Raw genomic sequence first — 45,610 nt, 5'->3', positions numbered from 1 at the left:
GCTCACTTTGCACCGAAATTAGATGGTCACTTTAAACCGAAACGAAGTGGTCACTTTAAATTGGAAAACAGTGGTCAATATCACTGAGTTTTACAATAGGGGAAAGAAAAGTGTCTATTATTGTCCATTAAAGTCAAACAATGTTCAATAAAAAACCCGCTAAAAGCGGGTTTCTGTTTGTTTTGAGAATTATTCATTCTTCAATTTCGTGACCTCGACTGGGTCGTAACTTTAGTTGCTAATCCTTTATTTACAAAGAATTTTAAATGCTAATTTTGTAAAGGGGGAATTATAGGGGGAATGTTTACAGAATTAATTAAAGTTTAATAAAAATGATTTTTCATAACACCACTGCCTTTTTCATGATATTCTGCCATCGCTAATTCAGCAAAGTTTTTTATCCTATTAGAGTCGCTTTCATCCATCTCGATTAAATCGTCTTCACATAATAAAATATTCACTCTATCATATACAAAGTTTGGATTATCTTGTTCTGTTTTATCAATACCTTTATGTAATAAACTAATATAGTTTTCGACAAGTTGGGATTGGCTTTGCATAAATAGCTCAATTAATCTCTTTCGGTCATTTTTGAACATCCAATAAATCAATCCCCATTTATTTCTCTTTGAGTCGCCTTCAGTGAATTTCTTATATCCAGTACCCAAAGATAATATTTCTAAATCTTTAATATCTTTACCAAATGCCTTAATAGCTTCTAAGAGCCCAACAATAGTTGGATTATTCGCCATCATACCTCCATCAGCTTTATTTCTAAAAGGTCTTTCCATTCCTTCTAAATCTATATAATCAGCTGAATAAGGGTCAAAATAGGTTGGAGCCGCAGATGTAGCCATTGCCACCTGATAGGCGGGAATGTGCAAGTCACGCTTAAAATTAGGATGATATGGTGACTTTATTACACTCGGATTCCCCTTAATTAAATCATAAATAGGAATTGCAACATCAGTTAAACAATCTTTTATTCTGGGGTCTTCTTCTTTAAAATACTCTTTAAATTTATCTCGCACTAATTTTTCCAAAAAATCTCTTTTATGAGAAGAATATCTTAATCTTCCCCAACAACTTCTTTTATTACCAAAGATATTTTCAGCATTATTAAGATAGAGTTCATAAATTTCTTTTGCTGGGATTCCAAGGGATAAGGCTAATGCGATTATTCCACCCGTTGAAGTTCCCGTAATCAAATGGAAGTGGTCTTTTATTTTAGTTTTACCATCGTCTCTTTTTGCTAATTCTTGTTCTACTAATGCTAAATAAAATGCAGGAAAAACACCCTTTATTCCACCGCCATCTATAGATAAAATTTTAAATTTATTATTGCTCATCTTTTAATACGTTTTCGTTAGCATATTCATTATGACCACCACCGTGCCATATTCCGTCTATTAACCACATTTCATAATAATAAAGCCATTCAGAAGCCCAAGGAACAATAGTAGAAACGATTGATTTTTCAGCAGTCCAATTTCCTCCATCTTTTGAATACAAACATATTTTTTGTAAATCGTTATCATATACATGAGGCAGTTTTTTTCTGTTTTCTACTACTTTCAGTTTTTGATTCACCACAAAAACAGAAACAACTTTACCAATTTCATAAACAATTTTTACATCGTATGTTTTGCTAAAAACGTCGGGTCTAAGCTTGAGTAAAACAATAAATTTAGTTTTGCTCAATTCTTCAATTAATAAATCTGGGAAGCTAGCTTTTAATCTTTCTAACTGAGATTTAATCGAAATTATTTCAATTTTAGTCTTTAAATTTTTCGATTCCTTTTTTCTTTTAAAATATTTACTCCCCATTATTTATATCTCCAAAGAAATCATGGTCTTTAACTTTAATTCCTTCATTTCCCAGTAAACCAGTTCCTGTCGCCATACTAAGATTTCCAGTTTCACGTAAATGCCTTTTTCTTTCTCCAATATTTGAAAACACCTTTTTTGAAATACGGTCTCCAAACATATTGGAAAAATTTTCGTTTAAAGATTGTAAACCCTTTCCTGCGCCATCATTTAGTTTAAATAAATCTTCTTCAAGTTTATTAAGCCATAAGTAAAAATAATCTTCTTTTTGTTTTACCTCGCTCCATTTATCCGCAAAATTTTCATCAGGATTGACAGGATTAGGTACCCATTTTTCGTTCTTCCCAGTTTTATCATTTGTTCTATCTTCAATAAAACTTCTCATTTTTTTTACAATATTTGTGTAGGCATCAATAAGATTTTCGCTTTGATTATATGCTCTAGTTGCTAGTGTTGTAATTATTACTGAAATGGGTTTGTTTTCACTATTATAATCTTCAGAAGAAAACATAATGTCTCTATGTCTCTTCAATAATTGTACAACTCTTTGAAGAGGAAGCTTTTCATTTTCATAGACTCTAACTGGATCAATAGATTCATTTAATGATAAAAGTTTGGTACGACTTATTTGCGCTTTAAATAAAAACCATTGTGCATAGCCAAAAGGATTACTTTTATGCCAGTTTTCAATATTAGTGTCTGTATTGTAATTATCTTTTTCTGTATCAGAAATTCTAATAGCTAATCGGTTTAGTTCATTTCTATCTAATTCAATTCCTGAGCTAAATTTTCTTTCTAGTAAAAGAGTTAGATTAGTATCAGCGAAAGAGGGCAGTATGTCCATATGATATCCTGCGACATCTGAATATTTTAAAGTCCAGCATCTTCGTCCACCATCTTTATAATATTCACCATCTTTATAGCCATATAACATTCTATCATAATCACCATTTTCTTTTAATCTCTGACCGACACTTTGCTTTAAGTCTTTTTGTGTCCAAGAATTAGGTTTTTTTACAAGTTTACAGACCAAATCAATGTCTATGTCATCTTCGTCACAAATTGGTTTTACAATAGTTCCTAGCATAAATGAACCTTGAGGTAATATTTTTGGTTCGTAATTTATTAACGAAGATGTATCTTTGGAAAGCCAATCGCCAACAGCTTCATAACTTTTTACAATAGCCTCATACTCTGATTTAGTTATATCAAGCTCTTTACTTAATTCATCTAAAAATTCGTTAAGTTCTCTTTTTTGTAATTGGTCCATCATAGCTCTATCCTTTACTTTTTTTTGGGTCATGGAATTTAGGATAAGTTCTTTCTTCTTGAAAACCCCCTCCGTTTTTATGGATTTTCAAAGAACCTCCACCTTGACTCTGGATAAAATCCTTAGATTGTTTAATGGCATCGATTTTATTGGTATCAATGACTTTAGATGCTCTTTCAGCATTCTCTTTTTTCAGCTTGTACTTTCCGTCCTCTTGGACTAAATGAAAATTCTTCATTGTTATTTTGTTTTAATTAGTAGCATTCGGCGCTACGTTTACCGAGAAAGGGAAGTAATAGTTTGCAAAAGAGAAATAAAATAGTATTTTCGCCTCGCAAAACCAGAATGGTATCCTATTCTAATGACCATTCTAAATAGATAATTGTAATTCAAAGTCCTATCGGTCAGAGGTTAGGACTTTTTTTATTAAGTAAAATTTTTACAAAATCCGTGCCATTTTAACAATTGTTTAAAATATGACAATATGGCTTCTTTTAAGAATATTATTAAATAAAATGCAAACAATGGCAGGTTATTGTGTTTTTATTGTCAGTTAGTATGGTTTCGCTTGTTTTAAAGCAAATTTATATTGGCTGTTATTTTTCGGTCTGCGACTATAATTTAACGCTTTAAATCGCTTAATTTAATATTTTGTTTTTAAATGTTAATTTTAAGATCATCGAGTTATTACAATATGCTTAATTTCTTTTAAAATAATAACAAACAAAGCGGATATAGATAACTTTACTTGTAGTTTCTAAATCCGCTTGTTTATTTATGTAACTGCTCTTATGTAAAATTAACAGTTATACTTGTTCTCCTCTTTAAGCTATTTGGCTATAAATAGGTTATAAATATATCTAATATGTATCTTATTAGAGAAGCCTGTCGGTTTTCTTTTTCAAAGCAAAGATTAGCTCGCTTTTATAATCCCTGTCAGTCGAAATAAATGATCTGTAGATATTAAGTAATTCACTAAGATGTTTACTTTTATTATTTTTCTGTTCAATTTTTTTAAAAGCTTCAATGATATTAAGAATGCCTATAGATTTCATTCCAGAGAATTTGATTTGTCGATTAATTTCCGATATTGTCTTTGATTCATTTAGATTTTCATCAGAAATTAAATCAATAAATTCCATCTTGTTAAGGTATTCATTTAAAATAATTGACAATTGAGACCAATTGTTTTTTATTAATTCGAGAGTATCAAATTTCTTAGCAAAAGTTGTATTGGATACTTTTGTAGCGCTTATTTCGAAACGTAAAAAGTGAAATTTATTGAAAACATTGGTTTCTTTTTTTGTCCAAATTTTATTTCCTTTCATTTCACAGAATTTATCGTAAAGTAATATGTCGTAATTTTTAAATTGAAAATATATAGTTGTTTTGAATTCATCAGATCTGCTAGCGTTTCGATATTTTACAAAACAATCCATAATATTTCGGAAACAGGATTTTAATAATAAAGTTACTCCAACTTCTAAAGCTGTTACTTTGAATATTTTCCAAACTTCCCCTTGCTTTAAGCCGATTTTTTTACCCAATAATTCTATACAGTCTTCAAATTGTACAAAATTCAAATCTCTTCGATCATTTTCATTCAAATACCATTTTCGAATACTTCCATCAATTGTAAGAGTATATGTCTTAGTATTTAAGTTTTTGGACAATAACATTCTCAAGCCATATCTACTAGATTTATTATTTAAATTAGCTTGTTTACCTTCTTTAAAAGGAGCATCATCGATTTTTTTATATTCCCATTGGAAATTATTTAATAAAAAATTTGCATCGATATCTTTCGCCATCAGTTTAATTCTATCTATCATATAAATTTTGTTTTATAAAGTTTTCTAAATCGCCTCTTGTTACATATACAAACCCTTTCGAAGAGTTTTTTGCAAATTTTAACCCTTTTGCTCTGTATCTGTAAATTGTTCTTGAACTAAAACCATAGTCATTTTTTATGGTTTTTAAGTTTAATATATCTGTTGAAAGTTTAGGTGTGAGTGCATTTACAATAACATCTCTGTCTTTGTTTTTTTCTGCTTCCAACAATCTTTTTGTTTTAGCTAATTCAAGTAATTTTCGTTTGATCAGCTTTTGGTTGATTTTTACAATAGATTCCATAAATTAAAATTTTACTTTTTTCATTACATTCGATAAGGTCTCTTCGTCCGAGTTCATATATATTTGTGTGCTCTTTATATCTCTGTGTCCCATGTATTTAGCAATTAAGTGAATTGGAATGCCTTGTAAAGCAAGTAAAGAACCGAAAGTATGTCGACCAGCATGGAAATGTAATCTCTTTTTAATTTTAGAGATTTTGGCAATTAATTTTAGATTTCGATTAATAGCGGCATTACAAGTATATTTTAGGACTAAATCGTCATCCTTTTTTTTATCAAAGTCATTTTTCTTTAAAATTTCAAACCAATATTCATTAAAAGGAATTTCTACAATATCTTTAGTTTTTACCTGCCTTTTTACAATCTTTTTATTTTCAACAATGTGCTTTTTCTTAAGCGTTTTTATATCAGAATCTCTCAGTCCTGTATAACAGCTAAACAAAAAAAGATTTCGGGTATGTTCTAAGCCTTTTGTTAGGTTTCCTAACTTTAAATCGGCATCTATTAATCTTTTTAATTCATCAGGATTTAGAAATATAATACTAGATTCTTCAGGGAATTTTTTATAATGAATGCAGGGGTTTTCAGTAATTTTTTTCTCAATTACAAATTTTTTCAAAACAGTGTTTAAACACTTAATTACATTGTTAGTTCCAGAGTTACCAGAATCTAAATCTACTTTTAAGTAATAAACAAAATCATCTATAAATCTTGGATTGATTTCATTCAATGTAAGTTTGGGTCTGAAAGATTTTAGTCTTTTTATTAGATGGTCATAATGGTCTTTAGTTCCTTTTGCTAAATCTTCGATAGCAAATTTATTCTTTAGTATCTCGTCTAAATGAAAGTAAAAATCAGGATTAATTTTTTCCTCAACATTACCTTTAATTCTGTTTTTTACATTTTCTAAAGAAAATAGTTCGTCGTTATTTTCCATTCCTAGAAGAATATTGTAAATTCTATTTTCTTCTCTGATTAAAATGTTTTTAAGCAAAGAATCTTTAACGCATTTCTTTTTTTCATCCCATTGATTTATGTTCACATATTTGCCAGAGGGTAATTTTGTTTTGCCAGTTTTAAAAATTATCTGGTAATAGAGTGGGTGTCTATTAATGTCATCGGACTTCCACTTATCTTTTCTTAGGATAGTTTTTACCGAAAAAGAGTTTCTCATAGTTGGGATTTTTGGTTAATATTTTTTTTATTGTAATTGTGCTTTATTAGGTAATATCAGGATGGCTTACTTTTTTTTGTGAAAAATCTTTATTTTGATTTATTTAACGATTTGTTGGTGTTAAATTTACAATTTGGTAACATTTGGATTTTGGGTATGAAAAAAGCGACCATTTGAAGTCGCTTTTTTTACAGGATTGTTTTTTTCTAAATTTTTAATGTAAATGCTTTTGTTTTCTTAAGTCTTTCAAAACGTATTCTATCGCCAGTTTCGTTTAGCAAGTTTGTATCATTAGGATCAGCTAGGTAATAGTAAATTGTGTTATTCTCTCGCACAACTAATTTTTGTAATTCCAAATCAGAAAGTTCAGCGCACCAAAAAATAGAGAAGCTAGGGAATAATTTATAACTTTTCTTAGTTTTTATAGTATAAGTAGTTACAGTGCCGATACAACCATTTTCGGGAGCTTGTATGATTGAAAACTCGTCAGTTCCATCTTTATCTAAATCTCCTTCATTTATAAGTTTGAACCAACAACAATTCGCTTTTATAGATTTTATTGTTTTATCACTAAATTGTATTTCGTAATTGTCAGAAATACCATCTTCAACAGAATTTCCGTGTCCCTTTGTAACTTGTGCCCGAAAAGCATATTCGAGTTTTCCATCGCCATTAAAATCTCCTTGTATTTGGTCTCCAACTTTAGTGTTTAAAGTTTGGGAAATAACAGGAATAGTATTGACTGCAATTAAGAAGGCTAATAGTAGTTTTGTTTTCATCGCTTATTGTAATAATCATTTAAATTTTTTCCTGGATTTTCTTGAAACCATTTTTCAAGATTGTTTTGAGAATTTGCAGGAGCAGGGTCTCTGTATTGATTTCTTAGTTTTTCTTCTTCAATAATTCGTTCTCTTCTTTTTTCATCAGTTTCACCTAGAAGAGCGATTATGATTATAGCTAAGAATGGAGAAAAAAATAAACAGAAGATAAACCAACCAAAGCCACTTCTGCCTCTTTTTTTTGCCATTTTTACAGGAATGACAATGGATAGAATTATTAGAGTTACAATTGCTATTGCTACCAGACACATAAGTAATGGTTTCCATTCTATGTAAATTTCAGGTTCATTCATTTTTACAATATTACAGTTAGAGAATAATTTTTCAGCTAAAATAGTAATTTGTATATTATATGCGGTAAAATATATGCGGTTTTAGTGAGAATTTTCCGTTTATGGAAAATTCAGAGAAAAATATCGAATTAAAAATCAATCAGATTTCCAAAAAGCTAAAAGAAATCAGATTGTCAAAGGGTTACACGAGCTACGAAACTTTCGCTTTTGACCATAATTTGAATAGGGTACAATACTGGCGTATTGAATCGGGGAGTAATATCACTTTAAAAACGTTACTTAAGGTTTTGGAAATTCATGAAATATCTTTGGAGGATTTTTTTAAAGGTCTATGACGCATTTTTTTAAAATTATTTCAACGTTTTAATTGTATTTTTGATGAAAGTTTTTTTTCAGATTACATCACCCTCAATAAAGAATACTAAAGAATAATATGAAAATAACAATATTTGAAGATGCTTATAAGAAGTTTTTGAGTGACCTTTTACCCAAATTATATTATGATATAATAATCAAATTTATTGGTGGTGGAGCATTTTTCTTTTTCATATATAAACTTTTTAAGTTAAGGATTGATATTGAAAAATTTCTTGATCAACAAGTTTCATTGGGAATTTACCAAGTAATTCTTGCTGGAATAGTTTTAATCATAATTACTTATATTTTTTTGAATAGGGTGTTCAAAAGAAAGGTAGAGAAATTGAAGAAGATAACTTATACCGACGAAAAAACAGGATTAAAAAGTCATCGGCTTCTTGATGAATATTTGGAAGGAAAAATTAATGAATCGAAAAAATCAGGAAAGTCTCTTTCAGTTATTTTAATTGATATTGATGATTTTAAAAAATTCAATGAGTCCCATACACCTACAATTGGAGACAGAATACTCTCAGAGGTTGGAAAGTTATTGCTTGATGATACTCGTATTACCGACCAAACATTTCGTCGTTATGAAACAGGAGATGAATTTGTAGTAGTTAATACAGATACAAATATTACGCAAGTGAAAATTCCAGCAGATAGAAAGCGAGAATTTATTGCTAATCATAATTTTTTAATTGACAATGAAGTTTTTAAAATTACTGTTTGTTGTGGTTTAGCACAGTTAAAAGAAACTGATACAGTTAAAACGTTGCTAGATAGAGCTGATTATGCTATGAGAAATATAGCTAAGAAAAATCTAAATAAAAATTCTACAGAACATGCGTCTTAGGTAGATTTTATTCGTTGTAATACTAAAAAAAGAGGATAGAGAACATTCTTAATAATTAATTAAAATACAATGATAAGATACCATCGAATTACTCTAAAGAAACTTTTGAACCAAGTAAAGTTTGCAAGTAAAGAACCGTATTTAAATGCAGAAATATGGAAAGATGTACAATTAACTGTTATAAAAAAAATTATTTCCTTAGAAAATAAAGTTCGAGTAAAAAAAACGGAAATAAAAGACTTGAATATTTTTAGAAAAAATCCTTCGCAAAAGTTGACTAAAGAAGAGTCTATAAAAATTAAAACAAAAATCAAATTTTTAGAAGAAAAGCTCGAGAAAATAAGATTTGTTATTGATGTCTATCGTAGCATTGGTGATGCAGTCGCTTTTACTTTTATTAGTAAACTTGATATTAAACCTCAGAATTTTAAAAAATCTGCAGGTTTTATTTCTGAAAAGGAGGGCTTAAAAAAAGAAATAGACTCTTTTAAAAAAATATATCACGAAGGAATGATTGCTGTTTTCAATGATATTACTAGTGTCTTGAAATATTGTGATTTAACGGTTGTTTATCCAGGAGGTTTTAGCCTTATTGAAATTAAGTCAAGTGAATTTGAAAATTCAAGAATTCGTAGGCAAAAAGAAAATGCAGATAAAATTGTTAAGTATTTAAAAACAGATAAAACGGATAATTTATATGAGACCCAAGGTGAAACAATACGTGTTGATTTAAATAGTACAGAAATAAATTATATTGAAGCACTAAATATGTTGATTCGAACCTCGCGAAGTACTAGAAATGCAATTTCTGAAGTTGAAAAAGGTATTTCTTATTTTATATCAAGGGAATTTGATGAAAATTTCATGGAACAAAATTTAAAACAATTTAAGAATCCGATAATGGTCTCGCTAAATGATTACAAATTTACAGGCCAAGGTTATTTTCCTTTCTCTTTAAGTATTTTAGATTCTGATGATTATTTAGATTTCATTGATGGTAGTTTCGTTATTTTTATAATCATTGATTTAGAGGAAATAAAAAACTACTGTTCTTTAAAAAAGTACAATTTTTTCTTTACAGGTGATGAGCGATTTATCGTAGCGTTAGCGCCACAATGGAGTGATGATCCATCCGTAATGGTTAAATTATCCGATCACTATTTTTTTCGATCATGTGCAGAATTTGTTTCTTTACAATGGTTGATTGATGATTCAATTGCTAATTTCGAAAAGATGAAAAATTACAACTAAATAAATTCGTAAATTTCCTTATACTTTTTTTAAATTTAAAAGATTTAAAAAGTTAATATGGTAAATTCTTTGGTTTCCTCAATCCTCTTTATTTTTTTGTAAAGATTGGTTTCCATGAAATATCTTGACTCATATGCTAGTGAAAATTCTTTTTCTAACTGATCAGCTGGAATGGCTTTAGAATTAAGATTTGAAATATGTTGTCGTAAGGAAATTGAAATTATATTCATAATATCATGTCCATTACATAATTGATTTAGGTCAACATTTTTTTTAAACTTATTTAATCTTTCTAATATTTGTTCTTTTTTAATTTCGACTTTAACTTTTCCATTGCAAAAATTTAAAATTGCATCAACTAATTTATCATCTCCCTTGTATTTAAGGTCATTAGCAGAAATAAACACATTGTAATCAATAGTTTTTCCGTCAGGATTTGCAGGTTTAAATGTCAATCCAAGATGATCTATTTTATTTAACCATTTAAGATATCCAATGTTTTTTGATATATCAAAGTAATAACTTTTTAATTCGGAGAAATCATTGTTAAATAATTCTTGTAATTTATTTTCTTGGTAATAATTAGATATTATGGTTTCGAAAGTAGGGGAGTTTAAAAATGAAATTTCTAAGTCATGGTAGTCAGTCATTAAAATATCTTCTATTTCAATTTCTTCATCTAGAATTCTGAAATCAGAATCTATTATACCAATTACATTATTAAAGTTTCTTCTTTTTAGTTCGTTTACTACATCAATAACATTTAAATTTCCAAAGGCAATTTCAATGCTTGAATTTCTTCTGTCTATAAACTTATTAAAAAGTCTATAGTCCGTTTTTCCTTCAACTATTAGATAGTTGCAATCTAAATTCTTCTGTAATATAGAATTCGCAATTCTATCAGGAGTAATATACTGTGTCATTAATTAATACCTTTTAATTGTACAGTTAAATCCCAGTTACTATTAATAATATCAGGAGAATGTGTTGCTATAATTGCGGAGAAATTCGTTAGTTTTATAACATCTCTTAAATCGTTTATGAAATGATTTTGCCAAGAGATATGGAGTGAAATTTCGGGTTCATCAATTAATAATAACGAATTTGGCTCTGTATTAAATAATAGTTGATAAAATAGTACTAATTCATGTTGTTCTCCCGAAGATAAACCAGAAAGTGGTATATTTTTATTAGTGATTGAGGATGTAAAAACAAAGCCTGCTTTTTTATCAATAGATATTGTTTTGTATAAGAAACGTTTATTTATTAAATCGATAAATAATTCTAATTTAGACGCTAAGTCCGAATATATTTCTAATTTTTGATTACTATCTTCAAGATAAATTTGAAGGACATCTTTTAGTAGTTCTTTATTTTCAGCTTGTTGCCTGTTGATAGCATTATTAATTGGTTGTAAATTTTCTTCTTCTGTATCAAGTAGTCCTACCTTATTTAATACCTCTCTCCTTTTATTAAGATTAGATAATCCTACTTCAATTTCTTGATCACTTATTTTTTTTATTTTAGTTATTTCATGGATTACTCGATTAGGATAACTTCTATCTAACTTTGAAGCTAAATCTGTTGCAGCTACCGTTCTATTTTTTATAGCCTCTACTAATTCTTTTGAATAACGAGAAACAGATGAATGATATTCAGATTCTCCAGCTTTTATCTTAGTTAAAAGCCTCTGAGTTTCTATAAATTTTGTATTTACAGAATCTGTTTTATCAGTTAACCATTTTGGTAAGCCCGAATTAATATTAAAATCTTTAATAAGATGTTTAGGTAAGTATTCTTGATAATAGTCTAAAACGTCATCCGTTGACATTAAAACACCCCTACTTTCGTCCAGCCATTTATTTTTACCAACTTTTTCTACAAAAGGAGGTAAGTAAATGCCTAAGCTGAATTCAGTACTATTAAAATCGTTGTAATAGACTAAATTGCCACTTTTATCATAACCGTTTCCACCGCCATAAAAATGTTTTGTATTTATATTGATCCTTCCAGATGTAGTTTTATAACTGTTTAAGTTTAAAACATATTTTTCCAGATTTTTACTTTTTCTTTTATAGGCAATATTAAAATTCTCAGAAAGATTGTTTTTTACTCCCTTACTTACTGTAATAATTGATTCATCATCAAAGTTTAATATAAATTTTGTAAAATGATAGGAGTTTAATTCAAAGAAATCTTTATCAAAAAAAGCTTTTATCATTTTTAAAATTAATGTTTTACCTAGCCCGTTTTCACCAAGAATTAATGTAATAGATTCATCCTTTAAAGAAATACTGTGATTAAAGACTTCATATAGTCCTTGTACCTCAATTTTAGTTATCATTTATTAAAATTTTTTGATTTAAGATTTCCCTAGTTTAAAAGTAGGAATTATCCAAATGTAGCTATTATTAATTAAAAATAGACTAGGTAGATTTACATAATTTCTCAAGAAATCGAAAGGGGGAACTATAGGGGAAGGAAATGTGTCTATTATTGTCCATTAAAGTCTAATAATGTCCAATAAAAAACCCGCTATTAGCGGGTTTTAGTTTGCTTTTAGAACTATTCGTTCTATATTATCGTGACCTCGACTGGATTCAAACCAGTAACCTTCTGAGCCGTAATCAGATGCGCTATTCAGTTGCGCCACGAGGCCTTTTTGCTTGGTTCACCTAATTTTCGTAGCTTTGTTGAACGCTGTTTGCGGGTGCAAATATAGAGATAAATGTGAGATAAACAAGCAAAAAAACACAGAAAATTTAAAAAAAATGAAGATTGAAAATTATATACGTGATATTCAGGACTTTCCTAAAGAAGGAATTTTATTTAAAGATATCACTCCGCTGTTAAATGACGTTGAAGCGAGGCAAGAATGCTTATCTATTTTGGTAAATTCTCTAAAAGGACAGAAAATTGATAAGGTAGTAGGGGCAGAAAGTCGTGGTTTTTTCTTCGGAATGTTATTGGCACAAGAACTAAATGCAGGATTTATTCCGGTAAGGAAACCTAAAAAGCTGCCTTATGAAACTATTTCGGCTTCTTACGCATTAGAATATGGAACTGATAGTCTTGAAATGCATACCGATGCCATTCAAAAAGGAGATCGCATTTTAATTCACGATGATGTTTTGGCAACTGGCGGAACTGCAAAAGCAGTCTGCGAACTAGTTGAAAAACTAGGCGGTGAAATTGTACAATGTAATTTTTTAATGGAACTGACTTTCCTTAACGGAAGAGAAAAAATCAAAGAGTTTCCAATCTTTGCAGCATTGTCTTACTAAACAAATACAATTTTATTTTTAACAGCGTACAAAACTAAACCTATTCTCGTTTTTATCTCTAATTTATCAAATAAAGATTCCCTGTAACCGTCAATGGTTTTAGGGCTTAAACACATTTCTGAGGCGATTTCTTTATACGTCATCTCAGTACAGGCATGTTTTATAAAAACCAGTTCTTTTTCCTTTAAACTGATTTTTTTATTATCGCTGTTGACTTTGTTAACGAGCATTCCCGAAACCAATTCGGTAAAATAATAACCTTTTTCGATAACAGATTCAATAGCTTCCTTAAAAATTTCCGGAGATGTATCTTTTAGTAAATAGCCTTTTGCACCGTTTGTAATCATTTTTATAATGATTTCTTCATCGTCGTTTACAGAAAGTGCAATTACTTTTAAATTAGGTCTGTTTTCCTTAACCCATTTCATCGTGCTTAAACCGTCTAAAACAGGCATATTAACATCTAATAATACCAAATCGATATTAGTATCCGGATTTTCCTCAAGATAGGAAATAAACAACTTTCCGTTTTCAAATCGCTCGATAACATCGTAGTCTCCAAAACTTTTAATTAAAAGTTCTAATGATTGGGAAAAAAGCTGATGATCGTCGACAATAATAATTTTACTTTTAGTATTCGGTTTCATTGGTTGTGGTTAAAGGGTATTCTAAAGTTACGGTTGTTCCTGATGAATCTGATTCCATGATCAATTGCGCTCCAATAAGTTTGGCCCGCAGTTTCATGTTGGTTAATCCTTGTCCGGAATTTGCTTTAAGAGGATCATAGCCAATTCCGAAATCCTTTAATTTTAATTGAAAAAGATCTTCAGTTGTTACAATATTTACTTCGTATAAATCGCTGCGAGAATGTTTTAAACTATTATGTAAAGCTTCCTGAAAGATTCTGTAAATAAACAAATCGTGTTCTTCGCTTATCTTCGGAATTTCTCCTGTCAAATTATAACGATACTGAATTTTTCTAAGTTTTTTTATACGTATTAAATCCTGTTTTATAGCTTCAATAAAATTGCTTTGCAGTAAATTATCTTTATTAATAATGCGTGATAAAATCCTGAGTTCGTCGAGTGCTTTTGCAAGCACATTTTTAAGATCTTTTAATTCCTCTACCTGAATACTTTTACTGCTTATAGACATATTGAGCTGCATAATTCCAACCGATATAATCTGGCCAATATTATCATGAAGTTCTTTACTGATTTCAGAAAGCGTCTGATCTTTAATTTCGATGCGGGTTTTTACCAACTCAGATTGAAAATACATCTCAGATTCCATTTTTTCGACCAGATAGCTGTTTTTCTTCTTTAAAAAATAAAAGAAAAGTACAAGTACAACGGCCAGTAAAGTAAAAAAAACAATACCTAATGAAATTACTAATAGTTGTATTTCTTTTCGCTCCATAAAAAACCTATAATATAACAACTATGTGCTAAAAAATTTAAGATGAACAATACTAAACTAAATACCGATTCGTCTTGTTTAATAAGAAACCAATTGATGGCTAACATAAAAGGCGTAAAAGGAACATGGAAAACCAGTATTCCTAAAATGTACCAGAAAAAAACAGATCGTTTGAAATTTAAAATTTTGTCTGAATTAAAAATCTCCACCAAATATAAGCAGGATAATATTAATACTAACATTACTCCTATGGCAAAACTGTATGTAAAGGAACGATTTGTATCTTCTTTAAAATAAATTATGTTTAAAAAGAAAGAAACAATAAACAGAATTAAAAAGAAAACTGCCGTCATCCTGTAATTTATCTTCGACAAAAGACTTCGGAGCAGTAGTATATAGGCAGAAAAGCTGACAAACATATAGAAATTATAGACATAATAATTTAATAAGCCGGTCAAATAGGTAAAATAATATCCCACTAATTCTATTAGTGCAGAAAAAAAGATTAAAATTACTAAAAATTTAGCTTTATTACCAGGTAATTTATGCATTGAAATTAATCCGATGCCTCCTGATAATAAAGCTAAATAAATGATATACGATCTTAAAAATTCAAACATAGTTTTTATTAATAGATTAAGCTTGGCGGTCTGCCGATATTACCGTAATTCATAGGATCAAGACTTTGAATATCAGCAGGAGCTGATTCCTGAATTTTTGCGAAACTTTGAACTTGTGCAGTACTATCTTCAACTTTTTTTCCTGTTGGAACCAAGAATAGGGTTGTTAATCCGGCTTTTTCACCGTGTTGTTCATCATCTGGGTATACACCAAAATAAAAACGTATTCCATCTACGTTATATCCGTCTTGTGCGCCATGGGTTTTAATATAGTGTATATAACTTTCTAAAGCTTCTAATGAGTACCAAACGGCATTTGCATCTTCTTTTTTAGCACGTTTTCCTGTTAAGGATGCTGCTTTTTTATTGTTGTAGTTAACATTTAATTGCTTTGCAAATTCTTTAGTTATTAACTGATTCGGTTTTGCGGGAGGATTTTTCATTGTTATTTTTAATTTAATTGGTTACTGGTTTAGTTTACAGTTTTTTTAATTCTAGACGACAAAATTATTTGATGCCTAAAAACAACACAAGGGGAAAAATACCCTTTTTTCTTCAGGTAAAATTATCTAAAAAAACGGGTTAAAATACCGCTTAATTCTATTTTGTAATTAAATAATTTTACGATGTCAATTTTTAGGAATAAAAATCGATGCTAAAAACGCGTAAACAGCAGTAAAAATTTTTTTAGCAGAAAAAAGACAGAATGAAAAATTATAACTAATAATCAATAATTAACAATTATGATTTGGGGATCAAATTTGGAATAGATATTTAATTAGTTAGTGTTTTGTTTTTTGGTGTTTAAGGTTTCAGGCTCGGCAGCTTGTTAATGAACCGCAAAGTCCGCAAAGAATTGCGTAAAGAAAGAGATGTTTTGAAGATGTGGGTCAACAAAAATATTCATACACTTTGTGAAATTCTTTGCGAGTTTTATGGCAAATAATACTCAGGCAACCACCTGAAACCTGAAACTTGAAGCAAAAAAACTTGAAACAAAAAACAAACCCGACATGTATAATACCTGTCGGGTTTGTTTTTTTATAACTTTTAGAATTTATCTTAAGCTTGCGCCAAGTTCAGTTTCAAAAGTCTGTTGTAATTTAGACATGATTTTATCAATCTGAGCGTCAGTAAGCGTTTTTGTATTATCTTGGATTGTAAAGCTTAAAGCATACGATTTTTTACCAGCTGGAAGTTTATCGCCTTGATATACATCAAATAAATTAATGTCTTTTAAAAGCGCTTTTTCCGTTTGTCTCGCCAGGTTAAAAATACTTTCGTAAGTTGTTTTCTCGTCGATTAATAAAGCTAAATCTCTGCGAACTTCCGGATACTTAGGAATTTCAGTATACTTAATTTTTCCTGTAATGATTTTTAAAATCAAATCCCAGTTGAAATCAGCATAATAAACATCTTGTTTGATTCCGAAATGCTTTAAAATCGATTTCTTCACAACTCCCATTTCAACCAATGTATCGTTGTTGTAGCAAATTGAAGTTCCTTCTGAGAAAACATCAGACTGAACCGGAGCATTCGAAATTTTCTCAATTCCCAAACGAGCCAAAATACCTTTTACATATCCTTTCAATAAGAAGAAATCAGTTCCTTTTTGTGGCGTTGTCCAGCTTTCTTTGTTTCTGTTTCCAGAAATAGACAAAGTTAAATGTTTGTGCTCTTCGTAACCGTTTAGGTATTTGTGATAGGATTTTCCGAATTCAAATAATTTTAAATCAGAATTTCTTCTATTAATATTGTATGAAATCGCTTCAAGGGCAGAAAACAACAACGATTGACGCATTGTCGATAAATCACTGCTTAAAGGATTTAACATCGTAACGTTATGTTCTTCTTTTAAAACAGCCGATAATTTTGCATACGCAGCTGTTGTTAAAGAGTTTGCCATCATTTCATGAAAACCTTGAGAGTTTAATTGAGATGCGATAACATTTTGTACTTTATAATCTTCTGTTCTTGGAGAATTGGCTACCGTTGCATTGAATTTTTTAGAAAACTCAATATTGTTGTAACCATAAACTCTTAGAATTTCTTCGATAACATCAATTTCTCTTTGTACGTCAACACGATATGCAGGAATAGTTAAACCTAAGCCAGTATCAGAAACGCTGTTTACTTTAATATCTAAAGAAACCAGGATTTTTTTAATGGTATCTTTTGGAATTTCCTGTCCAATGATTTTAGAAACGTGGCTGAAATTTAATAAAACAGAAAAATCTTCTACTTTTTTAGGATAAACTTCTACAACATCTGATGTGATTTTTCCACCTGCAACTTCCTGAATTAAGATAGCTGCACGTTTTAAAGCATATTCTGTAATAGTTGGGTCAATTCCTCTTTCAAATCTAAAAGAAGCATCGGTATTCAATTGATGTCTTTTTGCAGTTTTACGAACGCTTACAGCATCAAAATAAGCACTTTCTAAGAAAATAGAAGTTGTTCCGTCTGTAACTCCGGATTTTTTTCCTCCAAAAACCCCTGCAATACAAAGTGGACCTTTTTCGTCGCAAATCATTAAATCCTCTGCATGCAATGTTCTTTCAACATCATCAAGCGTAGTGAATTTTGTTCCTTCAGGCAATGTTTTTACAATTACTTTTCCGGTAATTTTTGCAGCATCAAAAGCATGAAGCGGCTGTCCTAATTCATGTAAAACATAATTAGTAACATCAACAATATTATTTTTTGGAGTTAAACCAATTGCTTTCAAACGGTCTTGTAGCCATTTTGGAGATTCGTGAACCGTAATTCCTGAAATTGTTACACCGCAATATCTTGGTGCTAAAGCTGGTTCTTCAACATTAACATCAATTTTAAGTGTACGCATATCAACTCTAAAATTGCTTACAGATGGTGTAATCAATTCTACATTTACACCTCTTTGAAGCATTCCGGCTCTTAAATCACGTGCTGTACCAAAGTGGCTCATTGCATCGGCACGGTTTGGCGTTAAACCAATTTCGAAAACTTCATCATCTGCAATTTGAAAAACTTCAGAAGCTTTAGTTCCCGGAACCAGATTTTCATCCAGAACCATAATTCCGTCGTGACCATTCCCAAGACCTAATTCATCTTCGGCACAAATCATTCCGTGGCTTTCCTGTCCGCGAATTTTACCTTTTTTAATAGTAAATTCAACGCCTTCTTTGTCATATAAAACGGTTCCAATAGTTGCAACAGGAACTTTTTGTCCCGCAGCCACATTTGCAGCGCCGCATACAATTTGCACAGGAGCTTCTAAGCCAATATTTACTGTAGTAATGTTTAATCGGTCTGCATCAGGATGTTTTTCGCAGGTAAGTACATGACCTACAACAACTCCTTCTAATCCGCCTTTAATAGACTGGTATTTCTCAACAACTTCAACTTCAAGACCCAGATCTGTCAATAATTCAGAAGTTTGCTCAGAAGTCCAATCCGTTTTAATGAATTGTTTTAACCAGTTATAAGATATTTTCATGTTAGTTTTATTCTTTTATCAGGATACAAATATAAGGATTGAGAATTGTAGTAAGAAAGAATTTATTTGGTTTTTCTGTCTTAAAACGTATGTAAAACTCAAAATTGTGTGTTATTCTTTTGAATTCTAGCTGGTTTAAATCAATTCTTCAATATGTTTTTTGATGTTTTCAGAAATCTTTTTTGTTGGAAGATCATTTTCGTCATCTCCAAACGGATCTTCGATTTCCTCAGCAATAAGCTCTAAACTCGCTAAAACGTAAAATATAAAAACAACTACCGGCGCTACAAAATACCCCAAACTAATAGAATATCCAAACGGAAGCGTCATGGTATAAAAGAAGATAAATTTCTTGATAAAAGCGCTGTAAGAGTAGGGAATAGGCGTGTTTTTGATACGCTCGCACGCACCGCAGATATCTGTAAACGACTGCAATTCGTCATTTAAAATGATTAATTGATCGCCTGTAATTTTCTTTGCATCATACAAATCATTGATTTTATGATACATAATTCTTTTTAACTGATTGGGTTTGTGTTTATGATGGTCAATTTCTAAATCAACATCTTCAAAAAGCTGTTTACTGGTGTCAGCATCTTTTAAATGTTTGTGCAGAATATCAGCATATAACGGGATAAATTTTCTAAAGAAACTCCTGTCGTTTTCATCCTTCAAAATTGCAGACAATTTTATAGCCAGATTACGGCTGCTGTTTACTAAACCTCCCCAAAGTTTACGTCCTTCCCACCAACGGTCATAAGCGGTGTTTGTTCTAAAAACCAGCAATAACGAAATGACAAAACCAAGCATTCCGTGCATAATAGGAATGTTGTGGATATAATCATTTTTGCCAACTTTAAAATATTCAACTTCCAGATATCCAACGGCTGCGGCATAAGCACCAATCGCAAGCATGATTGGAAATAGTTTTCTAACGGTATCTGATTTATGAAAATGGAATATGAACGTAAACCATTCTTTGGTATTATAAGAGATCATCTAAGTTTGTTTTGAAAACAAAATTAGTTTAAAAATTAATATTTCCTGCTAATTCTTTTAAGGCAATTTCAGATAATTTTGCTTCGTATTGCGCGTTGCTGTAGCGAACTTTTGCGTTTACATAATTAAGCTGAGCCGTTCTAAAATCAATGGTTGTGATAGTTCCAATTCTGAATTTATCTAAAGTAATTTCTAAATTTTGTCTGGCGATTGCTTCGTTATTTTCTTCTAAATCAATTAATTCTAAATTGGTTAAATACGTTTGAAAAGCTGTACTTAATTGGGTGTTCAAAACCATATTTTGCTGATCGATAGCAATTTGAGAATTTTCGATTTGAAGCTTGGCAACTTTTTCATTTCGATGCTGATTAAATCCGTCAAAAATATTCATCGAAGCATTAAAACCATATGTAAAACCTCTTGAAGAGTTTTCGCTTGTAAATCCTAAACTCGACTGACTTTCAGAAAAATTATAACCAGAAGTTAAATTTACAGTTGGATACCTGCTTGCTTTTACTTGTTTCAGCTGTAATTCGGCAATTCGTTTATTGATGATTTGCGATTCTAAAGCCGGATTTTGTTTTTGTGCCAAATCCATTAAATCGGCTAAAACCAGTTTATCATCAACGGTAACAACATCAGTTACTTTGAAATTGATTTTAGGATCTCTCGCTAAATATTGGTTCAATAATATTTTAGCATTCGCATAGGATTCTTTTTGTCTCAATAAAGTAACCTGATCTGTATTTAAATCAACCTGCGCATTTAAAACTTCTAATTTTGAAGCTTTACCAATAGTGAAACGATTTTGTGCTAATTCTACTCTTTGTTTAGAAATTACAATTGTAGTGTCTAAAGCCGCTAATTGATGCTGTTGCTGTACTAAATCATAATAAGCAGCATTTACCTGACCAATTTTTACGAGAATAGTTCTTTTTAATTCTGAATCGCCTAATTTTTGAAGCTCTTTTAATTGATCATATCTGGCAAACATTCTCATTCCGTCAAAAACTGTCCATCCTAAACTCACTCCATACGTTAAACTGTTGTTTTTTGCATTGTTTAATGTAGTTGATGTTCCGTCCTGACGTACCTGAGTTGAGTTGGTAACACTGTTGTTGTCTACAATATTAGCTGTAGCGGTTGGCAGTATGCCTGCGTTTCCGGTTGTGACGTTTGTTTCGCTTATTGTCAAATTATTTTTGGCAATTTTAATCTCAAAATTATTTTCTAAAGCGATTTTCATAGCTTCTTCAATAGTCAAAACTTCCTGTGCATTTGTTTTAGCAATGCAAAAGAACAGAACTATTAAAGTGCAGTATATATTCTTAATATTCATATTATTTTTCTTTTGCCGCGAATTCACAAATTTTAGTAATCAATTTGTGAATTCGCGGCCAATAAATATTTATTTACTTTCTTTTTCGTACTCGTCGATACGATCAAATTCAGGATAATGTTTTCTGGCTTTTGACCACATAAAATAGATCGCCGGAATTACAAAAAGAGTTAAAGCAAGCGAGAAAATAGTTCCTCCCACAATTACAACTCCCATACCAATTCTACTGGTAGAAGCTGCTCCAAGAGACATTGCAATTGGCAACGCTCCTAACGCAATCGCTAAACTCGTCATTAAAATAGGACGTAAACGTGCTTCTGACGCTTCAAGAATAGCTTCCATTTTTGGTTTGCCCTGTTCGCGTAACTGATTGGCAAATTCGACAATCAAAATACCATTTTTCGTAACCAGACCAATAAGCATTACGGTTCCAATCTGGCTGAAAATGTTCCAGGTCTGATTGAATAACCAAAGTGAAAATAAGGCACCGGCAACCGCCATTGGTACTGTTAATATGATAATAAGCGGATCGATAAAACTCTCGAATTGTGCCGCAAGAATTAAGAAAATCAATAATAAAGCTAATCCAAATGCGAAAGAAGTATTCGAGCTGCTCTCCACAAAATCTCGCGATTCTCCACTTAAATCTGTTGTAAAACTTTCGTTTAAAACTTTAGCTTTAATTCTGTCCATTTCCTCAATACCGTCGCTGATACTTTTCCCCGGTGCTAAACCTGCAGAAACAGTTGCAGACATATAACGATTGTTGTGGTACAATTGCGGCGGATTACTCTGCTCTGAAACATTTACCACGTTGTCCATTTGAATTAATTGACCGCTTTTGTTCTTCACAAACATCGAAGTTAAATCCAAAGGTTTTGATCTGTCTTTTTGATCAAACTGACCAATAACCTGATATTGTTTTCCGTTTTTAATGAAATATCCAAAACGCTGTCCGCTTAACGAAAGCTGTAAAGTCTGAGCAATATCAATAATTGAAATTCCTAAACTTTCGGCTTTTTCACGATCAATACTTACGTTGATTTCAGGTTTATTAAACTTTAAATTGACATCAGTTGTCGAGAAAACATCGCTTTTACCTACTTCATTCATAAAAACAGGGATTTTTTCTCTTAGTTTTTCAAAAGTTGGAGCCTGAATAATGTACTGAATCGGAAGGCCTCCACGTCGGTTCACGGCAATTGTAGGCTGCTGAATCACAGATGTTTTAGCGTCTGGATATTTTTTTGTCCATTTTGATAATTGATCAGCAATATCTTTTTGAGACTTGTTTCTTTCGTCTGGTTCTTTCAGCGAAAGCCTGATAAAACCGGAATTTGTTGCAGAACCTCCGGAACCTCCTGCGGTAATTACCAAGCTGACTTTTTTCTCCGGAATAGAGTCATCAACCAATTTTGATATCTCCTGCATAAAACGGTTGGTATATTCATAAGAAGAACCTTCAGGAGTGGTCATTCTCATGGTTACCGAACTTCTGTCATCATAAGGGGCAGTTTCTTTTGGGAGTATAGTAAAAAACAAATAGATCAATCCAAAACAAGCAATAAGGATAGGGAAGGAGATCCATTTTTTATCCATGAATTTGGTTAAAGACTCAGCATAACCGCTGTTCATTTTTTCGAAAAATGGTTCTGTTTTAATGTAGAATTTTGATTTTTTCTGTTCTCCGCCCTTCATTAAATAAGCATTCAGCATTGGTGTTAAAGTCAAGGATACAAAGGCTGAAATTAATACAGCCGCACCAATAACGACACCAAATTCCCTAAAGAGTCGGCCTACGAAACCTTCTAAGAAAATTACAGGCAAAAATACCGCAGCAAGCGTTACCGAAATCGAAATTACGGCATAGAAAATCTCATTTGAACCTTTAATGGCCGCTTCAATTGGTGACATTCCTTCTTCGACTTTTTTAAAGATATTTTCGGTAACTACAATTCCGTCATCGACCACTAAACCTGTCGCTAAAACAATAGCTAACAAAGTCAATACGTTGATGGAGAAACCAAAAAGCCACATAATAAAGAAAGTAGCAATTAATGAAACGGGAATATCAATTAAAGGTCTGAACGCAATTGCCCAGTCTCTAAAGAAAAGATAAATAATAATGATTACCAGAATGATCGAAATTCCTAAAGTTTCGACAACTTCAAGTACCGATTTTTTTACGAACAGCGTATTGTCAAGTGCGATATTTAGTTTTATATCCTTTGGGAGATCCTTTTTTAGAGCATCATATTTTTTATAGAATTCTTTCGAAATATCAAGATAATTGGCTCCCGGCATTGGTACAATGGCTAAACCAATCATTGGAAGTCCTGATGATGTCAAAGAAGTTTCGATATTTTCAGGTCCTAGTTCGGCACCGCCCACATCGCTCAAACGAACAATTTTCTCTCCATCTGTTCGAATGATAATATTATTGAATTCTTCTGGTTTTGAAAGATTTCCAATTGTTTTTACGGTCAATTCGGTATTGTTTCCGGTTAATTTTCCGGAAGGTAATTCTACGTTTTGCGCATTTAAGGCATTCCTAACATCAGAAACCGTACAGTTGTAAGCATTTAATTTTATAGGATCAATCCATAAACGCATGGCGTAACGTTTTTGTCCCCAAATTTGAACCCCGCTTACTCCGGGAATAGTTTCTAAACGCTGTGAAATTACATTTTCGGCATAATCACTTAATTCTAAAGAACTTCGGGTATCACTCTGAACCGTCATCGAAATAATAGATTCACTATCTGCATCGGCTTTAGAAACTACCGGCGGCGCATCAATATCCTGAGGTAAACTTCGAACAGCCTGCGAAACTTTGTCACGAACATCATTTGCTGCTTCTTCCAGGTTTTTATCCAGATTAAATTCGATGGTAATATTACTGCTTCCCTGATTACTGGATGATGTTATGTTTCGAATTCCGTCAATTGCATTTACTGCTTTTTCAAGAGGCTCTGTAATTTGTGATTCTATAATATCAGAATTGGCTCCTGTATAATTGGTTCTAATAGAAACCTGTGCAGGGTCGATGGAAGGAAATTCACGAACACCCAAAAATGTATAACCAATAAAACCGAATAATATAATTAATAAATTCAGTACAATGGTTAAAACAGGTCTTCTTATACTTGTAGTTGATAAACTCATTTGTGATTTTAGATTTTAGAGTTCAGATTTTAGATTATTGTATGTGTTTATAAACTCATAACTCATAATCCATAACTCATAACTTTTATTTTTGAACTTTAACTTTTATTGGTGCTTCATTTTTTAAAGACATAACACCGCTTGTTATTAAAGTATCTCCGGCTTTTAATCCTGACAAAATCAAAATAGATGCATCAGTTCTTGTTGTGGCATCAACCATAACTTCTTTGGCTTTGCCCATATCTGCAATAAACACTTTTTTGCCGTCCTGAACAGGTATGATAGCCTGAGAAGGTACAACTATAGCATCTTTAATAATGTTTAATGGTAATTTTACATCAGCAAAAGTTCCAGGGAAAAGTTTTCCATCTGTATTATCTGCAATGGCGCGAATTTGTAATGTACGTGTTGCAACGGCAATTTCTGGCTCGATTGCATATATTTTTGCTGAATAGGTTTTATCAGATCCCGAAACATTAAAATCGATTATTGAACCCGATTTTACCTGCGCCGCATATTTCTCCGGAATTGAGAATGTAATTTTTAATTTTCCTGTATTGACCAATTTAGCTACTACAACTGTTGGTGTAATATAAGTTCCCGGTGAAATAGAACGTAAACCAACTTTTCCTGAAAATGGTGCTTTTACAGAAGTTTTAGATATTTGGGCTCTAATTAATTGACTTTGTGCTTGTGCCGAAGCATAATCTGCTCTTGCAACATCTGCTTCTTCCTGGCTGATGGCTTCTTTTTGAAGTAAAAGTTTTGCTCTTCTTTCGTTTTCTGCTGCTAAACCTTCTCTGGTTACAGCTTGTCTTAATTGCGCTTTTAATTCAATGTCGTTTACTTTAAAAAGTACCTGACCTTTATTCACGTAAGTTCCTTCATTAAAATAAATACCTTCTACAATTCCCGAAACTTCACTGTGAATTTCAATTTGTTCGTTTGCTTCGATTGAACCAGATAATGATAAGTTGTTATCAAAAGTCGAAGTTTTAACTACAAGTCCAGTTACAGTTGTTGGCTTATCTTTATCGCCAAATTTTTTTGATTCGTCATTTTTTCCTTTGTTGGATATTATTCGGTAAGTAATAAATCCTCCTAAAACGATGATGATCAAGGCGTAGATTAGGTGTTTTAATTTCATAAAATTTAGGTGAATGTTTTTTTGTTGTATGTTTTTATGCAACTAGCAAATTTAACTTTTTGTGCTGAAACCAAAAGGCGTTAGCTTTTATTTAACACTTGGATTACAATAATTTCAAATAGTTTTTCTGAGCTGTAACTGCAAAAGTTTGCTTTTAGACATCGCTTTTAAGAAAAGGTTTAAATGTAAAAGTTACTTTTTTAAATAATTTTTAACGGTTTTAGGATTTTTTGATGTATGTGTCTTGTAATCAATTAGATGTGTTTTGGTTAGTGTGATAATAAAAATTTAAGATTTTAATTTTTTTCCTTCTTTATCTCTAATGATTCCTCACGTTTAATAATTTTTTTATGCTTTTGTCCGATTTTCTTTGCACTTTATCGAATTTATTTGTAACATTACTATGTTAAACAAAATGTCAATTTATCCAATAATATCTATAAGGTGATGTAGGATTATTAGTTAAAATAATGAGTTAGGTGTAGTTTTTTAGAGTTTTTACAGAAATTATTTAATAATTATATTAACAAGTGTTTATATTTTTTGCTTTTAATTACTAAAAAAATAATATATGAAGAAAAAAATACTCTTAGCTTTATGGTTTACACTTTTACTATTTTCAGTTGGTTATCTTTTTTGGCAGAATGAATTCAAATATAGTCTGCCAACGCCAATTCCGAAGAATTATCATGCTATAGCAATGGGCTCCAAAGTTGATTTGTCGCAATGCTGTGCATTTGATAATAAACCTGTTTTTTTTCACTTTTTTAATCCCGATTGTCCGTGTTCACGCTTCAATGTGCCGCATGTAAGTGACTTGATTAAAAAATATGGCGATAAAGTCAATTTTAAAATTGTGGTGTTAAACAAAAAGAAAACTTTTTCTATCGAAGAAATCCAGCAAAAATTTGGAGCAGCAATCCCGGTTTATTTTGATGAAGGCATCGCTCAAAAATGCGGTGTGATTTCGACTCCGCAAGCAGTTCTGCTGGATGCTGATCATAATTTATATTATCGTGGTAATTACAATAAAACAAGATATTGCACAGATGCTGAAAGTAATTACGCCCAAATGGCGATCGATTCGCTGTTAAAACAAAATAATTCGCCCTCATTTAATGCTTTAGCTCTTAGAGCTTACGGATGTTCGTTACCAAATTGCACTAAATAAAATCTATCACTAACTAAAATTTTTAAACCTATGAAAACAAAAGCCAGTTTAAATGAGCAAGATTATCTGCATAGTTTTATGTCGACTATGACGCAAAAATCAGATATCATTATTAATTATGTTCTAGCCGTTTATTTTCTTCTCGGAATTGGATTATCCTTTAAATACGATACATTCGAAATTGGAGTAGGAGTTGGAACGCTGAACCTTTTGGCCTATTATTCGGCCAAGTTTTTTCTGAAAAATTCTAAATTTTACCAATATGTCTTGTCAGTTGTACTGGCAATATTTATGGCGCAGTATATTTACCAAATGCACGGTTTATTCGAAATGCATTTTACGGTTTTCATTGCGAGTACCATTTTAATTATTTATCAAAACTGGAAACTGCAGATTCCGTTAACGCTTCTGGTTGTACTTCATCACGCTGGTTTGGCTTATTTGCAAAACTTTGTTTATAATGATGCAAACGGACTTCAGGTTTATTTTTCGCAGGTAAATTTTGATTTAGAAACGCTTATTATTCATACTGTTTTGGCTGCTGTTGTATTTTTTATGAATGGCTATTGGGCTTATTATTTTAAAGAACACAGCCACAATCACATTTCTAAAATTTCTGATGAATATGAATTAGAAAACATGAAACTGGCTTCTGCCAAATACAGTTCATTGACGGCTACAAAAGAATACAACGATTTTATTCACAGAACAACTTTAGATTTAAAACTTCCGGTAAATTCTGTTTTAAAATTAATAGATGTTTCAAAAGGACATACAGATAATGATAAACTTTTGACCTATTTGGATATGATGCGTGAAAGTGCCAAAAAAATTGATGATTTAGTAAATGATATTCATGTAAAATCGACTAATACCAGAAATTAAAAACTGTAAAAACCAACTTCCCAGCAAACATTTTTACACGCACAATCAACCATTTATTAATTATTAGCAGCAAATTTATGGATACGAGATTTAACCGTCCAACGCCTTCTGACAGAGAAGTCGACTGGAATAAAAATAAAGTATTACTTAGTAAAACAGATAAAAACGGAACAATTCTTTATGCCAATGAAGATTTTATAGATGTCTCAGGATATGATGAATTTGAACTTGTAGGACAGCCTCACAATATTGTGAGGCATCCTGATATGCCAAAAGTGATTTTTAAATTCTTGTGGGACAGCATTAAATCAAGTGAAAACATTCATGTTATTATAAAAAACATGGCAAAAACCGGTCGTTATTACTGGGTTGTAACCGATTTTAAAATTATTGCCGATGCCGATGGAGATATTGTAGGCTATTTTGGAACCAGAAAATCAGTTCCGGAGCCTCTGATCACAAAATTTATTGAACCACTTTACAAAAAGCTTTTACAAATAGAAGAAGCCAGCGGTCTAATCGCTTCCGAAGAATATTTGGTTGGCTTTTTAGAAGAGCGAAAAAAAACATACATGGAATATATCGACCATTTAATCGCTACAGGAAAAGATGATAAAAATAAAGTAAGCAAAGGCTTATTCAGCGGTTTATTTGATAAAACTCCGCCCAAGAAATAGTTTAGTAAATATACTTCATTGCGTCGACGTAATATTCAATTCAAAGTTTGCTCCCCAACAAATCTAATCACCTGAATATTTAAAACTTATTGATGCAGTGGAGTGTATTTTTTGAAGGTACAAAGGTTCAAAGTGACAAAGTGACAAAGTTTTTTTGTTTCATAAGCCTTCAACTTCGCTCAGGATGACATTCGTCAAGTTAAAACCTACAAACCTTTGTCACTTTGTATCTTTGTTACTTTGTAACTTTGAACCTTACGAGATATAATTCCAAATATTTTTCTTCTTCGTCAATTCGATAAAAACCATTTTTAAAATAGCGTGTTCCGGTTTTTGTAAAGGAGCATCTTCTTTTAAAACTTTTAAGGCGTAGTTTCGTGCCAAAGATAAAATATCGCGATCGCGGACAATATCAGCTATTTGAAGATTTAAAACACCACTTTGCTGTGTTCCCATTAAATCTCCGGGGCCGCGAAGTTTTAGGTCGACTTCGGCGATTTCGAAACCATCGTTCGTTTGCACCATCGTTTCCATTCTCGTTTTACTGTCGGTGCTTAATTTGTGGCTTGTCATTAAGATACAATAACTCTGTTCCGCGCCACGGCCCACACGTCCGCGTAGCTGGTGTAGCTGTGAGAGACCAAAACGTTCGGCACTTTCGATAATCATAACGCTGGCATTTGGGACATTTACACCAACCTCAATTACAGTTGTTGCGACCATAATATTGGTTTTTCCTTCAGAAAAACGCTTCATTTCGGCATCTTTATCCGCAGGTTTCATTTTTCCGTGCAGAATCGAAATCGAATATTGCGGAAGTGGAAAATCTCTTGAAATACTTTCGTAACCGTCCATTAAATCCTTATAATCCATTTTTTCAGATTCCTGAATTAACGGATACACAATATAAATTTGTCTTCCTTTGGCAATTTCGTCGCGCAGGAATTTCCAGACTTTTAAGCGATTACTATCAAAACGATGCGCCGTTTCAATAGGTTTTCTTCCCGGTGGTAATTCATCGATTACAGAAATATCCAAATCTCCGTATAAACTCATCGCCAAAGTTCTCGGAATTGGCGTTGCCGTCATAACCAAAACGTGCGGCGGAATATCATTTTTCTTCCACAATTTTGATCGTTGTTCTACACCAAAACGATGCTGTTCGTCAATAACCGCCAGACCTAAACTTTGAAATTTTACTTTATCTTCTAACAAAGCGTGAGTTCCAATTAAAATCTGCAAACTTCCGTTTTCCAGTTCTTCATGAATAATTTTCCTTTCAGAAGTTTTAGTCGAACCCGTTAATATTTTGATATTGATGTTTAGTGTATTAGCAAATTCAGACAATCCAATAAAATGCTGATTAGCCAGAATTTCTGTCGGCGCCATTAAACACGCCTGAAAACCATTATCTATCGCCAAAAGCATGCTCATAAAAGCCACAATTGTTTTTCCTGATCCAACATCTCCCTGAAGTAATCGGTTCATTTGGGCGTTGCTTCCCATATCTGAACGGATTTCTTTTATAACCCTTTTTTGAGCATTGGTCAAATCAAACGGAAGATGATTTTGATAAAAATGATTAAAAAGTTCGCCCACTTTTGTAAACGGATGTCCTTTTATTTTATGTTTTCTAATTAAGTTTTTAGTAATTAATTGTAATTGAATAAAAAACAATTCTTCAAACTTTAATCGGAATTGGGCTTTCGCCAAAGCATCTGCACTTTTTGGAAAATGTATATTAAACAAAGCCGCCCTTTTCGGAATCAGCTTTAACTCTTCAATTAAATAAGGCGGGAAAGTTTCGGTAAACAAAGCCTGAGTTTCAATAAACAATTGTTCCATCATTTTATTGATCGTTCGGTTTGAAATTCCTCGGTTTGTCAACGTTTCTGTAGAAGGATAAACCGGCTGCATGGCAGAACGAAGACTTTTTTCGTGCTCGCTTAACAATTCAATTTCCGGATGCGCCATGCTGAATTGACTTCCGTACAAAGAACATTTTCCAAAAATAACAAGCTGTTCATTGAGTTTTAAACTTTCGCGAATCCATTTATGGCCTTGAAACCAGTTCAATTCAATCATTCCGGTTTCATCAACAAAACTCGCAACCAAACGCTTTTTGTTTTTGGCAAATTCAACCGTTTTTATGTTGATGATTTTTCCAACAATCTGAACCTCAGTTCCTGTATTCTGCAGTTCGTTAATCTTATAATAACGTGTCCTGTCAATATATCGATTGGGATAAAAATTGACTAAATCTCCATATTTATGAATTCCCAATTCCTTACGAAGCAATTGACCGCGACTTGGGCCAACACCTTTTAAGTATTCGATAGGAGTTTCGAGGAGATTATTAGACATTTATGAAATTTAGACTTTAGATTGTTGATTTTAGATTTTAGAAGCAAGAGAATAGACTATGGTTTTTTGTCTATTTTCTTTATTCTATATTCTTTTTTCTTTCAAAAAGCGAAGATAGATTTAAATTACATAATTTGAAAATCTGAAATATTGAGATTACCATTTTAATAAATAAAGATAATTCTTAGATTTGTTTCAAATATAAGCCACTAAGAAAATGAGTAAAGAAGAAAAAGTTCCTTTTGAAACTATTGAATTTGCAGGTATTACATTTAAAGTTATTACCCGAAACGAAGCGCATAATATTATTGGAGATCTTACCGATTTTAACGGTCAAAAAATCTACAATGTTTTTGAAGATACCTGGCGTTTTCCTGATTATGAAGAAAATCCAATATTTCTATTAGCAGAAGATGATGTAGAAATGGAATCCTTTGAAATGGATTTCACAACAGAAGAACATCAGGATATTTTTATTCTGGGGTTTATTTTTAAAGGAAATTTGAATGTTACAAAGCTCATAAGTTCTTTTGATACAGATAATTCTCCTGCATTGATTGTTTTAGGAGAAACTAAAACGGTAAATATTACTTTGTTTGGAAGCGTTCATTATTTAGGCGGAGGCTTAAAATGTGATACCATTATTGGTGAATACAATCACGGAGAACTTTTTGTAAAAGGCGATGTAACTGCCTGGTTAATTTACAGTGACGATATGCTGATGCATTTTGAGCGTTTTACAGATATTCACGCAATTGTAAGTGTAAACAGACCGGATATAATGATTTGCAGCAACCTCAGTGATGCTGACGGCAATATAATTACAATTGAAAACTACTTTCCATCCACACATAAATTATCTGATATTGTCGATGATTCTTTTATAGAACATTCAGAATACGGAACGGAAATACTAGGAAATAATTACCACGAAGACGTTTTTAAAGAAGGACTTTCAATTCTTGATTACGATAAAAAAGAAAAATATATGTATACTGATTTTCGTAGTCAGTTTATAAATATGGTGGAAGTTTTATCTCAATTAGAATATGTAAAACACATAGGCAGAATTAGTAAAAAGAGTGGAACAAACGAATATTCTTTTATTCCGTTTACTTATGAAGGAAAGAAATACAGCCAGATTTCTGAAGAAATTGGAAATGGTTTTAATATAAAAATGCGTGCTTTATGGTGTCATGATGATGAAGAAATAACGCTGGTTTTAGAATATCTTGATGAAGATGGAAACACGAAATACCAATGGGCAAATAATGAAACTGCGCCTGGAATAGAAATGTTTACTGTAAAATGTGCTGCATTTGAAGCTTTTGAAGTATTGACAGCAGAACCTTCAGAAGAAGAAGATGAAGACGATGATGAAGAAACGGAATATCAGGAATATGATAATAGTTTTTCTTTAGAAGAATATTCGGTTCAGTTTGGCAATTATGCTTTACCCGAAGATTTAGTAAAACTGTATGAATTTGATCAAAAATATGGATCTGAAAGCTATTCAGAATGTTTTGGTTTACTAATTTATGATGATAAAACCGGAATAAAAACATGGTCTGAAGAAGAAGAATTTTATAATAGTTTTATTGAATTTGCTGGCGCAAACGGTTCAGGAAGTTCTTATGCGTACTGGCTTATTGATAAAGATTTAAATAATTGCCCAATAGTAGTTTTTGGCGACGAAGGCGGAATTCATGTTGTAGCTGAAAATACCCGAAAATTGATTCATCTTTTAACTTTGGATACCGAAGTTTCAGTCGATTTTGACAATGCTTATTTTTATAAAGATGAAGAATATTACGAAGAAAATGAAAATAAAGAGGAATTTCAGCAATGGGTTAAAAAGGAATTTAATTTAAACGCAATAGAAACAAACGAAGAAGCGGATGAAATTGTAAATCAAGCAAAAGCGAAGTATAAAAAACAACTCAATGATTTTTTAACCAAGTTCGATATAGAAATTGGTGAAGATGAAGACTAGTTTTGATACAATGAATATTTATCTTTGACTAAAATTTTAAAAATGACAACACACTTAGCTCTTCTTCGTGGAATCAACGTTTCTGGTCACAATATGATCAAAATGGATGCTTTGAAAACAATGCTTGAAAATATTGGTTTTCAAAACGTTCGCACTTATCTGCAATCCGGAAATGTTTTTATTGATAGTGAAGAAGATGCTGCAAAAGTGGGGTTTATGATCAAACAGGAAATTTTCAAAGTTTTTGGACATGAAGTTCCTGCAATTGTAATTTCAAAAAAAGATTTAGAATTGTGTTTTGCAAACAATCTTTATTTGAAAGAAAAAGATATTGATATCAAAAAACTTTATATTGTTTTTGTTGCGATTGCATTGAAAAAAGAAAGTATACATGATTTAAAAATCAGTCAGTTTAAACCAGATGAAGCAGCTATTGACGATAACAGGATTTATATTAAATATGCTGTTGGAGCAGGTAAAACAAGACTGGAATTGAAATATATCGAGAAAAAACTGAATGTAATTGGCACAATGCGAAACTTGAATACGGTTACGAATTTGTTAGCAATGTATGAGGAACAGAATTAATCCCGCATCCATTTTAGCATTGCTGGAAAAGCCGCTTTTCCTTCTTTAGCTGCAAGTTCATTTCCCAGACATAAACCCATCCATTCTAAAAGAGGTAAACCTATGTAATTTTCATTGCTGAAATTTGAAATTAACCAATCAGAATCATTTTTATATCCATTTGGATGAAATATAAATTCTAAAGGTAAATTCAAATATTTGGCTGCGGCAAATGACCATAGAATAGCTGCGATTTCCTCTCCGTGAGTGGGCCATTCAGAAGAAATTTCGCCTGTGCCTATTAATTTTCTTTCTACAGAAGTTGTAACGGCCAGATGTCCGGCTTCATGTAAAATATCTCCGGGATATAGTAAATTAGTATAATCAATATAAATGCAATTTGGACCTAAATCCAATCCGGGTAAAAAAGTTGTACCCAATTCTTTTTCAATTATATTGATGTTAATTTCATTTAGAAACTGAAGTACTTTTTTTACTTCGTAACTTTCTTGCAAAGACATATAAATTTGCTTTTACATTGAACAATTAAATAAGATCACAATACCAAAATCCAAAATCCAAAGCATCTGTTGCATTTGTATCGCAGGCTTTGTCGGAAGAATCCTGACTTTTTGGTTTTTCATATTTTCGATAAACAATTTCATCAATTTCAAAATCAATTGGTTTAGAGAAAATTGGCCCGTCAAAAGTAAAAGTATGAAATTCTCCATTTTCTCCGCAGACATCTACGTTTTCTGGTAAATCATTTATAAAATCCTGATCGATAATTCGGCCGACAAAACTTTTATCTAAATATCTTTCGTTTACGCAAACCACAATCGTTTTAAATCCAAGAGAAATAAATTCCTGAATTAAATCATGAGTTGGGATTTTCCAAATAGGGAAAACACCTTCAAAGTCTATTCTTGCCAATTGTTCTTCACGATATTTTCGTAAATCTTCCAAAAAAATATCTCCAAAAACTGAATGCGTAATTCCTTCGTTTTTTAATTCCGTCAAGGTTTCTGTCATTACGGTTTCATAAACTTCCATTGTTGGCATTTCCGGAACCTGCATAATTTTTAACGGGATTCCGATGCTTTCTGCTTGAGCCTGTAATAATTCAACACGAACGCCATGCATTGAAATTCGCTGATATTGCTGGTTCACGCTCGTTAATAAACATTCGATTTTAAATTCAGGATTTTGAAGAATCTTGTATAATGTTAAAGCAGAATCTTTTCCGCTGCTCCAGTTAAATAAGGCTTTTTTTGGTGTAGACACGTTGGATTATTTTTATGTGGTAAACTTACAAATTTCATTCGATTTGTTGGTGGAACCTTTGTAACTTTGGGTTTTTACACGCCAATTTATGACATTATATAAGGACAAATTAAAAATTGATTCCAATCGATTGAGAGATTGGGATTATTCTAGTGAAGCAGTTTATTTCATTACAATGGTTACAAAAGACAGAGAATGCATTTTTGGATCTGTGGAAGATGGAAAAATGATTTTAAATGAAAATGGAAAGATTGTAGAGAATGAGCTTTTGAAATCGATAAAAATTCGTAAAAATTGGTTTTTTCATAATTGGATTGTAATGCCAAATCATATTCATTTGCTGATTGAAATTCAAGGAAATATGGAAAAACGGATTGAAACTCCACATATTAAAACGTCGCAGATTTCAACATCGCGTATTGTAGAGACGCACAGCAGTGCGTCTACGTCCGGCATATCCACAAAGAATGAACCGCAATCTTTGTCGACAACCTTTGCGGAGACGCACTGCTGTGCGTCTCTACAGAACCAATCTTTGTCGAAATCATCAAACGAATCGAATTTAAACGTACCAATTAAAACGTCGCATATTGTAGAGACGCACAGCAGTGCGTCTACGTCCGGCATATCCACAACGAATGAAACGCAATCTTTGTCGACAACCTTTGCGGAGACGCACTGCTGTGCGCCTCTACAGAACAAATCTTTGCAGACATTCTCTCGCAAACCAAATTCCATTTCATCTTTTGTTGCTGTTTTTAAATCGGTTACGATAAAACAAATCAATGGTTTTGAATCAATTTGGCAGCAAAACTATCACGATCATATTGTTAGAAATTATAAAACATTTGAAACAATTTATGATTATATTAAAAATAATCCAATATCTTGGGATACGGATTCTATAAATTCACAATTGCAATGAAATACATTTTCTTTTTTATAACCACTTTCATTTTTGCACAGCAAACCAAATATGTTGATTTTAAATCGGTTTCGGGACAATTAAATATAGTTGATTCTCAAAAAATAATTTATGGACAAGTAGATTACTATTTTGAGGTTTTACAGCCTATCGATACCATAAAAATCGATGCTAAAAACATGCAGTTTACCAATGTTCAAATCGATGGAAAAGATGTAAAATTTATTAATACAAACAAAGAATTACAAATTATCAATAATTTTCAAAAGGGTAATAACCATTTGACTTTCAGTTATAACGTAAAACCAAAACAGGCATTGTATTTTGTAAATATTGAAAATGACGATATTCAAATCTGGACGCAAGGGCAGGGAAGATATACCAGCAACTGGTTTCCGAGTTTTGATGATGTGAATGAAAAGGTAATTTTCAATCTTGGAATAACTTATAAAAAAGAATATCAGGTTGTTTCAAACGGAGTTTTAAAAAGTAAAACGGAGAAAGATAATCTGGTGCATTGGCAATACCAAATGGAAAACCCAATGAGTTCTTATTTATTGGTGCTTTCTGTCGGAAAATATGACAAAAAACAATTTACATCTAAATCTAAAATCCCGTTAGAATATTATATTGAAAACAAAGATGCATCTCGTTTTGAACCTACATACCGCTATTCAAAACGAATTTTTGATTTTCTGGAAAAAGAAATTGGAGTAAAATATCCGTGGAAAGTTTTCAGGCAGATTCCGGTTCGGGATTTTTTATATGGCGGAATGGAGAATACAACAACTACACTTTTTACAACACGTTATGTAGTCGATAATACTGGTTTTACAGATCGAAATTACACCAATGTTGATGCACACGAATTAGCACATCACTGGTTTGGAGATTTAATTACCGCCGAAAGCAGTACACATCATTGGCTTCAGGAAGGTTTTGCAACTTATTATGCGTTATTGGCTGAAAGAGATATTTTCGGCGATGATTATTTTTACGCCAAGTTATACGATACGGCACAGCAGATAAAATTTGCTTCAAGAACAGACACTATTCCGGTTTTAAATGGAAAAGCCAGTTCGCTGACTTTTTATGAAAAAGGAGCGTGGGCACTTTTTGTTTTACACGAATCTATTGGAGACAAAGCCTTTAAAAAAGCAATAAAAAGTTATTTGAATAAATATGCATTCAAGAATGTAAACACAGAGAATTTCTTTGATGAAATTAAAAAAGTTTCGGATTTTGATTTGGTTCAGTTTCAGAAAACCTGGTTGGAATCTACCGCTTTTGATACGCCGGCAGCTAATGCTTTATTAAGTAAAAACAATGCAATTAAAGTGCGTTTAGAAGTTGATAAATTAAAGAAAACACCTTTAAAGGAAAAGATTGATTTCTTTAACAAAACCATGGATTCAGATATTCATCATTCAGTAAAAGAAGCGATCATTTCACAATTGCAAACGGAAAAATACGAAGATAAAAAAGAGTTATTGCTAAAAGCATTGCATCAAAAAAATGTGCAGCTGCGCCAGACTTTAGCAGAAACTTTACCAAAAATCCCCGAAGATTTTAGAACAGAATATGAAACGCTTCTCGACGATAAATCATATCAAACACAGGAAGCTGCTTTGTTTTATTTATGGAATAACTTCCCAAGCCATAGAAAAGAATATCTAGATAAATCGAAAAACTGGATTGGTTTTAACGATTATAACCTTCGTACATTGTGGCTTTCGCTTGCTTTGTCTACCCCAGATTACAGTAGTAATTCTGAGGAATTAATAAATGAATTAATTTCTTTTTCTACAACAAAATATGAAGCGACTACACGCCAGAACGCGTTAGAGAAATTAATTGCTTTTAAATTTATTAACGATGATGTTTTAACGAATTTAGTTAATGCCACAACGCACCATATGTGGCAGTTTTCAAAATTTGGAAGAGACTCAATCAGGATTTTATTAAAAAATTCAGAAATGCGTGCTTCATTTAATAGAATTTTACCTAATTTGACACCCGATGAACTGTTTCAATTAAATCGTTTATTGAAAGAATAGAAAACAGAGAATAGAAGAAAGAAAATAGATTTGTAAGTAAGTCTATATTCTATTTTCTTTCCTCTATTTTCTAACCAAAAACAAAACCTACTATATATTTTATGAGAGCATTAGTTATTTCTGGTGGTGGAAGTAAAGGAGCCTTCGCCGGAGGAGTTGCACAGTATTTAATTGAAGAAAAACATCATGAATACGATTTATTTATAGGAACATCTACAGGAAGTTTGCTTATTCCGCATTTAGCTCTCGGTCATATCAAAAAAATACATTCCGTTTATACAAATGTTACAATGTCAAGTATTTTTAATATCTGCCCATTTGTAGTAAAAGTAAAAGAAGGAGTGGATATTGTGACGATTAATCACTTTAATGTGCTTCGTCAGTTTTTTAAGGGAAAGAGAACTTTTGGCGAAAGCAAAGGTTTGAAAAAATACATTCAGAATAATTTTTCAATCTCTGATTTCAACAAACTAAAAAAAATGAATAATGACGTAATTATTACGGTCACCAATTTCACTAAAAACGAATCAGAATATAAATCAGTAAAAGACTGTAGTTATGAAGAGTTTTGCGAATGGTCATGGATCTCCAGTAATTATGTTCCGTTTATGAGTTTGGTTTCAAAAAACAATTCCGAATACGGCGATGGCGGATTTTCAAGTTTGGTTCCAATTCGTGAAGCCATTAACCGAGGCGCAACAGAAATCGATGTTATTATTTTGGAAACAGAAGTCAATACGAGCAAAATGGTTATTGGTAAAAATCCATTTTCGTTAATGATTGATTTATTCCGAATTGCCTTAGATCAGGTTGAAAAACATGATATTGCTATAGGAAAACTTATGGCAAACACTAAAGATGTAAAGCTTAATTTATATTACACTCCAACCAAATTGACCGACAACGCATTAATTTTCAATAAGGAAATAATGAAAGAATGGTGGAAACAAGGTTATGAATATGCTCAGAATAAGTCTGAGGTTATGAGTGATAATAGGTAGTAATTGATACAAATAAAAAAAAATATAAATGAGCCAATTTAGGTATAGCATCTGTGAACCAACAAATCCAAATATTATTGAAAAAGGAAAAATAGATTCTTCGGAAATATTGGAATTAATTAATAATTTCCCATGGAAGAAATATTTGCAAGAAATGGAAAACACAAAGGATCCTTATTATTCACCTTCACTTGAATTTGAAAATTTGAATAACAAAAATGGTTTATCAATTTCTGCTGTAGGTACATCTGAAAAATTTGAATTTTATGTGTTTTTCAAAAGACCAAAAATGCAAAAGACCTGGTTTGGTTTAATTGAAAAATTGAACAATAATTATACTTCTGAATTACTCGATCAGAATGAAGAAAAAACTATAGAAATAGTAAAAGCTTTAGTTAATGATGATTTAAATTTTTTGGAGCGCAAATTCAAATAAACTAAATAAAATATTTTTATGAAGAAGGAATAAATAAAAACCTATTTATTATTTAAAGTTATTTTAGATTTTAGATTGAAAGTTCATAAATCTGAACTCTGCAATCTAAAATCTAAAATTAAATTTCTACCAAAGTTCTGCAACCTCATTTTTAATATATCCTAAAGCAGCATTGCTTGGAGATTGTTTTTCTAATAATTCATTTAAAATAACTTCACGAAGTTTATCTGCACTGTCAACGCGGTCGCTCATGGCAGCTTTACGAATCATTTGAATTGTTGAGTTTTTTGCAGTTGTAATAATAGTCCAACATTCATCAGACATATAAATTTGCTGCGTTAAATTGTGTTCAAATTCTTGTTCGATTTGGTCGATTACAAAGTTTTCATAATCATGTTTATCGTGAGAAATAGGAGTGATTCTGATTAATAATTTTGTCAAATTGATACGCTCTAAAAATAAAGTCATACGTTCGTAAGCTTGCAAACGTATCGGAAGCGATTCTTTATGCGCTTGTCTGTTTAATAAAAAAGCACGCTTTTTATCATTGTTTTTAATATGCAGTTCAAAAAAACTGTAGGCTACAAATCCGGTAACAATGGCAGGTAAAGTATAACTTGCTAATTCTATAATTCTTGTAAAATCCATTTGGGTAAATTTTTTTAGCAAAAATATACTTTTTGACGAGAAATCCACTTTAAATTTACACGAATAAACAAATTGTAAAACTTACTTTTGCTACTTGTTTTTTAATACACTTTTAATGGATTCATACATAATACTTTTTCTTTGCCTGGCAGCTTTTGCAGCAGGATTTATTGATGCAATAGTGGGCGGCGGCGGACTTATCCAAACACCAATGGGATTAATTTTATTGCCAAATCTACCAGTTTCAACAGTTATTGGAACTTTAAAAATTCCAGCTTTCAGCGGAACAGCCTTTGCTGCATTTCAATATCTGAAAAAAGTAGTTATTCAATGGAAATTGCTTTTGATTATGATGTGTTTAGCAGTTCCATCCGCATTTTTAGGTTCTACTATTTTGACACTTGTAAGCAATGATTTTATGAAACCGCTTTTGCTTGTAGTTTTATCATTGTTATTTATATATACTTATGCAAAGAAAAACTTCGGACAGCATGTTGCCAAAGATCATTCGGCAGCAACTCAAATAATATATGCAGTTGTCATTAGTATTATCGTTGGTTTTTATGACGGATTTATTGGCCCCGGAACGGGAAGTTTTTTCGTCGTGGCATTTATTGCCCTTTTAGGCTTTGATTTTTTGCACGCTTCCGCGAATGCGAAAATGGTAAATCTGGCAACGAATTTTGGTTCGATTTGTCTATTTATGATAAAAGGGAAAATCATCTGGACAATAGCAATTCCGATGGCAGTTAGCAACGGACTTGGCGGCTGGCTTGGCGCAAAACTTGCAATCAATAAAGGAAATGGTTTTATTAGAATTTTCTTTTTGATTGTGGTTGTGGGAACTTTGATTCGATTTGCCTACGACGTTTTCTACAAGTAGTTTTATAAACCATATAAGTGATATAAGAAATTATAAGTTGTACCTCAATAAGTTTTAAAATTTTAAATCATATGAGCGTTACTGACTTTGTTTAAGTTACAGAATTAAATGAACTTACATAACTTATATGGTTCAAAAAAAACTTAGCATCTCAGAATCTTAGTATCTTAGGAACTTTCTTTTTTAATTCTTATTTTTGCATAAAGGAGAAAAATTACATGCAGAAATATATTGACCAGCTCAACGAAGCACAGAGAGCGCCTGTTTTACAAAAAGACGGGCCAATGATTATTATTGCTGGTGCAGGTTCGGGGAAAACCCGTGTTTTAACAATTAGAATAGCCTATTTGATGGCTCAGGGTGTTGATGCATTCAACATTTTGTCGCTGACTTTTACCAATAAGGCAGCTCGAGAAATGAAGCACAGGATTTCGGATATTGTGGGAGCATCAGAGGCAAAAAACCTTTGGATGGGAACTTTTCACTCGATTTTCGCTCGTATTCTTCGATCAGAATCAGATCATTTAGGTTATCCGTCCAATTTTACAATTTACGATTCTCAGGATTCAGCCAGATTGATTTCTTCAATTATTAAAGAAATGCAGCTGGATCGTGATATCTATAAACCAAAACAGATTTTAGGTCGTATATCTAGTTATAAAAACAGCTTAATTACTGTAAAAGCATATTTCAATAATCCGGAATTAGTCGAAGCTGATGCCATGGCAAAAAGGCCGAGATTAGGAGAAATTTATCAGCAGTATGTAGAACGTTGTTTTAAGGCTGGAGCAATGGATTTTGATGATTTATTGCTGAAAACAAATGAGTTACTGACTCGTTTTCCAGAGGTTTTAGCAAAATATCAGGATCGTTTTCGTTATATTTTGGTTGATGAGTACCAGGATACAAACCACTCTCAGTATTTGATTGTTAGGGCTTTGTCAGACAGATTTCAGAATATTTGTGTGGTTGGAGATGATGCACAGAGTATTTATGCTTTCCGTGGAGCGAATATCAATAATATTTTGAATTTCCAAAAGGATTACGAAGGTGTAGTAATGTATCGTTTAGAGCAGAATTACCGTTCAACCCGAAATATTGTGGAAGCTGCAAATACGGTTATGGAGCACAACAAAACTAAACTGGATAAAGTAGTTTGGACTGCAAATGATTTTGGTCCAAGAATTAAAGTCCACCGAAGTTTGACAGATGCCGAAGAAGGTCGTTTTGTAGCCAGTACAATTTTTGAACAGAAAATGCAGAATCAATTGCATAATGGAGCTTTTGCAATTTTGTATCGTACTAATGCTCAGTCGCGTGCAATGGAAGACGCGTTGAGAAAACGTGATATTCCGTATAGAATTTATGGTGGATTATCTTTCTACCAACGTAAGGAAATTAAAGATGTTTTATGTTATTTGCGTTTGGTTCTGAATCCGAAAGATGAAGAAGCTTTGATTCGTGTAATCAATTATCCGGCACGTGGAATTGGAGATACAACTGTAGAAAAATTAACTATTGCTGCAAATCATTACAAACGTTCGATTTGGGAAGTAATGGTGAACATCGATAAAATTGATCTTAAACTAAACGCTGGAACTAAAAACAAATTGAAAGATTTTGTAACGATGATTCAGAGTTTCCAGGTTATTGATCAAAATCAGGACGCTTTTTATATAACAGATCACGTTGCAAAGAAAACCGGTTTGGTTCAGGAATTGAAGAAAGATGCAACTCCGGAAGGAATGGCAAAAATCCAAAATATCGAAGAACTTTTAAACGGTATTAAGGACTTTACAGAAGGACAAAGAGAAATTGACGGGGCTAGAGGTGCACTTTCTGAATTTATGGAAGATGTGGCTTTGGCTACAGATTTGGATAAAGATACCAATGATGAAGATCGTGTTGCTTTGATGACGATTCACTTAGCAAAAGGATTAGAATTTCCTCATGTTTTTGTGGTGGGTATGGAAGAAGATTTGTTTCCTAGTGCGATGAGTATGAGTACGAGAAGTGAATTGGAAGAAGAACGTCGTTTATTTTATGTAGCTTTAACTCGTGCAGAACACCAGGCGTATTTGACTTATGCACAGTCACGTTATCGTTGGGGTAAATTGACAGATAGTGAACCATCACGTTTTATTGAAGAAATAGACGGGCAGTTTCTAGAATATCTAACTCCGTCAGAAAGTAATTATCGTTATAAATCTCCAATTGACGGCGATATTTTTGGAGACATTGATAAGTCAAAATTGCGATTAGCAAAACCAGTAGGAGGAACGCCGCCAAAGCATATTACAGATAATAATCCGAAACCGGATTTAAATATTCGTAAATTAAAACCTGTATCTGGAAATGCGCCGGAAAGTTCTAATACTAATTTGTTTGACAGTAAACTAACAATTGGAAATGTCGTAATGCACGAACGTTTCGGAAAAGGAGAAGTGATTAATTTAGAAGGAGTTGGAGCTGATAAAAAAGCCGAAATTAAATTTGAAGTAGGAGGAATTAAAAAACTTCTATTAAGATTTGCTAAATTAGATGTTGTAGGATAACAAAAGTTTCAGGTTTCAGGTTTAAAGTTTCAAGTTATTGGAGCGCACAAACTTGAAACCTGAAACAAAAAAAAACTTGAAACAAAAAACTATGGCTGAATTCATAAAAATATATCCAGATAAACCTAGTGAAGCTGCAATTGCAAAGGTTGTAAAAGTGCTTCAGAATGGTGGTTTGGTAATTTATCCAACAGATACTGTTTACGGTTTAGGCTGTGATATTACCAATTCGAGGGCTTTAGAAAAAATTGCGAAAATAAAAGGAGTAAAATTAGAGAAAGCAAATTTCTCTTTCATTTGCCACGATTTGAGTAATCTTTCAGATTATGTACGCCAGATTGATACTTCGACTTTTAAAATATTAAAAAGAGCTTTGCCCGGACCTTATACATTTATTTTACCTGGAAACAATAATTTACCAAAAGAGTTTAAAAAGAAAACTACTGTTGGTATTCGTGTTCCGGATAATAATATTGTTTTAGAAATTGTTCGTCAGTTAGGAAATCCAATAGTTTCGACTTCGATTCGTGATGAAGATGATGTAATTGAATATACTACAGATCCTGAATTGATTTTTGAAAAGTGGCAAAATCTGGTCGATATGGTAATTGACGGCGGTTATGGAGATAATATTCCGTCAACCATTATAGATTTATCAGAGCATGAGCCAGTTGTTGTAAGGGAAGGAAAGGGAGATATTGATATTTTGTAAAAAAAAACTTAAATAGCATAAAACTTAAAAAATTATAACTAACTTTAGTATAGTTAAAATTTAGTTAGTTAATAAAAGCAATGTTGTCCTTGATTTCTTTTAATTGGTTGTTAAAAAGATTAAGGATACAAAAAAAAGCAGGTCAATTGACCTGCTTTTTCTGTATATAAAGTATGTGTACTTTAAAATTATTTTGCCTGTTTTTTCATTTCTTTCTCGATCATATCGTAGAATTGATCAATTTTAGGCATAACAACAATACGAGTTCTTCTGTTACGAGCTTTGTTCTCTGGAGAATCGTTTGCAACTAATGGTACGTATGAACTTCTACCAGCAGCAATTAATTTTGCAGGGTTAACATTTAAGTCATTTGTCAAGACACGAACGATAGAAGTAGAACGTTTAACACTTAAATCCCAGTTGTCTAGCAAAACTCCGTTGCTTTTGTAAGGAACATCATCAGTATGACCTTCAACCATACACTCAAAATCAGGTTTGTCATTTACCACTTTAGCAACTTTAGCTAAAACTGATTTTGCTTTATCACTTACTTCATAGCTTCCGCTTTTGAATAATAATTTGTCAGCGATAGAGATAAATACAACTCCTTTTTCAACATTGATTTCGATATCTGGATCGTTGATTCCAACTGCACCTTTTAAACTTGTAACTAATGCTAATGTTACACTGTCTTTTTTAGTAAGTGCATCTTGAAGTCTAGATATTTTTAAATCTTTCTCTTTTAAGCTTTCTAACGATTTTTCTAAGTTTTCTGCACCTTTAGTAGTTAAAACTGTTAAATCTTTAGAGCTGTTGATTAAATCTTGATTGTGTTGTTTATAGCTTTCAGCTGTTGCTGCTAATCCTGCTTTTTCTTCCAGACAAGAATTTAATTTAACTGTGCAAGAGTTTAATAAATCTTGTGTCTCTTTTTGCTTAGCCTCTAATGCAGCATATTGCTTTTTAGATACACACGAAGTTAAGGCCATTAATACTGATAGTGCGATAACTATTTTTCTCATAGGTATTATATTTAATTAAACGTTGATTACAAATTTAGTTTTTAATATTTTGATTACTGTTAAAGATTTCTTTAAAAACCTCTAATTTCTTTATATAATAAAGGAAAACGATACTTTTTACGGTATAGTATTGCTGTATTTGAAAATCTTTTCGTTTGTTTAGATATTTTAAAGATAGGCAATAAAATGAAAAATGCGCCTTTAAAATTGCAAAAGTATGTCCAAACTTTCCTTGTGTAAGAAAACGGATACCGGCAATTCCATCTAAAACCATTCTAAAGAAAATCACAAAGAACAATCCTTTTTTTGGCAGGTTTTTGACAAGCATTAACAAGGAATTCCTAAAGTTTAAATACGTTTTTTTAGGATTTCCCTGTTGTAAGGTAGCACCTCCAACATGATAAACAACTGATTCTGAATTGTATTTTATAATATGCCCTTCATTTGCGGCACGCCAGCATAAATCAATTTCTTCCTGATGTGCAAAAAAAGCTTCATCAAAACCTCCTAAAACATGATACACTTCTTTTCTGATAAAAAAGCAAGCGCCCGATGCCCAGAAAAGTTTACAGTTGTCATTATATTGACCGTTGTCTTTTTCGATAGTATCAAAGATTCGGCCCCGGCAAAACGGAAAACCATATTTATCAATAAATCCACCGGCTGCTCCAGCATATTCAAAATATTCTTTGTTTTTAAAATCAAGGATTTTTGGCTGAATAATAGCGGTTTCTTTTTCTTTATCGAAAGTTTCAATGATAGGTTTTAGCCAATTTTCGGTTACTTCAATATCAGAATTAACTAAAGCATAAATCTCAGCATCTACACTTTGAAGAGCATCATTATAACCTTTTGCAAAGCCATGATTTCCGCTATTTTGAATGATTTTTATTGAAGGATAATTTTCTCTAACAAAATTTACAGAACTATCTGTTGATGCATTATCAGCTACATAAATAGTAGCTTCTTCTGAATATTGT

The 45,610-nt window shown here is 31.9% G+C and carries 41 protein-coding genes and 1 tRNA gene (1 of these 42 cut by a window edge); 16 read left to right on the top strand and 26 right to left on the bottom strand.

Features of this window, described 5'->3' with window-relative positions; translation table 11 throughout:
* Positions 1 to 323: 323 nt before the first annotated feature.
* From J2Y38_RS18910 to J2Y38_RS18870, 9 genes are all read right to left on the bottom strand, one after another.
* Positions 324 to 1,349, bottom strand: a complete 1,026-nt coding sequence (locus J2Y38_RS18910; protein WP_309845583.1) for a CBASS cGAMP-activated phospholipase — start codon at positions 1,347 to 1,349, stop codon at positions 324 to 326.
* Entirely contained in the window at positions 1,339 to 1,827 is a 489-nt protein-coding gene (locus J2Y38_RS18905) for a hypothetical protein (protein WP_309845581.1), read from the bottom strand. Before J2Y38_RS18905 ends, J2Y38_RS18910 begins: the two co-directional genes overlap by 11 nt.
* Positions 1,817 to 3,130 carry a nucleotidyltransferase gene (locus J2Y38_RS18900; protein ID WP_309845580.1) on the bottom strand — a complete coding sequence of 438 codons (1,314 nt, stop codon included), beginning with the start codon at positions 3,128 to 3,130 and terminating at the stop codon, positions 1,817 to 1,819. The genes J2Y38_RS18905 and J2Y38_RS18900 overlap by 11 nt, the downstream gene beginning before the upstream one ends.
* Positions 3,105 to 3,335 (bottom strand): DUF2188 domain-containing protein, encoded by a 231-nt coding sequence (locus J2Y38_RS18895; RefSeq protein ID WP_309845577.1) that lies wholly within the window; start codon positions 3,333 to 3,335, stop codon positions 3,105 to 3,107. Before J2Y38_RS18895 ends, J2Y38_RS18900 begins: the two co-directional genes overlap by 26 nt.
* A 637-nt stretch (positions 3,336 to 3,972) precedes the next feature.
* On the bottom strand, positions 3,973 to 4,929 hold the full coding sequence (locus J2Y38_RS18890; protein ID WP_309845575.1) for a hypothetical protein: 957 nt from the start codon (positions 4,927 to 4,929) through the stop codon (positions 3,973 to 3,975).
* Positions 4,919 to 5,230 (bottom strand): hypothetical protein, encoded by a 312-nt coding sequence (locus J2Y38_RS18885; protein WP_309845573.1) that lies wholly within the window; start codon positions 5,228 to 5,230, stop codon positions 4,919 to 4,921. The genes J2Y38_RS18890 and J2Y38_RS18885 overlap by 11 nt, the downstream gene beginning before the upstream one ends.
* Positions 5,231 to 5,233: 3 nt before the next feature.
* Positions 5,234 to 6,403 (bottom strand): tyrosine-type recombinase/integrase, encoded by a 1,170-nt coding sequence (locus J2Y38_RS18880; RefSeq protein ID WP_309845571.1) that lies wholly within the window; start codon positions 6,401 to 6,403, stop codon positions 5,234 to 5,236.
* Positions 6,404 to 6,609: 206 nt separating this feature from the next.
* On the bottom strand, positions 6,610 to 7,182 hold the full coding sequence (locus J2Y38_RS18875) for a hypothetical protein (protein ID WP_309845570.1): 573 nt from the start codon (positions 7,180 to 7,182) through the stop codon (positions 6,610 to 6,612).
* Entirely contained in the window at positions 7,179 to 7,535 is a 357-nt protein-coding gene (locus J2Y38_RS18870; protein ID WP_309845568.1) for a hypothetical protein, read from the bottom strand. Before J2Y38_RS18870 ends, J2Y38_RS18875 begins: the two co-directional genes overlap by 4 nt.
* A gap of 433 nt (positions 7,536 to 7,968) precedes the next feature.
* Here J2Y38_RS18870 and J2Y38_RS18865 point away from each other — a divergent pair, with 433 nt between their 5' ends.
* The gene (locus J2Y38_RS18865; protein ID WP_309845566.1) at positions 7,969 to 8,748 is read left to right on the top strand and encodes a GGDEF domain-containing protein; all 780 of its coding nucleotides are present in this window, start codon (positions 7,969 to 7,971) and stop codon (positions 8,746 to 8,748) included.
* Between the two features lie 69 nt (positions 8,749 to 8,817).
* Positions 8,818 to 9,999: a hypothetical protein gene (locus J2Y38_RS18860; protein ID WP_309845564.1), complete on the top strand. Its 1,182-nt coding sequence runs from the start codon at positions 8,818 to 8,820 to the stop codon at positions 9,997 to 9,999.
* A 44-nt stretch (positions 10,000 to 10,043) separates the two neighbouring features.
* Here J2Y38_RS18860 and J2Y38_RS18855 read toward each other — a convergent pair whose 3' ends face one another.
* The 3 genes from J2Y38_RS18855 to J2Y38_RS18845 all read right to left on the bottom strand — a co-directional run bounded on the left by J2Y38_RS18855 (position 10,044) and on the right by J2Y38_RS18845 (position 12,658).
* On the bottom strand, positions 10,044 to 10,922 hold the full coding sequence (locus J2Y38_RS18855; RefSeq protein ID WP_309845562.1) for a DUF4435 domain-containing protein: 879 nt from the start codon (positions 10,920 to 10,922) through the stop codon (positions 10,044 to 10,046).
* Positions 10,922 to 12,343, bottom strand: a complete 1,422-nt coding sequence (locus tag J2Y38_RS18850; protein WP_309845559.1) for an AAA family ATPase — start codon at positions 12,341 to 12,343, stop codon at positions 10,922 to 10,924. Before J2Y38_RS18850 ends, J2Y38_RS18855 begins: the two co-directional genes overlap by 1 nt.
* Before the next feature lie 241 nt (positions 12,344 to 12,584).
* A tRNA-Arg gene (locus tag J2Y38_RS18845) sits at positions 12,585 to 12,658 on the bottom strand.
* Positions 12,659 to 12,770: 112 nt separating this feature from the next.
* On the opposite strand from J2Y38_RS18845, the gene J2Y38_RS18840 reads away from it, so the two are divergent.
* Positions 12,771 to 13,283 (top strand): adenine phosphoribosyltransferase, encoded by a 513-nt coding sequence (locus J2Y38_RS18840; RefSeq protein ID WP_309845558.1) that lies wholly within the window; start codon positions 12,771 to 12,773, stop codon positions 13,281 to 13,283.
* On the opposite strand, the gene J2Y38_RS18835 is transcribed toward J2Y38_RS18840, so the two are convergent.
* Positions 13,280 to 13,930, bottom strand: coding sequence for a response regulator transcription factor (locus J2Y38_RS18835; RefSeq protein ID WP_309845555.1), 651 nt, complete (start codon positions 13,928 to 13,930; stop codon positions 13,280 to 13,282). The genes J2Y38_RS18840 and J2Y38_RS18835 overlap by 4 nt on opposite strands.
* Complete coding sequence (locus J2Y38_RS18830) at positions 13,914 to 14,702, bottom strand: ATP-binding protein (protein ID WP_309845551.1); 789 nt, start codon at positions 14,700 to 14,702, stop codon at positions 13,914 to 13,916. The genes J2Y38_RS18835 and J2Y38_RS18830 overlap by 17 nt, the downstream gene beginning before the upstream one ends.
* 42 nt (positions 14,703 to 14,744) lie before the next feature.
* Here J2Y38_RS18830 and J2Y38_RS18825 point away from each other — a divergent pair, with 42 nt between their 5' ends.
* Positions 14,745 to 14,999, top strand: coding sequence for a hypothetical protein (locus J2Y38_RS18825; protein WP_309845549.1), 255 nt, complete (start codon positions 14,745 to 14,747; stop codon positions 14,997 to 14,999).
* A gap of 331 nt (positions 15,000 to 15,330) precedes the next feature.
* On the opposite strand, the gene J2Y38_RS18820 is transcribed toward J2Y38_RS18825, so the two are convergent.
* The 6 genes from J2Y38_RS18820 to J2Y38_RS18795 form a co-directional block, all read right to left on the bottom strand.
* Positions 15,331 to 15,765, bottom strand: coding sequence for a hypothetical protein (locus tag J2Y38_RS18820; protein WP_309845547.1), 435 nt, complete (start codon positions 15,763 to 15,765; stop codon positions 15,331 to 15,333).
* Positions 15,766 to 16,379: 614 nt separating this feature from the next.
* Positions 16,380 to 18,800, bottom strand: a complete 2,421-nt coding sequence (gene pheT / locus J2Y38_RS18815; protein WP_309845544.1) for a phenylalanine--tRNA ligase subunit beta — start codon at positions 18,798 to 18,800, stop codon at positions 16,380 to 16,382.
* 135 nt (positions 18,801 to 18,935) lie between these two features.
* Entirely contained in the window at positions 18,936 to 19,799 is an 864-nt protein-coding gene (locus J2Y38_RS18810) for a bestrophin family protein (RefSeq protein ID WP_053471393.1), read from the bottom strand.
* 28 nt (positions 19,800 to 19,827) lie between these two features.
* Positions 19,828 to 21,138: a TolC family protein gene (locus J2Y38_RS18805; protein ID WP_309845541.1), complete on the bottom strand. Its 1,311-nt coding sequence runs from the start codon at positions 21,136 to 21,138 to the stop codon at positions 19,828 to 19,830.
* 69 nt (positions 21,139 to 21,207) lie between these two features.
* Complete coding sequence (locus tag J2Y38_RS18800; RefSeq protein WP_309845539.1) at positions 21,208 to 24,303, bottom strand: efflux RND transporter permease subunit; 3,096 nt, start codon at positions 24,301 to 24,303, stop codon at positions 21,208 to 21,210.
* 85 nt (positions 24,304 to 24,388) lie between these two features.
* Positions 24,389 to 25,450, bottom strand: coding sequence for an efflux RND transporter periplasmic adaptor subunit (locus J2Y38_RS18795; protein WP_309845537.1), 1,062 nt, complete (start codon positions 25,448 to 25,450; stop codon positions 24,389 to 24,391).
* A 571-nt stretch (positions 25,451 to 26,021) separates the two neighbouring features.
* Here J2Y38_RS18795 and J2Y38_RS18790 point away from each other — a divergent pair.
* The 3 genes from J2Y38_RS18790 (at position 26,022) to J2Y38_RS18780 (ending at position 28,183) form a co-directional block, all read left to right on the top strand.
* Complete coding sequence (locus tag J2Y38_RS18790) at positions 26,022 to 26,621, top strand: thioredoxin fold domain-containing protein (protein ID WP_309845535.1); 600 nt, start codon at positions 26,022 to 26,024, stop codon at positions 26,619 to 26,621.
* Positions 26,622 to 26,651: 30 nt separating this feature from the next.
* A complete protein-coding gene (locus tag J2Y38_RS18785; RefSeq protein WP_309845532.1) occupies positions 26,652 to 27,506 on the top strand; it encodes a hypothetical protein in 855 nt (284 codons plus the stop codon).
* A 77-nt stretch (positions 27,507 to 27,583) separates the two neighbouring features.
* Entirely contained in the window at positions 27,584 to 28,183 is a 600-nt protein-coding gene (locus tag J2Y38_RS18780) for a PAS domain-containing protein (RefSeq protein WP_053471398.1), read from the top strand.
* Between the two features lie 255 nt (positions 28,184 to 28,438).
* On the opposite strand, the gene recG is transcribed toward J2Y38_RS18780, so the two are convergent.
* Positions 28,439 to 30,547: an ATP-dependent DNA helicase RecG gene (gene recG, locus J2Y38_RS18775; RefSeq protein WP_309845528.1), complete on the bottom strand. Its 2,109-nt coding sequence runs from the start codon at positions 30,545 to 30,547 to the stop codon at positions 28,439 to 28,441.
* 217 nt (positions 30,548 to 30,764) lie between these two features.
* Here recG and J2Y38_RS18770 point away from each other — a divergent pair, with 217 nt between their 5' ends.
* Positions 30,765 to 32,540 carry a hypothetical protein gene (locus J2Y38_RS18770; protein ID WP_309845525.1) on the top strand — a complete coding sequence of 592 codons (1,776 nt, stop codon included), beginning with the start codon at positions 30,765 to 30,767 and terminating at the stop codon, positions 32,538 to 32,540.
* A 42-nt stretch (positions 32,541 to 32,582) separates the two neighbouring features.
* Entirely contained in the window at positions 32,583 to 33,128 is a 546-nt protein-coding gene (locus tag J2Y38_RS18765) for a DUF1697 domain-containing protein (RefSeq protein WP_309845522.1), read from the top strand.
* On the opposite strand, the gene J2Y38_RS18760 is transcribed toward J2Y38_RS18765, so the two are convergent.
* Entirely contained in the window at positions 33,125 to 33,628 is a 504-nt protein-coding gene (locus tag J2Y38_RS18760; RefSeq protein ID WP_309845519.1) for a hypothetical protein, read from the bottom strand. The genes J2Y38_RS18765 and J2Y38_RS18760 overlap by 4 nt on opposite strands.
* Before the next feature lie 25 nt (positions 33,629 to 33,653).
* Entirely contained in the window at positions 33,654 to 34,391 is a 738-nt protein-coding gene (locus tag J2Y38_RS18755) for a diphthine--ammonia ligase (RefSeq protein WP_309845517.1), read from the bottom strand.
* Between the two features lie 88 nt (positions 34,392 to 34,479).
* Between J2Y38_RS18755 and J2Y38_RS18750 the strand changes: the two genes are divergently transcribed.
* The 4 genes from J2Y38_RS18750 (at position 34,480) to J2Y38_RS18735 (ending at position 38,810) form a co-directional block, all read left to right on the top strand.
* Positions 34,480 to 35,316 carry a transposase gene (locus J2Y38_RS18750; RefSeq protein WP_309845514.1) on the top strand — a complete coding sequence of 279 codons (837 nt, stop codon included), beginning with the start codon at positions 34,480 to 34,482 and terminating at the stop codon, positions 35,314 to 35,316.
* Complete coding sequence (locus J2Y38_RS18745) at positions 35,313 to 37,373, top strand: M1 family metallopeptidase (protein ID WP_309845511.1); 2,061 nt, start codon at positions 35,313 to 35,315, stop codon at positions 37,371 to 37,373. Before J2Y38_RS18750 ends, J2Y38_RS18745 begins: the two co-directional genes overlap by 4 nt.
* A 101-nt stretch (positions 37,374 to 37,474) precedes the next feature.
* On the top strand, positions 37,475 to 38,374 hold the full coding sequence (locus tag J2Y38_RS18740; protein WP_180860201.1) for a patatin family protein: 900 nt from the start codon (positions 37,475 to 37,477) through the stop codon (positions 38,372 to 38,374).
* Between the two features lie 28 nt (positions 38,375 to 38,402).
* Positions 38,403 to 38,810, top strand: coding sequence for a hypothetical protein (locus tag J2Y38_RS18735; protein WP_309845508.1), 408 nt, complete (start codon positions 38,403 to 38,405; stop codon positions 38,808 to 38,810).
* Between the two features lie 126 nt (positions 38,811 to 38,936).
* On the opposite strand, the gene J2Y38_RS18730 is transcribed toward J2Y38_RS18735, so the two are convergent.
* A complete protein-coding gene (locus tag J2Y38_RS18730; RefSeq protein WP_053471407.1) occupies positions 38,937 to 39,458 on the bottom strand; it encodes a hypothetical protein in 522 nt (173 codons plus the stop codon).
* 115 nt (positions 39,459 to 39,573) lie between these two features.
* Here J2Y38_RS18730 and J2Y38_RS18725 point away from each other — a divergent pair, with 115 nt between their 5' ends.
* The 3 genes from J2Y38_RS18725 (at position 39,574) to J2Y38_RS18715 (ending at position 43,608) form a co-directional block, all read left to right on the top strand.
* Positions 39,574 to 40,341, top strand: coding sequence for a TSUP family transporter (locus tag J2Y38_RS18725; RefSeq protein WP_180860198.1), 768 nt, complete (start codon positions 39,574 to 39,576; stop codon positions 40,339 to 40,341).
* Positions 40,342 to 40,559: 218 nt separating this feature from the next.
* Positions 40,560 to 42,896, top strand: coding sequence for an ATP-dependent helicase (locus tag J2Y38_RS18720; protein ID WP_053471409.1), 2,337 nt, complete (start codon positions 40,560 to 40,562; stop codon positions 42,894 to 42,896).
* A gap of 91 nt (positions 42,897 to 42,987) precedes the next feature.
* On the top strand, positions 42,988 to 43,608 hold the full coding sequence (locus tag J2Y38_RS18715; RefSeq protein ID WP_309845504.1) for an L-threonylcarbamoyladenylate synthase: 621 nt from the start codon (positions 42,988 to 42,990) through the stop codon (positions 43,606 to 43,608).
* 188 nt (positions 43,609 to 43,796) lie between these two features.
* On the opposite strand, the gene J2Y38_RS18710 is transcribed toward J2Y38_RS18715, so the two are convergent.
* Complete coding sequence (locus tag J2Y38_RS18710; protein ID WP_053471411.1) at positions 43,797 to 44,630, bottom strand: OmpA family protein; 834 nt, start codon at positions 44,628 to 44,630, stop codon at positions 43,797 to 43,799.
* A 34-nt stretch (positions 44,631 to 44,664) separates the two neighbouring features.
* Positions 44,665 to 45,610: the 3' portion of a glycosyltransferase gene (locus tag J2Y38_RS18705; protein WP_309845500.1), read on the bottom strand. The gene runs 74 nt beyond the window's last position; the window shows 946 of its 1,020 coding nt (coding positions 75-1,020); its start codon lies off the right edge, out of view; it ends in the stop codon at positions 44,665 to 44,667.

The sequence above is a fragment of the Flavobacterium sp. 2755 genome, from assembly GCF_031455715.1.
GTDB lineage: Bacteria > Bacteroidota > Bacteroidia > Flavobacteriales > Flavobacteriaceae > Flavobacterium.
Note: the sequence above shows the minus strand (reverse complement) of the source record. Positions and strands in the feature narration are given on the sequence as shown.

What these genes read in the sequence shown, in the direction of transcription:
- J2Y38_RS18835 (WP_309845555.1), bottom strand. Translation starts at nt 13,930, where the DNA reads ATGAAACCGAATACTAAAAGTAAAATTATTATTGTCGACGATCATCAG.
- J2Y38_RS18785 (WP_309845532.1), top strand. Translation starts at nt 26,652, where the DNA reads ATGAAAACAAAAGCCAGTTTAAATGAGCAAGATTATCTGCATAGTTTT.
- J2Y38_RS18800 (WP_309845539.1), bottom strand. Translation starts at nt 24,303, where the DNA reads ATGAGTTTATCAACTACAAGTATAAGAAGACCTGTTTTAACCATTGTA.
- J2Y38_RS18885 (WP_309845573.1), bottom strand. Translation starts at nt 5,230, where the DNA reads ATGGAATCTATTGTAAAAATCAACCAAAAGCTGATCAAACGAAAATTA.
- J2Y38_RS18830 (WP_309845551.1), bottom strand. Translation starts at nt 14,702, where the DNA reads ATGGAGCGAAAAGAAATACAACTATTAGTAATTTCATTAGGTATTGTT.
- J2Y38_RS18810 (WP_053471393.1), bottom strand. Translation starts at nt 19,799, where the DNA reads ATGATCTCTTATAATACCAAAGAATGGTTTACGTTCATATTCCATTTT.
- J2Y38_RS18870 (WP_309845568.1), bottom strand. Translation starts at nt 7,535, where the DNA reads ATGAATGAACCTGAAATTTACATAGAATGGAAACCATTACTTATGTGT.
- J2Y38_RS18875 (WP_309845570.1), bottom strand. Translation starts at nt 7,182, where the DNA reads ATGAAAACAAAACTACTATTAGCCTTCTTAATTGCAGTCAATACTATT.
- J2Y38_RS18825 (WP_309845549.1), top strand. Translation starts at nt 14,745, where the DNA reads ATGAACAATACTAAACTAAATACCGATTCGTCTTGTTTAATAAGAAAC.
- J2Y38_RS18860 (WP_309845564.1), top strand. Translation starts at nt 8,818, where the DNA reads ATGATAAGATACCATCGAATTACTCTAAAGAAACTTTTGAACCAAGTA.
- J2Y38_RS18730 (WP_053471407.1), bottom strand. Translation starts at nt 39,458, where the DNA reads ATGGATTTTACAAGAATTATAGAATTAGCAAGTTATACTTTACCTGCC.
- J2Y38_RS18750 (WP_309845514.1), top strand. Translation starts at nt 34,480, where the DNA reads ATGACATTATATAAGGACAAATTAAAAATTGATTCCAATCGATTGAGA.
- J2Y38_RS18820 (WP_309845547.1), bottom strand. Translation starts at nt 15,765, where the DNA reads ATGAAAAATCCTCCCGCAAAACCGAATCAGTTAATAACTAAAGAATTT.
- J2Y38_RS18855 (WP_309845562.1), bottom strand. Translation starts at nt 10,922, where the DNA reads ATGACACAGTATATTACTCCTGATAGAATTGCGAATTCTATATTACAG.
- J2Y38_RS18895 (WP_309845577.1), bottom strand. Translation starts at nt 3,335, where the DNA reads ATGAAGAATTTTCATTTAGTCCAAGAGGACGGAAAGTACAAGCTGAAA.
- J2Y38_RS18745 (WP_309845511.1), top strand. Translation starts at nt 35,313, where the DNA reads ATGAAATACATTTTCTTTTTTATAACCACTTTCATTTTTGCACAGCAA.
- recG (WP_309845528.1), bottom strand. Translation starts at nt 30,547, where the DNA reads ATGTCTAATAATCTCCTCGAAACTCCTATCGAATACTTAAAAGGTGTT.
- J2Y38_RS18890 (WP_309845575.1), bottom strand. Translation starts at nt 4,929, where the DNA reads ATGATAGATAGAATTAAACTGATGGCGAAAGATATCGATGCAAATTTT.
- J2Y38_RS18710 (WP_053471411.1), bottom strand. Translation starts at nt 44,630, where the DNA reads ATGAGAAAAATAGTTATCGCACTATCAGTATTAATGGCCTTAACTTCG.
- J2Y38_RS18900 (WP_309845580.1), bottom strand. Translation starts at nt 3,130, where the DNA reads ATGACCCAAAAAAAAGTAAAGGATAGAGCTATGATGGACCAATTACAA.
- J2Y38_RS18735 (WP_309845508.1), top strand. Translation starts at nt 38,403, where the DNA reads ATGAGCCAATTTAGGTATAGCATCTGTGAACCAACAAATCCAAATATT.
- J2Y38_RS18795 (WP_309845537.1), bottom strand. Translation starts at nt 25,450, where the DNA reads ATGAAATTAAAACACCTAATCTACGCCTTGATCATCATCGTTTTAGGA.
- J2Y38_RS18765 (WP_309845522.1), top strand. Translation starts at nt 32,583, where the DNA reads ATGACAACACACTTAGCTCTTCTTCGTGGAATCAACGTTTCTGGTCAC.
- J2Y38_RS18790 (WP_309845535.1), top strand. Translation starts at nt 26,022, where the DNA reads ATGAAGAAAAAAATACTCTTAGCTTTATGGTTTACACTTTTACTATTT.
- J2Y38_RS18910 (WP_309845583.1), bottom strand. Translation starts at nt 1,349, where the DNA reads ATGAGCAATAATAAATTTAAAATTTTATCTATAGATGGCGGTGGAATA.
- J2Y38_RS18725 (WP_180860198.1), top strand. Translation starts at nt 39,574, where the DNA reads ATGGATTCATACATAATACTTTTTCTTTGCCTGGCAGCTTTTGCAGCA.
- pheT (WP_309845544.1), bottom strand. Translation starts at nt 18,800, where the DNA reads ATGAAAATATCTTATAACTGGTTAAAACAATTCATTAAAACGGATTGG.
- J2Y38_RS18840 (WP_309845558.1), top strand. Translation starts at nt 12,771, where the DNA reads ATGAAGATTGAAAATTATATACGTGATATTCAGGACTTTCCTAAAGAA.
- J2Y38_RS18715 (WP_309845504.1), top strand. Translation starts at nt 42,988, where the DNA reads ATGGCTGAATTCATAAAAATATATCCAGATAAACCTAGTGAAGCTGCA.
- J2Y38_RS18760 (WP_309845519.1), bottom strand. Translation starts at nt 33,628, where the DNA reads ATGTCTTTGCAAGAAAGTTACGAAGTAAAAAAAGTACTTCAGTTTCTA.
- J2Y38_RS18805 (WP_309845541.1), bottom strand. Translation starts at nt 21,138, where the DNA reads ATGAATATTAAGAATATATACTGCACTTTAATAGTTCTGTTCTTTTGC.
- J2Y38_RS18880 (WP_309845571.1), bottom strand. Translation starts at nt 6,403, where the DNA reads ATGAGAAACTCTTTTTCGGTAAAAACTATCCTAAGAAAAGATAAGTGG.
- J2Y38_RS18905 (WP_309845581.1), bottom strand. Translation starts at nt 1,827, where the DNA reads ATGGGGAGTAAATATTTTAAAAGAAAAAAGGAATCGAAAAATTTAAAG.
- J2Y38_RS18720 (WP_053471409.1), top strand. Translation starts at nt 40,560, where the DNA reads ATGCAGAAATATATTGACCAGCTCAACGAAGCACAGAGAGCGCCTGTT.
- J2Y38_RS18780 (WP_053471398.1), top strand. Translation starts at nt 27,584, where the DNA reads ATGGATACGAGATTTAACCGTCCAACGCCTTCTGACAGAGAAGTCGAC.
- J2Y38_RS18865 (WP_309845566.1), top strand. Translation starts at nt 7,969, where the DNA reads ATGAAAATAACAATATTTGAAGATGCTTATAAGAAGTTTTTGAGTGAC.
- J2Y38_RS18770 (WP_309845525.1), top strand. Translation starts at nt 30,765, where the DNA reads ATGAGTAAAGAAGAAAAAGTTCCTTTTGAAACTATTGAATTTGCAGGT.
- J2Y38_RS18850 (WP_309845559.1), bottom strand. Translation starts at nt 12,343, where the DNA reads ATGATAACTAAAATTGAGGTACAAGGACTATATGAAGTCTTTAATCAC.
- J2Y38_RS18740 (WP_180860201.1), top strand. Translation starts at nt 37,475, where the DNA reads ATGAGAGCATTAGTTATTTCTGGTGGTGGAAGTAAAGGAGCCTTCGCC.